Source organism: Longimicrobium sp., assembly GCF_036388275.1.
Taxonomy (GTDB): domain Bacteria; phylum Gemmatimonadota; class Gemmatimonadetes; order Longimicrobiales; family Longimicrobiaceae; genus Longimicrobium.
Map to the genome: position 1 here is coordinate 1 of NZ_DASVSF010000011.1, position 57,671 is coordinate 57,671.

At 70.1% G+C, this 57,671-nt stretch carries 48 protein-coding genes; 19 read left to right on the forward strand and 29 right to left on the reverse strand.

The window, feature by feature from the left end; all coding sequences use genetic code 11:
* Positions 1–312: 312 nt before the first annotated feature.
* Positions 313–2,937, reverse strand: coding sequence for an ATP-dependent chaperone ClpB (clpB, locus tag VF632_RS03885; RefSeq protein WP_349263964.1), 2,625 nt, complete (start codon positions 2,935–2,937; stop codon positions 313–315).
* A 559-nt stretch (positions 2,938–3,496) separates the two neighbouring features.
* Here clpB and VF632_RS03890 point away from each other — a divergent pair.
* Positions 3,497–4,066: a hypothetical protein gene (locus VF632_RS03890; RefSeq protein WP_331021539.1), complete on the forward strand. Its 570-nt coding sequence runs from the start codon at positions 3,497–3,499 to the stop codon at positions 4,064–4,066.
* Between the two features lie 256 nt (positions 4,067–4,322).
* On the opposite strand, the gene VF632_RS03895 is transcribed toward VF632_RS03890, so the two are convergent.
* A complete protein-coding gene (locus tag VF632_RS03895) occupies positions 4,323–6,851 on the reverse strand; it encodes a M14 metallopeptidase family protein (RefSeq protein WP_331021540.1) in 2,529 nt (842 codons plus the stop codon).
* A 217-nt stretch (positions 6,852–7,068) separates the two neighbouring features.
* On the opposite strand from VF632_RS03895, the gene VF632_RS03900 reads away from it, so the two are divergent.
* Genes VF632_RS03900 through VF632_RS03915 form a run of 4 tightly spaced genes read left to right on the forward strand, consistent with a single transcriptional unit; the run spans position 7,069 to position 9,081 of the window.
* Complete coding sequence (locus tag VF632_RS03900) at positions 7,069–7,656, forward strand: hypothetical protein (RefSeq protein ID WP_331021541.1); 588 nt, start codon at positions 7,069–7,071, stop codon at positions 7,654–7,656.
* Complete coding sequence (locus VF632_RS03905) at positions 7,653–7,877, forward strand: hypothetical protein (protein WP_331021542.1); 225 nt, start codon at positions 7,653–7,655, stop codon at positions 7,875–7,877. Before VF632_RS03900 ends, VF632_RS03905 begins: the two co-directional genes overlap by 4 nt.
* The gene (locus VF632_RS03910; RefSeq protein WP_331021543.1) at positions 7,874–8,458 is read left to right on the forward strand and encodes a hypothetical protein; all 585 of its coding nucleotides are present in this window, start codon (positions 7,874–7,876) and stop codon (positions 8,456–8,458) included. The genes VF632_RS03905 and VF632_RS03910 overlap by 4 nt, the downstream gene beginning before the upstream one ends.
* Positions 8,455–9,081, forward strand: coding sequence for a tetratricopeptide repeat protein (locus VF632_RS03915; protein WP_331021544.1), 627 nt, complete (start codon positions 8,455–8,457; stop codon positions 9,079–9,081). Before VF632_RS03910 ends, VF632_RS03915 begins: the two co-directional genes overlap by 4 nt.
* Before the next feature lie 103 nt (positions 9,082–9,184).
* Here the strand turns inward: VF632_RS03915 and VF632_RS03920 are convergent, their stop codons facing one another.
* The 17 genes from VF632_RS03920 to rny all read right to left on the reverse strand — a co-directional run bounded on the left by VF632_RS03920 (position 9,185) and on the right by rny (position 27,113).
* Complete coding sequence (locus VF632_RS03920) at positions 9,185–10,165, reverse strand: hypothetical protein (protein WP_331021545.1); 981 nt, start codon at positions 10,163–10,165, stop codon at positions 9,185–9,187.
* 102 nt (positions 10,166–10,267) lie between these two features.
* Complete coding sequence (locus VF632_RS03925) at positions 10,268–10,684, reverse strand: hypothetical protein (protein ID WP_331021546.1); 417 nt, start codon at positions 10,682–10,684, stop codon at positions 10,268–10,270.
* Positions 10,685–10,854: 170 nt separating this feature from the next.
* On the reverse strand, positions 10,855–11,190 hold the full coding sequence (locus tag VF632_RS03930) for a cupin domain-containing protein (RefSeq protein WP_331021547.1): 336 nt from the start codon (positions 11,188–11,190) through the stop codon (positions 10,855–10,857).
* Between the two features lie 56 nt (positions 11,191–11,246).
* The gene (locus VF632_RS03935) at positions 11,247–11,420 is read right to left on the reverse strand and encodes a hypothetical protein (RefSeq protein ID WP_331021548.1); all 174 of its coding nucleotides are present in this window, start codon (positions 11,418–11,420) and stop codon (positions 11,247–11,249) included.
* Between the two features lie 402 nt (positions 11,421–11,822).
* Entirely contained in the window at positions 11,823–12,707 is an 885-nt protein-coding gene (locus VF632_RS03940; RefSeq protein ID WP_331021549.1) for an NAD(+)/NADH kinase, read from the reverse strand.
* Positions 12,704–14,644 carry a 1-deoxy-D-xylulose-5-phosphate synthase gene (gene dxs, locus VF632_RS03945; RefSeq protein ID WP_331021550.1) on the reverse strand — a complete coding sequence of 647 codons (1,941 nt, stop codon included), beginning with the start codon at positions 14,642–14,644 and terminating at the stop codon, positions 12,704–12,706. The genes VF632_RS03940 and dxs overlap by 4 nt, the downstream gene beginning before the upstream one ends.
* 430 nt (positions 14,645–15,074) lie before the next feature.
* Positions 15,075–15,566 carry a hypothetical protein gene (locus VF632_RS03950; protein WP_331021551.1) on the reverse strand — a complete coding sequence of 164 codons (492 nt, stop codon included), beginning with the start codon at positions 15,564–15,566 and terminating at the stop codon, positions 15,075–15,077.
* 14 nt (positions 15,567–15,580) lie between these two features.
* Positions 15,581–16,099, reverse strand: a complete 519-nt coding sequence (locus VF632_RS03955) for a hypothetical protein (protein WP_331021552.1) — start codon at positions 16,097–16,099, stop codon at positions 15,581–15,583.
* Between the two features lie 8 nt (positions 16,100–16,107).
* On the reverse strand, positions 16,108–16,569 hold the full coding sequence (locus VF632_RS03960; protein ID WP_331021553.1) for a divergent PAP2 family protein: 462 nt from the start codon (positions 16,567–16,569) through the stop codon (positions 16,108–16,110).
* On the reverse strand, positions 16,566–17,501 hold the full coding sequence (locus VF632_RS03965; protein ID WP_331021554.1) for a farnesyl diphosphate synthase: 936 nt from the start codon (positions 17,499–17,501) through the stop codon (positions 16,566–16,568). The genes VF632_RS03960 and VF632_RS03965 overlap by 4 nt, the downstream gene beginning before the upstream one ends.
* A complete protein-coding gene (gene xseB / locus VF632_RS03970) occupies positions 17,498–17,743 on the reverse strand; it encodes an exodeoxyribonuclease VII small subunit (RefSeq protein ID WP_331021710.1) in 246 nt (81 codons plus the stop codon). Before xseB ends, VF632_RS03965 begins: the two co-directional genes overlap by 4 nt.
* A 178-nt stretch (positions 17,744–17,921) precedes the next feature.
* Positions 17,922–19,913 carry a helicase-associated domain-containing protein gene (locus tag VF632_RS03975; RefSeq protein ID WP_331021555.1) on the reverse strand — a complete coding sequence of 664 codons (1,992 nt, stop codon included), beginning with the start codon at positions 19,911–19,913 and terminating at the stop codon, positions 17,922–17,924.
* A complete protein-coding gene (locus VF632_RS03980) occupies positions 19,910–21,595 on the reverse strand; it encodes a DNA repair helicase XPB (protein WP_331021556.1) in 1,686 nt (561 codons plus the stop codon). The genes VF632_RS03975 and VF632_RS03980 overlap by 4 nt, the downstream gene beginning before the upstream one ends.
* Positions 21,596–21,708: 113 nt before the next feature.
* On the reverse strand, positions 21,709–22,998 hold the full coding sequence (gene xseA, locus VF632_RS03985) for an exodeoxyribonuclease VII large subunit (protein WP_331021557.1): 1,290 nt from the start codon (positions 22,996–22,998) through the stop codon (positions 21,709–21,711).
* Entirely contained in the window at positions 22,995–23,903 is a 909-nt protein-coding gene (gene folD / locus VF632_RS03990; protein WP_331021558.1) for a bifunctional methylenetetrahydrofolate dehydrogenase/methenyltetrahydrofolate cyclohydrolase FolD, read from the reverse strand. The genes xseA and folD overlap by 4 nt, the downstream gene beginning before the upstream one ends.
* A gap of 1 nt (position 23,904) precedes the next feature.
* On the reverse strand, positions 23,905–24,717 hold the full coding sequence (locus VF632_RS03995) for a TIGR00282 family metallophosphoesterase (RefSeq protein WP_331021559.1): 813 nt from the start codon (positions 24,715–24,717) through the stop codon (positions 23,905–23,907).
* A gap of 821 nt (positions 24,718–25,538) precedes the next feature.
* Positions 25,539–27,113, reverse strand: a complete 1,575-nt coding sequence (gene rny / locus VF632_RS04000) for a ribonuclease Y (RefSeq protein ID WP_331021560.1) — start codon at positions 27,111–27,113, stop codon at positions 25,539–25,541.
* A gap of 260 nt (positions 27,114–27,373) precedes the next feature.
* Between rny and VF632_RS04005 the strand changes: the two genes are divergently transcribed.
* The 5 genes from VF632_RS04005 to VF632_RS04025 all read left to right on the forward strand — a co-directional run bounded on the left by VF632_RS04005 (position 27,374) and on the right by VF632_RS04025 (position 33,161).
* A complete protein-coding gene (locus VF632_RS04005) occupies positions 27,374–27,730 on the forward strand; it encodes an MmcQ/YjbR family DNA-binding protein (RefSeq protein ID WP_331021561.1) in 357 nt (118 codons plus the stop codon).
* 669 nt (positions 27,731–28,399) lie between these two features.
* A complete protein-coding gene (locus VF632_RS04010; RefSeq protein ID WP_331021562.1) occupies positions 28,400–30,139 on the forward strand; it encodes a beta-propeller domain-containing protein in 1,740 nt (579 codons plus the stop codon).
* Between the two features lie 384 nt (positions 30,140–30,523).
* On the forward strand, positions 30,524–31,630 hold the full coding sequence (locus VF632_RS04015; RefSeq protein ID WP_331021563.1) for an endonuclease/exonuclease/phosphatase family protein: 1,107 nt from the start codon (positions 30,524–30,526) through the stop codon (positions 31,628–31,630).
* Entirely contained in the window at positions 31,627–32,367 is a 741-nt protein-coding gene (locus VF632_RS04020; RefSeq protein ID WP_331021564.1) for a hypothetical protein, read from the forward strand. Before VF632_RS04015 ends, VF632_RS04020 begins: the two co-directional genes overlap by 4 nt.
* The gene (locus VF632_RS04025) at positions 32,364–33,161 is read left to right on the forward strand and encodes a DUF72 domain-containing protein (RefSeq protein ID WP_331021565.1); all 798 of its coding nucleotides are present in this window, start codon (positions 32,364–32,366) and stop codon (positions 33,159–33,161) included. The genes VF632_RS04020 and VF632_RS04025 overlap by 4 nt, the downstream gene beginning before the upstream one ends.
* 37 nt (positions 33,162–33,198) lie before the next feature.
* Here VF632_RS04025 and VF632_RS04030 read toward each other — a convergent pair whose 3' ends face one another.
* On the reverse strand, positions 33,199–34,347 hold the full coding sequence (locus VF632_RS04030) for a polysaccharide deacetylase family protein (RefSeq protein WP_331021566.1): 1,149 nt from the start codon (positions 34,345–34,347) through the stop codon (positions 33,199–33,201).
* Positions 34,348–34,591: 244 nt separating this feature from the next.
* Between VF632_RS04030 and VF632_RS04035 the strand changes: the two genes are divergently transcribed.
* From VF632_RS04035 to VF632_RS04060, 6 genes are all read left to right on the forward strand, one after another.
* Positions 34,592–34,873 (forward strand): hypothetical protein, encoded by a 282-nt coding sequence (locus tag VF632_RS04035; protein WP_331021567.1) that lies wholly within the window; start codon positions 34,592–34,594, stop codon positions 34,871–34,873.
* A gap of 2 nt (positions 34,874–34,875) precedes the next feature.
* Positions 34,876–35,319, forward strand: coding sequence for a GNAT family N-acetyltransferase (locus VF632_RS04040; RefSeq protein ID WP_331021568.1), 444 nt, complete (start codon positions 34,876–34,878; stop codon positions 35,317–35,319).
* Positions 35,320–35,520: 201 nt separating this feature from the next.
* Positions 35,521–37,755, forward strand: a complete 2,235-nt coding sequence (locus VF632_RS04045; protein WP_331021569.1) for a hypothetical protein — start codon at positions 35,521–35,523, stop codon at positions 37,753–37,755.
* Entirely contained in the window at positions 37,742–38,386 is a 645-nt protein-coding gene (locus tag VF632_RS04050; RefSeq protein ID WP_331021570.1) for a hypothetical protein, read from the forward strand. Before VF632_RS04045 ends, VF632_RS04050 begins: the two co-directional genes overlap by 14 nt.
* Positions 38,387–38,856: 470 nt before the next feature.
* Positions 38,857–39,867: a hypothetical protein gene (locus VF632_RS04055; protein ID WP_331021571.1), complete on the forward strand. Its 1,011-nt coding sequence runs from the start codon at positions 38,857–38,859 to the stop codon at positions 39,865–39,867.
* Between the two features lie 8 nt (positions 39,868–39,875).
* Positions 39,876–40,973, forward strand: coding sequence for a sensor histidine kinase (locus VF632_RS04060; RefSeq protein ID WP_331021572.1), 1,098 nt, complete (start codon positions 39,876–39,878; stop codon positions 40,971–40,973).
* Positions 40,974–41,575: 602 nt separating this feature from the next.
* On the opposite strand, the gene VF632_RS04065 is transcribed toward VF632_RS04060, so the two are convergent.
* Entirely contained in the window at positions 41,576–42,544 is a 969-nt protein-coding gene (locus VF632_RS04065) for a DMT family transporter (RefSeq protein WP_331021573.1), read from the reverse strand.
* A 545-nt stretch (positions 42,545–43,089) separates the two neighbouring features.
* Complete coding sequence (locus VF632_RS04070; protein WP_331021574.1) at positions 43,090–45,336, reverse strand: fused MFS/spermidine synthase; 2,247 nt, start codon at positions 45,334–45,336, stop codon at positions 43,090–43,092.
* A gap of 210 nt (positions 45,337–45,546) precedes the next feature.
* Here VF632_RS04070 and VF632_RS04075 point away from each other — a divergent pair, with 210 nt between their 5' ends.
* A complete protein-coding gene (locus tag VF632_RS04075) occupies positions 45,547–47,661 on the forward strand; it encodes a putative bifunctional diguanylate cyclase/phosphodiesterase (RefSeq protein ID WP_331021575.1) in 2,115 nt (704 codons plus the stop codon).
* A 20-nt stretch (positions 47,662–47,681) separates the two neighbouring features.
* Here the strand turns inward: VF632_RS04075 and VF632_RS04080 are convergent, their stop codons facing one another.
* Complete coding sequence (locus VF632_RS04080; protein WP_331021576.1) at positions 47,682–48,266, reverse strand: HAD family hydrolase; 585 nt, start codon at positions 48,264–48,266, stop codon at positions 47,682–47,684.
* Positions 48,267–48,511: 245 nt separating this feature from the next.
* Positions 48,512–49,861, reverse strand: coding sequence for a DUF1343 domain-containing protein (locus VF632_RS04085; RefSeq protein ID WP_331021577.1), 1,350 nt, complete (start codon positions 49,859–49,861; stop codon positions 48,512–48,514).
* A gap of 204 nt (positions 49,862–50,065) precedes the next feature.
* Between VF632_RS04085 and VF632_RS04090 the strand changes: the two genes are divergently transcribed.
* Together VF632_RS04090 and VF632_RS04095 are read left to right on the forward strand one after the other, a co-directional pair.
* A complete protein-coding gene (locus VF632_RS04090; RefSeq protein WP_331021578.1) occupies positions 50,066–50,560 on the forward strand; it encodes a hypothetical protein in 495 nt (164 codons plus the stop codon).
* 288 nt (positions 50,561–50,848) lie between these two features.
* The gene (locus tag VF632_RS04095) at positions 50,849–51,358 is read left to right on the forward strand and encodes a hypothetical protein (protein WP_331021579.1); all 510 of its coding nucleotides are present in this window, start codon (positions 50,849–50,851) and stop codon (positions 51,356–51,358) included.
* 66 nt (positions 51,359–51,424) lie between these two features.
* Here the strand turns inward: VF632_RS04095 and VF632_RS04100 are convergent, their stop codons facing one another.
* The 5 genes from VF632_RS04100 to accC all read right to left on the reverse strand — a co-directional run bounded on the left by VF632_RS04100 (position 51,425) and on the right by accC (position 57,618).
* Complete coding sequence (locus tag VF632_RS04100) at positions 51,425–53,233, reverse strand: glycoside hydrolase family 3 protein (RefSeq protein ID WP_331021580.1); 1,809 nt, start codon at positions 53,231–53,233, stop codon at positions 51,425–51,427.
* Between the two features lie 266 nt (positions 53,234–53,499).
* On the reverse strand, positions 53,500–54,003 hold the full coding sequence (locus VF632_RS04105) for a DinB family protein (protein ID WP_331021581.1): 504 nt from the start codon (positions 54,001–54,003) through the stop codon (positions 53,500–53,502).
* Positions 54,004–54,261: 258 nt separating this feature from the next.
* Positions 54,262–54,759, reverse strand: a complete 498-nt coding sequence (locus VF632_RS04110) for a biotin/lipoyl-containing protein (protein ID WP_331021582.1) — start codon at positions 54,757–54,759, stop codon at positions 54,262–54,264.
* 1 nt (position 54,760) lies between these two features.
* A complete protein-coding gene (locus VF632_RS04115; RefSeq protein WP_331021583.1) occupies positions 54,761–56,116 on the reverse strand; it encodes a class I SAM-dependent RNA methyltransferase in 1,356 nt (451 codons plus the stop codon).
* Entirely contained in the window at positions 56,113–57,618 is a 1,506-nt protein-coding gene (accC, locus tag VF632_RS04120) for an acetyl-CoA carboxylase biotin carboxylase subunit (RefSeq protein WP_331021584.1), read from the reverse strand. Before accC ends, VF632_RS04115 begins: the two co-directional genes overlap by 4 nt.
* Positions 57,619–57,671 lie beyond the last annotated feature (53 nt).

Sequence of the window (57,671 nt, forward strand, 5' to 3'; positions counted from 1 at the left end):
CGGTGCGTAGACGCCACACACTCCTACGTCGACGACGGGTTTGACGCGGCCTCAAACCTACGCTCCCACGGCATTTTTGCAGACTGCGCCTTGTATTTCGGCCCTGACACCCCTATCAGAGATGTGGGTAATGGGTAGCCCTGCGCAGCGGGGGCAGGGGGCCGGGGGGTGGGGGCTCTCTCGGCATGCACCGGCAATCCGTCTCAAGGGAGCGAAGTTCCCTTCCCGGGGACGATCGGGCCAGGCAGGCACACCCGCCCGGATTCGATTGTACTAACGCACTAACGCACTGACGCACTCACGCACTTCCCCTCAGGCGGCGCGCGCCTCCGCCGGCCCCGCCCCAACGCTGCGGAACGAGATCCGCCCCGCCTCCGCGTCCACCACCACCGTATCCCCCTCCTCGAACTCGCCCTCCAACACGTGCAGCGCCAGCGGGTTCTGCACCAGGCGCTGGATGGCGCGCTTCAGCGGGCGGGCGCCGTACGCCGGGTCGTAGCCCTCCTCGGCGATCAGCTCCCGGGCCGCGTCCGTCACCTGCAGCCCCAGCTTGCGGTCCGCCAGCAGCGCCTCCAGCCGCTTCAGCTGCAGGTCGACGATGGTCTTCAGCTCCGGACGGCCCAGCGGACGGAAGACGATCGTCTCGTCTACGCGGTTCAGGAACTCCGGGCGGAAGTGGCGCCGCAGCTCCGCCATCACCGCGTTCTCCACCCCCACGGCCGTCGCCCGGTCCGCCAGCTCCGCCGCGCGCTCCAGGATGAGCGGGCTTCCGAGGTTGCTGGTCATGATGATGACCGCGTTGCGGAAGTTTACCATCCGACCCTGGCTGTCCGTCACACGGCCATCGTCCAGGATCTGCAGCAGGATGTTGAACACGTCCGGGTGCGCCTTTTCGATCTCGTCGAACAGGACCACCGAGTACGGGCGCCGGCGCACGGCCTCGGTCAGCTGTCCGCCCTCCTCGTAGCCCACGTACCCCGGGGGGGCGCCCACCAGGCGGCTGACGGCGTGCTTCTCCATGTACTCCGACATGTCGATGCGCACCATCGCCTCCTCGTCGTCAAAGAGGAACTCAGCCAGGGCGCGGGCCGTCTCCGTCTTTCCGACGCCCGTGGGCCCCAGGAAGATGAAGCTGCCGATGGGGCGGTTGGGATCCTGCATCCCCGCGCGGCTGCGGCGCACGGCGTTGGCGACTGCTTCCGTGGCCTCCGGCTGGCCGATCACGCGCTTGTTCAGGTGCTGGTCCAGCTTGGCCAGCCGCTCGCGGTCGCTCTGCACCATGCGGCTGACGGGGATGCCCGTCCACCGTGCCACCACCTCGGCGATGTCGTCGCTGTCCACCTCTTCCTTCAGGAAGCGCGACGTCTTCTGCAGCTCGTGCAGGCGCGCGTCGTCCTGCTCGATCTCCTTCTGCAGCGAGGGGATCTGCCCGTACTGGATCTCGGCCGCGCGGTTCAGGTCGCCCGTGCGGCTGGCGCGGTCCAGCTCCACCTTCAGTTCGTCCAGCTTCTCCTTCTTCTGGCGCATCAGCTGGATGGCCGCCTTTTCGGCCTGCCACTGCGCCTTCATCCCTGACGAGCGCTCGCGCAGCTCCGCCAGCTCCTGCTCCAGCCGCTGCAGCCGGTCGCGCGACTCGGCGTCGCTCTCGCGCCCCAGCGCCTGCCGCTCGATCTCCAGCTGCATGATGCGGCGCTCCACCTCGTCGATCTCCTGCGGTAGCGAGTCGATCTCGATGCGCAGGCGGCTGGCGGCCTCGTCGATCAGGTCGATGGCCTTGTCCGGCAGGAACCGGTCGCCGATGTAGCGGTTGGAGAGCGTCGCCGCCGCCACGATGGCCGGGTCGGTGATGCGCACGCCGTGGTGCACCTCGTACCGCTCCTTGAGGCCGCGCAGAATGGCGATGGTGTCCTCGACGGACGGCTCGCCCACGAACACCGGCTGAAAGCGCCGCTCCAGCGCCGCGTCCTTTTCGATGTACTGGCGGTACTCGTCGAGCGTGGTCGCGCCGACGACGCGCAGCTCGCCGCGGGCCAGCGCCGGCTTCAGCATGTTGCCGGCGTCGGGCGAGCCCTCGGTCTTGCCCGCGCCCACGATGGTGTGAAGCTCGTCGATGAAGACGATGAACTTGCCCTGCGAGTCGCTCAGCTCCTTGAGCACGGCCTTCAGGCGCTCCTCGAACTCGCCGCGGAACTTGGCGCCCGCCAGCATGGCGCTGATGTCCAGCGAGATCAGCGTCTTGTCGCGCAGCCCCTCGGGCACGTCGCCGTTGATGATGCGCTGCGCCAGCCCCTCGACGATGGCCGTCTTGCCCACCCCCGGCTCGCCGATGAGCACCGGGTTGTTCTTGGTGCGGCGGCTGAGCACCTGCACCACGCGGCGGATCTCCTCGTCGCGGCCGATCACCGGGTCCAGCTTGCCGCGGCGCGCGCGCTCGGTGAGGTCGGTGCTGAAGCGCTGCAGCGCCTGGTACTTGTCTTCCGGGCTCTGGTCCGTCACCCGGTGCGAGCCGCGCACCTGCTCCAGCGCCTGCCGCAGCGCGTCGGCCCCGGCAGACTGCGCCTTGAGCAGGTCGCGCGTGCTGAAGCCCTTGTCGGCCAGCCCCAGCAGCAGGTGCTCGGTGCTCACGTACTCGTCGCCCAGCTTGCGGGCCTCGTCCTCGGCGCGGTCCAGCGCCTCGTTCAGCTCGCGCGAGATGGTGGGCTGCGAGCCGCCGGACTGCTTCGGGAGGCGCGCCGACGCGGCGTCCACCTCGGTCCGCAGCCGGGTGACGTTCACGCCCACCTTCTGCAGGATGGGCACGACGATGCCCTCCGCCTGCGCGATCAGCGCCGACAACAGGTGAAGGTCCTCGATGGACGGGTTGCCCGCCTTCCGGGCCTCGTTCGCGGCGGACTGAATGGCTTCTGTCGATTTGACAGTCAGCCGGTCGAAGTTGATCATCGCTCCTCTACATCGAAGAAATTCATGCGTCACCCATTCGCCAACAGCGGCCGCCATTCTCGTGGTTTCCAGTTGATCACCACGCGGACCCGCCGGGCGTTGCTGCCGCTGAGAAAGACAAGTTCCATACCGCCCCGCTCTGCCATCCCGTCAGGCGTACGTCCCGCGCAAACCGACGCGCGAGGGGCCCAAGGAAGGGGCCCCGCTGGCGGCCGGTGAGGCCTCGCGGCAGCCCAGGGCCAGACTCGCCCAGCCGGTTCACGACGCTCGCCCGCCGGACGTTCGCCGGCCGTCGGTGCGGCACAACAGACCCATGCCTGCGTGAAATGGGACACAACCCTCCGGATGCGCGTGTTGGCGCACGGGCTACCGATCCGCGCATCCACCTGTCCAGCAATAACTTGGTACACGTAGCGCCGCACGGCCCCGGTATTGCGCTTCCGCAAGGCGCCACATCTCGGGCACTCCGATCCCGGCAGGCACTCCATCGGCGCGGCCCGCCCTCCAGAATCCCCGTGGCAACCTTCATCCCGCTTCATCTTTCCTGAGAGGATCCATGAGAATGCACATCTCCACGCGCGGCCTGGCATGCCTGGCCGCCACGCTCCTGGCGCTGGCTTCGGCGCAGCCGGCCCAAGCGCAGGCCAACACTGCCGTCGGGCGATGGCGGCTGTCGTTCTTCAACGACAACACGCCGGGCCTCGCGCCCATGGCGATCCAGGACATCTGCATCCTAGCCAACGGAACATGGTATTCGCCCAGCTTCATGGGGTGGCGGGGACGGTGGTTTCAGAAGGGAACGGTTCCCGCCGGGAACGGCGACCGCGTGCGGATGCTGGGGAACTACGCCAACGGAGTCGGAAACGACGGTGCCGAGATCGAATTCGTGACGGTGAACATGATGACGGGCGCCTGGACGGAGTGGCGCGATTTTCCCAACGCATTCTTCGTGTGGACGCGCGTGACCCTGATCCGCAGTGCGCCCACGTGCCCGCCCATGCCTCAGGCGGCTCCGCAACCCAACGCGCGCGAGGTGGTCCGCAACCCGCTCGATCCGGGTGGCGCGGTTCCGCGTGACGTCCCCGGGCGCGACGACAACGTGCAGCTGCGTACCGAGCAGCCATAAGCTCCACAGAAGGCGGCCGGGGAGCACGCGCCGGGCGTGCTCCCCGGCCCCTCACCACCATCGAAGAAGCCCCGCCGGCTGTCCGGCGGGGCTTCTTGCGTACCATGGCGTGCCGGACTTTTAGCGCCAGCACGCCGTGGGTGCGCCCCTGCATTGACTGCGGTTCGCACGGGCAGCGCGTCCCCGGCTCACCGGTGCGCTCCGTGCCCCCACAGCGGCCACTTCGTGAGGCCGGCTCGTCAGGACTCCGAGGAGATCACGGCCCCAGCAGGATGGCGTTCACGTACAGCGGGTTCGTGGAGCGCCAGAACAGGCGGAAGAGCGGGTCGTCGGCGAACAGCACCACGCTTCCCCGCCCCATGCGCCGCGTGACGACCCAGCCGCCCTCCTCCAACCGGCGGACGTTCTCGGGACTGATGACGCCGGAGATGCGGTTCAGCCGGGCCGGGAAGTAGGCCAGGGTCTCCACGTTCTCGGCCGGCTCGAAGACCAGCGTGCCCGCGTGCAGGGCGAAGGTCTCGCCCGGGCGCCCGTCCAGCCCCGCCCCGAACGCCAGCGGGTGCGCGGGATCCAGCCGCACGGGGAGGATGGCGCCGGGCACCTCCTGCCGCCACTCGCGCCGCTGGCGCTCCTCGCGCCCCTCCAGGAAGCGCGACACGCCACCACGCGCGCTGTCCGCCTGGCCGCGCTCGCGCACCTTGACCTCTGCCATGCCGGCCGCCACCTCGGCGCCGCCGGCGACCGCGACCAGGCGGCCGCCGTTCTGGATCCAGGTCTTCAGCGCCTCGTCGGCCCCGCGCAGGGCGCGCGGCGACGCGTCGGGGAGCACCAGGACGTCGTACTCCGACAGGTCCAGCGAGGCCAGCTCGCTGCCCAGCACGGCGTCGAACGGCATCCCCATCTCCTGCTCCAGGAAGAACCAGTGCGCGCCGAACGAGGTGGGGGCCACGCCCTCGCCGCCGATCACCGCCACGCGCGGCAGCCTGCGGCCGATCACGTTTTCGCTGCCCAGGTCGATGCCGCTTTCCGCCAGCCCCGACGCCACCGGCACGGCCATGCCGCCCAACCCGGCCCGGGTGAGGCGCGCCTGCACCGAGTCGCCGCGCGCGGGGATGAACCACGTGCCCGCCGGCCAGCGCCGTCCCGCGTAGGTGGAAGGCTTGGTGACCACGCTCGCCCGTCCGCCGGCCGCCAGGAAGCGAACCATCGGGCCCGCGGCGGCACCGCCGGGCGCCACCAGCCAGCCGTAGCCGGCCGCGGGCACCTGCGCCGTCACGGCCTCGCCCGCGGGGGCGGGCACCGGGGCCCATCCGCCTCCCGCGCCGGCCGGGGCGCGGAAGGCCGCCACGCCGTACGCGTACGGCAGCGACCAGGCGCTCACGTCGTACGAGTACTCGGCGCGCAGCTCCGTCTCGGGCTGCAGCAGGGTGATGGCCAGGCGCCCCATCGGCTGGCGGGCGCGCACCCTGTACGTCCCCGCCGGGAACTGCGTGCGGTCGGTGAAGCCCGGGAACGGGTCGGCGCCCGTGGAGAAGCCCGCCGTGGCGCGCTCCACCTCGATCCCTTGGCGGCGCAGGTGGCTCACCATCGACTCCACGCGCGTGGGATCGTCGCCCGGCACCAGCAGGAAGTCGCGCTCGCCGCGCCCGGCGCCGCGCTGGCCCTCGGCGTAGTCCAGCAGCAGCCGGCTCTTGCCCGTCGCGGCCGTGCGCAGCGTAGCCTGGCCGCTGGTGCGGTGGTGCTGGGCGCGGTCGTGAAGCGTCAGCGTGTCGCCGGACTCCTGCTGGATGGCCAGCCCCGCCGCGCCGTGCCCCGCCTGCTCGTACGTCATCCCCACGGCGCCGGTCAGGCTGGGCCACGAGTCGCCGTAGCCGGGGTAGAACAGGTCGAACGCCTCGCCCGTGTAGTAGGCCCACCCCTGCGCATCGAACGCCCGCGCGTTCCCCTGCCCGAAGCGGCGCCCCCACTCCAGGATGTGATCCGGGTAGATGGGGTTGATGGGTGCCGCCGCGGGAAAGAAGAAGTACGACGAGTTGTAGTACATCTCGTGGAAGTCTACGTGCACCTGCGGATTGTACTGGAACCACGTGGCCAGCCGCGCCTTGGTTTCCGGCTGCGTGGCCCACGACCAGTCGCGGTTCAGGTCGAACAGGTAGTGGTTGAAGCGCCCCCCGGGCCACGGCTCGCGGTGCTCGCGCGCCTGCGGGTTCACGTTGGGCCGCGCGCCCGAGACCGACTGGAACCACTGCACGTAGCGGTCGCGGCCGTCCGGGTTGGCGACGGGATCGATGATGACGACCACGGAATCGAGCACGCCGCGCACCTCGGGCGCGCCGCGGGCCAGGTCCCACGCCGTGTACAGGGCCGCCTCGCTGGACGACGTCTCGTTGCCGTGCACGCCGTAGCTGAAGTAGACCACTGCGGGATTGGTCGCGGCGATCTGGGCGGCGCGCGGGGCCGGCGTCTCGGGCCGGGAGAGCTCGGCGTTGGCGGCCAGGATGCGCGGCAGCGCCTGCAGGTTCTGCGGCGACGCGATCACCAGCTGGAACAGCTCGCGGCCTTCCGGTGTCCTGCCGTAGGGCCGGTAGTCGACCAGGTCCGAGGCCTGGGCCAGCGCCTGCGAGTAGCGCTGCACCCCGGCGTAGGGCGTGAACCGCTCGCCCAGCTGATGGCCCAGCACCTCGGCGGGCGACGGGGGCGCCTGCTGGGCGGCGAGCGCCTGCGCGGCCACCAGTGCCGCGAACACGGCGGGCAGCGCCCGCGTGCGTGTGGATGAACGTGCCATTCGTTCGCCTGGCATGTGGTTCCGGTTGAGAATACGTGCGTTCGGTCCGAAGCTACCGGCCATGCAAGGGCCGCGCAACGCGTACGGGTTGACACGCCCGTGCGGCGCCGGTAGCCTCAGCCGCCCGGTGCCTGACGGATCGGCTTCGACTGGAATCGACACGAAGTGCGGCGTATTATCCGCAAAATCCGTAAGAGGTTACGCATTGATGGTGAAAGTGGATCGTCACGTCTGGACTCCCGTTTTCCTGGCGTTCTCGCTCGCCGCCTGCGGTGGCGACGAGAAGCCGGCTGGAGTGATGGCGCGCGAGAAGTTCGTGGCGGCCAACGTGGCCGTGCGCACCCTTCCCGCGAACGCCACGGACGCGGACCGCGCCGCCGCGCTCAAGAAGCAGCGCGTCACCGAAAAGCAGATGAAGGCGTGGGTGAACGCCCACGCGCGCGACGCGGAGACGCTGTCCATCACCTGGGAGGAGATCGCCAAGAAGGTGGACAGCCTGACGACGCAGCGACCCGGTTTAGCGGACTCGGCCGGCGCCGGGCCCCCGCCGTCGTTGGGCGGGCCTCCGACGATCCCGCCACAGTCCGCCCCGCCTGGGGTACGCCCGCGCAAGGACAGCCTGGTCGACATCGTCCCCGGCGCACGGCGTCCTGGGTTCCCCCGGCCCGGCGGCTCGCCCCTGCGCCGCCCGCCGAGCGAACAGGACCGTCCCATCCCGCCGCCCTCGAACCTTCCGCAGGACCCGAGGGTCGCGCCCGTGCAGGCGCCCATTGCCCCCGCGCGCCCGGCGAAGCCGCCCCGATGAGCGACACCAGCCCGGAAGCCGCCGCCATCCAGGACGAGATCATCCGGCGGATGACCGGGGAGCAGCGGCTCCTGCTGGCGATCGAGATGAGTGAGTTTGCGCGCGAGCTCGCTGCAGCCCGCCTGCGCCAGGAGCACCCGGAGTGGACCGACTGGGAGATCAAGCGCGAGCTCCTGCGCTACGCCTTCGAGGGCCAGCCGCTGCCGCCGATCCTGCGGTGACCACGCGAGATCTGTTCAGCCGTGTCCTCCGCGCGCTGGACCAGGCCGGAATCCCGCGCATGCTCACCGGGTCATTCGCGAGTTCCTTCCATGGCGCGCCTCGGGCCACGCAGGACATCGATCTCGTGATCTCCCCCACGCCCGACCAGGTACGCGCGTTCGTCCTTCAACTTCCCAGGACCGAGTACTACGTCGACGAGAACGCTGCGCTCGAGGCGGTCCGCAGCGAAGGGCAGTTCAACGTCATCGACTTGGCCACGGGCTGGAAGATCGATCTGATCGTTCGCAAGTCGCGGGCATTCAGCCTTGAGGAATTTGAGCGCCGTGCAGCGGGTGAGATCGAAGGCGTTCGCATCGATATCACGAGTGTCGAGGACCTGATCGTCGCGAAGCTCGAGTGGGCCAGGATGGGGGGGTCGGAACGGCAGGTTGAAGACGCTGCGATGTTGCTGCGCAGGCGAAAAGCGGCGATCGACGTAGGTTATATCGAACGGTGGGTACGGGTGCTTGGAGTCGACGAGCAGTGGAAGGCGGCTCGGGCCAGGGCTAAAGCGCTCGCGCCACGCCAGGGAACACCATGAACCGCACCACGCGGCTGAAGCTGGGCTACATAGCCGTGTTCCTGACCGTTGCCGCGCTCGTGGTCACGCTCCTGGTGTGGGTAGCCGGCCCGCTCGGCTTCTTTTTCGCCGCGCTGCTCACAATCCTCCCGGGCCGGCTGCAGGGCGTGTTCTACCGCGACTTCTTCCGTGGCCGCCGGCTTCTCGCAGCGGGCAAGCCCGAAGAGGCGATCCCGGAGTTCGAGCGGTTCCTGGAGACGATCCGCGACCGTCCGGGGCTCAAGAAGCTGGTGTGGCTGCAATGGGCGGTGTACTCGCCGGATGTGGAGGTGATGACCCTCAACAACCTGGGCACCGCACAGTACCACCTGGGTGAGTTGGATGTGGCGGAGGGCTACCTGCGTGAGGCGCTGCGGCTGGATCCCGTCTACCCGATTGCCTACTACAACCTCGCGCTGATCGCCGCCGAGCGCGACGACGACGCCAAAGCCGAGCGACTGCTGGGCGAAGCGCACCGGCTGGGCTACACGCGTGGAAGCCTCGATCAGGTTCTCGGACGCGCGGGCAATGCGCTCGCTCGGCTGGAAGGCCGCGGCCCGCCGCAAGCCACCGCCCCGACGAGTTCGCCGCCGACGCCGGAATGAGCGGCACCAGCCCAAAGCCGCTGCCATCCGCGGCGGAGCAACTTCGCGCGCGACCTCGCGGCGCGGGAGTGGGTTCGCCCCGTCTTGCCGTCCTCGCCCAAGCCTACGGGAGGGCCGACCCACTGCTGATCCGGTAGAGATTGGATTGGCCGTTGTGCACGACCGGGTTCCCAGTAGAGTCCTGGCGCATGCTCGCGAAGTAGATCCACCCCCCATCGGGGGAGAACGATGGCGTAAAGTCGAACCCCGATGAGTTGATCTCGCCTTCCAGCAGCCGGGCGGTCGACCAGCCCTCGGCCGTGCGTCGGCTCGCGTAAACGTCTGCTTGGCCCCGGCCTCCCGCACGATCGCTCCAGAACAGGAGGGTTTGGCCGTCGCGCGAGAATTCAGGGTCGCTGTCGCTCGCCTCGGTGTTGACCCCGTCCAGTGCTTCCGCCGGCCCGAAACCGGTTGCGCCCTCGCGCGAACGGTAGATGTCGAGCATCCGCGCCCGCCCTCCGCGCGACGACGCGAAGTAGAGCGAACCGGCGTGCCACGTGGGCCCCAGTTCCTGGGCACGGCTGTTCACCGCGTCGCCCAGGTGCTCGGGCGTTCCCCATCCCCCTTGTACCCGCCGCACGCGCCAGATGTCCAGGTCGGCGCGCGCCGAGTCCCGGTCCGGCGCCGGGCGATTGGAGATGAAGTAGAGCGTGTTGCCGTCCGGGGAAAACGTGGGATCGGTATCGCTGTAGCGCGGGTCGGTGAACACGATCGGCTGGGCAGGGCTCCAGCGCCCGTCCCGCAGATGCGAAACGAGGATGCGCGCGTTGCGGAACTCCGGCTCCGAGCGGGCGAACACGAGCGTGCGCCCGTCTGGACTCAGGCTGGGGTTGTACTCGTTCGCCGCGGTGGAGAGCGTCCCTTCCGCGACCAACTCGGCGGTCCCCGCCGGGAAACCGCCTGCGGAGGATGTCTGCTGAAGTGAGGCGCACGCTGGAACGGAAAGCACGAGTAGCGCCGAAAAGAAACGCATCTGGAGCAATGGCAAGAGAGCGGAAATCAGGATCAGCCGGTAGCTGGACAACATCGGCCTGCCGCGGGGCACTCGCAAGAACAATCGGAATCGGGGCCGGGCGGCACCGCTCGCTATCAGGAGTTGAAGCGAACGCCCACACTGCCCCGATACGCGCCCGGACACGGAGAACCGCTACTCGATATACAGGTCCACCACGCCGCGCGTGCGGTCGGCGCTGGCAACGACGAACACCCTGCCGCCATGCGTGAACTCCTCTGGCCTCGCCGACAAACATTCGGCTACGGCGAACACCTGTCCCACCTCGGGGCCACCGACCGCCTCCTGGCTGTTCTGAGGGGGGCAATGGAACGGCGTAAAGCTCCACCCCTCCAGCAACCTCGGATAATCGTGCCGATCCACCCTGAACGCACACTTCGTCAGCACGTCCGTGAAGCCCCACGACACGCACTCGACGCCTTGCACGCTCGCCGGCAGCTTCACTTGCAGCACGCTGCGGTCATCGGATTCGCGCAGGAACAGCCACCAGATCGCGGCCCCGATCGCCAGCACGGGGACGGTGAGGAGCCAGCGACGACGACGTGCAGGCATGCGCTCTGGATTGCTTACAGCAGAGGGTGGAGAAGAACGTCTGACCGGGGAAGCGAACCAGGCGCACCGGCTGCGGCGCGCGGCGGACGACGACGCGCTGGCCGGGGACTAGCGTCTCGCTCTCCTGGCTGTCGATAGTCAGCGTTCGCGCGCTGACGTACGGACGTGTCCTAGCCCAGGTTCTCCTGGATGAACGTCGAACTGAGATGGACGTCCATCTGCACCAGGGGTCCATCCCCCACGCAGCGAAAGCTGTGCACCTCGCCGGCCTTGATCACCAGGATGTCCCCCGCGCCGGCCTCGAACGTCTCCCCATCCACCGTATAAAGGCCGCGGCCTTCCTGGATGAACTGCACCTCGTCGTACGGGTGGCGATGCGGACCTGGTCCGCTGCCGGGCTCGCCATGGAAGAGGAACACGGAAACTCCGGTGTCCCCCTGGTCCGCACCGACGAAGCGATGCGAGCTGCCACGGAAGGGCAGGTCTTCCCGGCGGACGCGGTGCATGGGAGGAAGCGTGGGGGTTTGCGGGTGACGAGGGAAGCGCGGCTGGCGATCCTCCTCTATTTCTGTAGAGCTACGGCGTCAGCCGCCGCGCGGCTCCGGGCGACGGCGGCGAGCCGCGTCAGGTCCAGGTACAGGGTTCGGTAGCCGATGAGCTCCACCACCAGGACAGCGCCCTCGTCCACCTCCACCAGCACGTTCATCGGCCGAGCCGCCCATTGAACCGGCACCATGGCGCCCCCAGTCCGTCGACTGATCCGGGCTCCGACGACTGAGCGGCCCCTCGCCGTATCCGCGCTCAGGATGGTGCCCGCCATCCGTAACCGGCCGTCTTCCGCAATCGCGAGATCCGTCAAGTCGATCCGGAACTCGGATAACGTCATACAGCCTCCGCTTTCCCCAAGACCGTACTCCGGGGGTATGTCATTGAGGATGACGCCGCGAAGCGGAGCCTGGTCCAGGAACAGCGAAGGGCGAACTACGGGCGCGCGCGGCGGGAGCGTGGCACATCCGATCTGTGAGAGAAGCAACAGGAAGATGGCGGCGAGACGCATGAAGGTGTTCCGGTTGTAAAGCCAGGCACGGGCGAGCGGCGTTCACCCGGCACGTCAGTGATTATCGAGCCCGCATGGGCGCTACTCCCGCTCCGCCAGGTCTCCCCACTTGAGCTTGCGGCGGAGGGTGGAGAAGAAGGTCTGGCCGGGGAAGCGGACCAGGCGCACCGGCTGCGGCGCGCGGCGCACGACGACGCGTTGGCCGGGAACCAGCGTTTCGCTTTCCTGCCCGTCGATGGTCAGCAGCAGTTCCTGCGTGGGCGACAGCACCTCCACCATCACCGTTTCGTCCGCGGGCAGGATCAGCGGGCGGACGCCGAGCGTATGCGGACAGATGGGCGTGGCGATGATGCAGTCCACCGTCGGCGAGACGATGGGGCCCCCAGCGGAGAGCGAGTATGCGGTCGAGCCCGTGGGCGTGGCGAGGATGATCCCGTCGGCGCTGTAGCTGCCGACGACGTCGCGCGTGGCCGTCATGCTCAGGCGGATCACCCGCGCGGCGCCGCCCTTGTGGAGCACGGCGTCGTTCAGCGCCAGGTGGTCCCTGCCCCGCTCGCCCTCCGCCGTCTCCGTGTGCACCAGCAGCACCAGCCGTTCGTCGATGGAGAACTCCCCCGCCAGCCAGCGCGACAGCCCCGCCTCCATCTCGTCACGCGGCGCGGAGGTCAAAAATCCCAGGTGCCCCAGGTTCACGCCCAGGACGGGAATACCCTCGCGCGCCACCATCCGCGCCCCGCGCAGCAGCGTGCCGTCGCCTCCCAGCGTCAGCAGCAGGTCCAGGCCGTGGCAGGCATCGGCGGTCAGCTCCTGCCCGTCGCCCACGTGCTCGCGCAGCGGCGGCTCGTAGAAGAGCGAAACCCCCTCCCGCCCGGCGAAACTTGCCAGGCGGGCGAGGGTTTCCTTCAGCAGCGCGTAGTCCGAATGGCCGACGACGCCTACGCGGCGCGTCACGGGCGGGGCGCTCACGCCGTCTCGGCCAGGGAGCGCAGGGGCCGGCCCAGCAGCACCCGGGCGCGCGCGACGATCCCCTCCGGCGTCAGCCCCAGCTCCGCCAGCAGCTCGGCGCGCTCGCCATGCTCCACGAACAGGTCGGGCAGCCCCATCGAGGCGCCATGCACCTCCGGCCAGCGGTCGTCGATGGCCTTGCGCACGTACGCGCCGAAGCCGTTCACCACCGTCCCCTCCTCCACCGTCAGCACGGCGCGGTGGTGCGGGAACAGGCGCTCCAGGGCGGCCTCGTCCAGCGGCTTGATGAACCGGCAGTCGACCACCGTGGCGGAAATCCCCTCGCGCTGCAGCGCCTCGGCGGCGGCGACGGCGGGGAGCACCATGGTGCCGGTGGCCAGGATGGCCAGGTCGCGCCCCTGCCGCATCGTCTCCCAGGTGCCGTGCGGGATGGCGGGAATCTCCGCCACCGGCTTGGGCAGCGCGGGCACCAGCTCGCGGGGGATGCGGATGGAGAACGGGCCGCGGTCCCACGACAGCGCCGTCTTCATCAGCCCGATCAGCTCGTCGGCGTCGCGCGGCGCGGTGACGGTCATTCCCGGGATCGACAGCATGTAGCCGATGTCGATGCCGCCGTGGTGCGTGGCCCCGTCGTCGCCCGCGATGCCGGCGCGGTCCATCACGAAGATGACGGGCAGGTCCTGGAGCGCCACGTCGTGCACGATGGAGTCGAACGCGCGCTGCAGGAAGGTCGAGTAGATGGCCACGACGGGCTTGATGCCCTGCGTCGCCAGCCCGGCCGCGAAGGTGACGCCGTGCCCCTCGGCGATGCCCACGTCGAAGAAGCGGTCGGGGTGCTCCTTCTCGAAGATGTCCGTTCCCGTCCCCGTCGCCATGGCGGCGGTAATGGCGACCACGTCCTGGTCCTCGCGGGCCAGCTCCGTCAGCGCCTCGCCGAACACCTGCTGAAAGCGCGGCATCCCGCCCGCGGCGGACTTCTTGAGCGGCGCGCCGGTTTCCTTGTCGAACAGGGCCGCGGCGTGCCACTTCACCTGGTCGGCCTCGGCCGGGGCGAAGCCCTTGCCCTTGGTGGTCAGAACGTGCACCAGGCGCGGGCCCTTCATCCGCTTCACCTGCTCGAAGGTGCGGACCAGGGCGTTGATGTCGTGCCCGTCCACGGGCCCCACGTAGCGAAAGCCCAGCTCCTCGAAGAGCATGCCGGGAACGAACATCCCCTTCAGCGCGTCGTCGGCGCGAACGGCGAAGTGCTCCACCATCTCGCCCACGGTGCCCAGCCGCGGCGCCGCGTGCACGATGCGCTTCACCTCGTCGCGGATGCGGTTGTACAGCGGCGAGGTGCGCACGTCGGTGACGCGCTTGTGGATGCCCAGGTACTTGTGCAGCGCCCCCACGTTGGGGGAGATGGACATCTCGTTGTCGTTCAGGACCACGATCAGGTCGCGGTCGGTGTGGCCGGCGTTGTTGAGCGCCTCGTACGGCAGCCCGCACGTCATGCTGCCGTCGCCGATGATGGCGATGGCCTCGTAGTCTTCGCCCTTGATGTCGCGGGCGGCGGCCACGCCCACGGCGGCGGAGATGGAGGTGCCCGCGTGCCCGGCGCCGAAGACGTCGTACTCGCTTTCGTCGCGGCGCAGGAAGCCCGACAGCCCGTGGCGCTTGCGGATGGATTCCATCCGGTCGTTGCGCCCGGTGAGGATCTTGTGGGGATAGGCCTGGTGGCCCACGTCCCAGATCAGCTGGTCGCGCGGCGTGTCGAACACGCGGTGCAGGGCCACGGTAAGCTCCACCGTGCCCAGGTTGCTGCCGAAGTGGGCGCCCTTGTGGCGCGAGACCACGTCGATGATGCGGTCGCGCACTTCGCCGCACAGCGCGGGAAGTTCGCCCTCGGGGAGCGCGCGAACGTCGTCGGGGCTCTTTATTCTATCCAGAAGCGCCACTTGCGGCTCCTCGTTCTGATTCGGTCAGGATGGCCAGCCCGGAATCTCACGCCGACCTCGTCCAATTTATCTGCTGAGCGCCGCTCGGCCAACCTTTGCACCGGGTTGGGCGGGAATCGCCGTGAGAACGCCCGGTTCGGTAGGTCCCGCTGCTCACTTTATCGTACAAAGCAAAGGGCGGGCCGTCAATAGCGGCCCGCGGAGGTGGAGTTCGGGTGGTGCTACGGGTGAGGTGAGGTGCGGGAGGACTACCGGAGAGGGTCGACGGAGTTTGGTGCGGCCTCGGGGGCCCCCCATCCCCAGCCCTTCCCCCGCAAACTGCCGCGGGGGAAGGGCGCCAGTGCCGTGCGTACCCGGAGCCCGAGTGTGCATCCCGGACCGGCGGCGGAATCTGTCATCCTGCGCCCCAGGCGCACCATCCGAGCCCGGATTACCTGGGGTAGCGGCGGCTCCAGGCGGTGACGTTGTATCCGATGAACCCGCCGGTGAGGGAACCGCCGAGAACGCCCGTGAACGCCGCCACCGCCGCGATCTGGTAGGGCTCGCTCCCGCAGCCGTTCGGCTGCTCGCACAGGCCGTGGCCCGCCCCCAACCCGAGCAGCCCCAGCGCCACCCCTCCGACCACGGCCCCGACGGCAGCCCCCCGCCCCGTCGCCCGGCGCCGCAGCCACACGGTGTCGATCTGCACCAGTTGGATCGCCCGCTCGCCGCCGGCGGAGGTCACGATGAGCCTGCCGTCCCGCACTGGCCCGCAACGGCCCTGCACCAGGCTGTCACCCGCCGCCACCCGGATCCGCGCGCCTGGACAGGCGGTCCACAGCGCCGTGGTGATGGCCGAAGTGTCGGGCAACTGCGCACGAGCCGGCGTGGCCACGAGCAGCGCCGGGACGATGGCTGCCAGCACGGTGAGAAACGTCGTCATGGATCTGCAACTCATCATGGCTCCTTGATGGGGATCGCGCGCACCCAGCGCCAGAACCGGGGGCCGATCACCACCCCGACGATGCCTCCCCCGACTCCGCCCGCCGCCGCGGCTTTGATCACCGTGGAGTTATGCTCGCCGCGGCACCCCAGCGGGTTGAGACAGCCCTCCTCGCGCGTCCTGTCGGCGTACAGCCCGGCGGCCACGCTGCCGAGCAGGGCAAGCCCAATGGTCAGCTCCGGCGTGTACGACCGGCGCACCCACAGCGAATCGACCGCGACCAGCGCAACTTCCCGTTCCCCGGAACGAGTCGTCACGAGCAGCCGTCCATCCGCTACCCGGCCGCACTCTCCCCGCACGCGGCCTTCGCCCTGCACCGTCATCCTCAACTCCGCACCCGGACAGGCGGTCCACAGCGCTGTGGTGATGCGTGCCGTGTCGGCCTGCTGCGCCGCCGCGGGCCGTACGCCCACGCTCGCGATCGCAGCCAGGAGGAGCGCGCTGCGGATGGTCCAAGCGGCGGAGAGGTTCATCGGGAGGGTCACGGGTGAAGGAGAAATGCCAGCAGAGCTCCGTACAGGGCGCCGACCAGCACCTCCAGCGGCGTGTGGCCCAGGAGCTCCGCTAAGCGCTCGCTGTCGATGGTGTGGTGGTGGCGCAGGTCGTCCACGAGGCGATTGAGGGCGCGGGCCTGGTTGCCCGCCGCGCGTCGGATGCCCGTGGCGTCGTACATCACCACGAACGAGAAGAACGCGACCGCGCCGAACAGCGGCGTGTTCCACCCGTGGCCGATGCCCACCGCCGTCGACAGCGCCGTCACGGATGCCGAGTGCGCGGACGGCATTCCCCCCGTGCCGATCAGCCGGGTGAAATCAGGGCGGCGGCGGGTGAAGAACGCGCGAACGAACTTGAAGCCCTGCGCCGTGAACATCGCCAGCAGCGCCAGGGCGAGCGGCGGGTTCCACGATACCACGGGTTCAAAGAACTCGCGCAGCTCGTTCACCGGTCGCGCTCCAGGACGAAGGCGGCCAGCGCCTCCAGCTCCGGCGAGCGGATGCCCCCCCGGCGCAATGCATCCAGCGCCCGGCTCACCCGTTGGCGCGCCATCTCCCGCGCCCCGTCCAGACCGAAGAGCGAGGGATACGTGGCCTTGCCCGCCTCCGCGTCCTTGCCCGGCGTCTTCCCGAGCGCGTCGTCGCTGGCGGTGACGTCCAGCACGTCGTCCACGATCTGAAACGCCAGCCCCAGCTCGCGCCCGTACTCCGTCAGCGCCTCCAGCCGCGCATCGTCCACCCCTGCCGCCAGCGCGCCGATGCGCAGCGACGCGGCGAGCAGGGCGCCCGTCTTGTGGCGGTGGATGCGCTCCAGGCCGTCGGCATCCACCGTTCCCGATGCCTCGCCCTCCAGGTCCAGCAGCTGGCCGCCCACCATTCCCAGCGCCCCGCCCGCCCGGCAGAGCTCGGCGGCCAGGCGTCCGCGCGCTGGCGCATCGAGTTCCATCTCGCGAGCCGCATCGTCCATCACGCGGACGGCCGCGGGGATCAGCGCGGCGCCGGCGAGCAGGGCCGCGCCGGGGGTGAAGGTGACGTGAACCGTCGGCCGGCCGCGGCGTAGCGCGTCGTCGTCCATGCAGGGCAGGTCGTCGTGCACCAGCGAGTAGGTGTGCACGATCTCCAGCGCGCACGCCAGCCGGTAGACGGCGTCCGGCGTCTCTCCCGGGTGGACGACGCGCCAGGCGGATACGCAGAGGATAGGGCGCAGGCGCTTGCCCGGGGTGGCGAGCGCATACAGCACGGGCTCGCGCAGCGCGGCCGGCGCGCCCTCCGCCAGCGTAGGGGCGACGCCGTTCAGCACCGCGTTGATGCGCTCCCGCTCGCGCTCCAGAAACGCGCCGAGGTCGAACTCCGCGGCCGCGTCCGTCCGGGAATCCGTCACGGCTGCTCGGGCACGTCTTCAAAGCGGTGCCCGCCCTTTCCATCGTCCAGCAGCTGGCGGATGCGGTGGTCAGCGCCCTCCAGGACGCCCTCGGCGTGGCGGAGCAGGCGGACGCCTTCCTCGAACAGCGCGAGCGAGTCGTCCAGCTCCAGCGACTCGCCCTCGATGCGGCCCACGATCTCGTTCAGCCGGTTCAACGCGGCTTCGAAGCTGGGATTCTCCTGCGTCGCGCTTTCCATCATCACCACCGATGCTCTCCTTCGTTCGCCTGCATGGTCCGGATGCGGGAAGAATACGGCCCCGCACCCCGCGGTTCCAGTCCACACAGCCCCGCCTGACGCGAAAACGCGGAGGACGCGACAATTCCGCCGTTCCTCCGCGTTCCTCCCCGCCTCCGCGTGACCCGCCACGATTCCTCCGTCAGCTGACGAACACGCCCTGCGCGCGGAGTTTCTTCACCAGCGCGTTGCGGTCCTTGGTCGTCGCGCCGGGCAGTTCCAGCACCGTGTCGGTGATGGCGCGAACCTGCTTTCCGGCCGCGGACATCGCCCGCGCCGCCGTCTCGGGATCGGGGCATTCCAGCAGCAGCGTAGGACGAAGCTGAACCCGCCGGACGGCGCCCAGCCAGTCGCTCACCTGGCGCTCCACGTTGGCGGGCAGCGCGCGCGACGACGCGGCGCGCAGGGTGTCGAGCAGCTGCGCCGCGCTGATCCCGGTCTCCGCCGCGGCCAGCACGGAGGCGCGCGTCAGGCGGAACATCACCCCCGGCCCGGTGCCCACGCGCTGGGCCAGCCGCGCGAACTGCGCCTCCAGCCGCGGATCTGCCGCCAGGAACACGACATCGAAGTTGGGCTGCACGATCACCTCCGCTTGCGCGTCGGTGCCGTACTCGAACGTCTTCGCCGCACCGAGCAGATAGCGCCCGGCATCGGTCAGCACGAACGTCAGCCAGCCGTCGGCGGTGCGGCCCATCCGCGCTCCCCCCAGTGGCGCCAGGCGCTCGTTGAGGAACTCCAGGAGGATCTGTCCCCACAGCCGCTCCCAGTCGTGCCGCGCCGGGCGGCGGCCGTGCCACGGGATCCGCAGCGGCGTGCCCTCGCGAACGGCCTCGAGAAACGGGTTCTCCCTCTCGGAGGCGTACGCCAGGAAGTCGACGATGCGCACGGGTTCGCCGTGAAGGGCCAGGAACGAGTCCGTCAGCCACTTCCGCAAGTCCAGCGTCTTGGGAAGGTCGACGCTGAGCCGCACCGGAAAGAACTCCAGACCTTCCTCCTCGTACCAGGTGTTCGGCCTGCGGGCCTTGGACGCGCGAAACTGGTCTACCAGGGCGGCCAGGCGGTCCCGGGTAGACGCGGAAAGCCACTCCATCCCCGCCTTCGTGGGTTCCAGCGACAGGTCCTGGCCCGAGCGGCCGCTTCTCCGCGCGTACCCGGCCAGCCGCAGGACATCGGCGGCGTGCTCCACCCGCTTTTCCGCTTCGAGAGCGTTGATCCCCATCCAGTTCGGAACGGTGATCAGCCGCTCCTCGATGGCCTTGCGGGCCGCCGCGAAGATGGCCTGGTCGGTGCCGCGCAGCCGGATGGGCTCACCCGCGGCCTGCGCCAGCACGGCGGTCATGTCTTCCATCAGCCACGCGGCTTCGAAGCTTTCCGCCGGCTCCATCGGCTCCGGGCGCCCCGGGGGCGGCGCGCCCAGCCGCGCCCGCACCTGCGGCCACACCCACACCACCGGCTCGGACTCGGGCCCGCGCAGGGAGAGAAAGACGAGCAGGTAGCGCAGCGCGGCCTCCAGCCCCATCGCCACGTCCATGGTCTGCAGATCGGGCACGTGCTCGGCCAGGCTCGCCAGCGGAACCGGCGCGGGGGCCGCCAGCAGGGTCTGGACGACCCGGCGTGTGGCCACCCAGGTATGGTGATCATCGAACCGCCGGCGCTCGCTCCGGGCCGCGTGTGCCGCCTCCCACGCCGTCGCCGCCTTCCGGGTATCGGCGGCAAGGAAGGTTTCGACCCACTCCACGGAAGTGACGGTGTGCATCAGGTCGGCGCGGTCGGCGGCGAAGTTCCACCCTCGCGACCCGGATGTCGCGAGCATCTCCTCCGTCGTGAAGTGCTCCTCCAGGTATCCCATCAGCGCGCCGGGAGACGGATCGTCCCACAGCCGGCGGCGGTCGGCCGCGCGCAGCATGGTGTGGAGCACCCGGACTTCGTCCGCCGGGACCACGGTGGCCCCGGAGCCCTTGGGAACGACGAACTCCGAGTCCAGCAGCTCGTCGCGAAAGGGACCGAGGGCCGTGGGGCCGGCGCCCTGGGACGGCCGCATCGCCAGCACCACCCGGCGCGCGCCGGGCGAAAGGGCCAGGTAGCGGGGCAGCTGGTCCAGCGCCTCGCTCCAGTCGGTGGGAAAGTACTTCACCGCAGCACCTCGTCCGCGTCGGCGATGTGGTACTCGTATCCCTGCTCGCACAGGAACAGCTGGCGATTCATCGCGAACTCCTGTTCCACCGTTTCGTGCGAGACGAGCGTGTAGAAATGCGCCTGGTTGCCGCCCGCCTTGGGCCGAAGGATGCGCCCCAGCCGCTGCGCCTCTTCCTGCCGCGAGCCGAAGGTGCCGGAGACCTGGATGGCCAGCGACGCGTCGGGAAGGTCCACGGCGAAGTTGGCCACCTTGGAGACGGCCAGCACGGGGATCTTTCCATCGCGGAAGTCCGCGTAGATGCGGTCGCGCTTCGCCTGCCCGGTCGATCCCGTCAGGATGGGCACATCCAGGTCTCTCGCGATCTCCTTCAGCTGGTCCAGGTACATGCCGATGACCAGCGCCGGCTCGCCCTCGTGCTGCTGGAGGATGGCGCGCACCACCTCGGCCTTGGCGGGGTTCTCGGAGGCGATGCGGAACTGTTCGCGCCGGTCGGCGATGGCGTATTTCATCCGCACGTCGCGCGACATGGGTACGCGCACCTCGGTGCAGGTGGCGCTGGCGATCCACCCCTGGCCTTCGAGCACCTTCCACGGCACGTCGGCCTTCTTGGGGCCGATCAGCGCGAACACGTCGTCTTCGTGGCCGTCCTCGCGCACCAGCGTGGCCGTAAGCCCCAGCCGGCGGCGCGCCTGCAGCCCGGCGGTCACCTGGAAGACGGGCGCGGGAAGCAGGTGCACCTCGTCGTACACGATCAGCCCCCAGTCGCGCTCGTCGAACAGCTTCAGGTGCGTGAAATCCGCCTCCTTGCCGTTGCGGTGGGTGAGGATCTGGTACGTGGCCACCGTCACCGGCCGCACCTCCTTGGTGCCGCCGCTGTACTCGCCCACCTGGTCTTCGTGAAGCGAGGTCTTGTCCAGCAGCTCCCTCACCCACTGGCGGACCGAGGTGACGCTCGTCGTCAGGATGAGGGTCGAGGCGCCCACCTGCGCCATGGCCGCCATCCCCACGATGGTCTTGCCCGCGCCGCAGGGAAGCACCACCACCCCCGAGCCGCCACGCGCCGTGCCCGATGCATGGAAGGCCGCCGCGGCGCTCTGCTGGTACTCGCGAAGTCCGAACTCGGCTCCTCCGCGGGTCACGGAGCGGAGGTCGATGGCCAGCGGCTCGCCCGGGGTGTATCCCGCCAGGTCCTCGGCGGGATAGCCCGCCTTCACCAGCTCCTGCTTCAGCCGTCCCCGGTCGTCGGGGTACACACGAAAGGCCGTCGCCGAAAGCCGCTCCCCCAGCAGCGCCTCTACCCGGGCGCGGCGCGACACCTCTTCCATCAGGAGATCGTCCGCCGCCTCCAGCACCAGCCCGTCGGCGTCGCGGCGCAGCGTCAGGCGCCCGTACCGCGAGGCCAGGTCGCGAACGGACGTCTCCACGTGCCCAGGAACCGGGTACTTGGAAAGGTCGCGCAGGGTGGCGGTGATGTCGTCCGCGTCCACGCCCACGGAGCAGGCGTTCCACACCGAGACCGGGCTTACGCGGTAGGTGTGGATGTGCTCGGGCGACTTCACCAGTTCCGCGAAGCGCGCAAGCCGGTCGCGGGCTTCGGGATAGCGCGGGTTGTCGACCTCCACCAGCACGGTGTGGTCGCCCTGCACGATCAGCGGATTTTCGGGGCGGTACGCGGTCATCGAGACAACATTGATGGATCAGGGACGGCGTGGCGTGCACGAGGATGCACGATTCCCGTCCGGCGCACAAGTGCACACCGTAAACGAAGGTCCGTCGTCCCTCCGGGATTGGATCAAGCGGCGGGGTCGTCTCGGACACGGGCCTGGACGGAGCCGTCCGCCAGGCGAAGCCGGAACTCCTGGCCGGGGCGGAAGTCGCCGACCCGGCGCAGCACGCGGCCGGACGGGTCCAGCGGCACGGCGAAGCCGCGGGCCAGCGTCGACAACGGGGAAAGGGCGTGCAGCCGCCCGGCGATCCCCGCCACCCGCTCGCGCCGCGCGGCGACGATGCGGTCGCCCGCGTCACCCAGGTCCAGCCGCGCCTCGAACAGGCTTTCGCGGCTGTTGTCCACCCGCTCGCGCGTGCAGCGCAGCATCCGCTCGCGCAGGTCCGCCAGCCCGCGGGCCAGCGACACCCGGTCCGGCACGGCGGCCTCGGCGGCGGCGGAGGGGGTGGGGGCGCGCAGGTCGGCCACCAGGTCGGCGATGGTGAAATCCGTCTCGTGGCCGACCGCGGAGATCACGGGCACGGGCGATTCGGCGATGGCGCGCGCGACGGCCTCTTCGTTGAAGGCCCACAGGTCTTCCGTCGATCCCCCGCCCCGCCCCACGATCAGCACGTCGGCGCAGCCGGCGCGGGCGATCAGGCGGATGGCGCGCGCCACCTCCTCCGCCGCGCCCTCGCCCTGCACGCGCGCGGCGGAAAGGACGATGCGGGTCCACGGAGCGCGGCGGCGGATGACGGAAACGATGTCGTGGAGCGCCGCGCCCGCGGACGAGGTGACCACGCCCACGCACGCCGGGTAGGGCGGCAGCGGGCGCTTGCGGACGGGCGAGGTGAGGCCCTCCACCTCCAGCCTGGTCCGCAGCTTGTCGAAGGCCAGCTTCCACAGCCCCTCGCCCCTGGCCTCCAGCTCGGCGACGGACAGCTGGAACTCGCCGCGCCCCTCATAGATGGTCAGGCGCCCCAGGGCACGCACCTCCATCCCCTCGGTGGGCTGCGTGGGAAGCCGCCGCGCATCGTCGCGCCACATCACGCAGCGGATCTGCGAGCCGGCGTCGCGCAGGGTGAAGTAGCAGTGCCCGGAGCGTGCCTTGGTGAAGTTGCTCACCTCGCCCGACACCCAGAGCGCGGGGAACATCCCCTCGATCAGGTGCCGCGCGGCCGCGTTCAGCGTGGACGGGGTCCATCCACCCTCCGGGGCGCGGCGCGGGGATGGACGAGCGAAATCGTCCGCGTCGTCGTCCAGGAACCCCGCGTCGGCCTGGCGGGCGGCCACGCGGCGCGCCACGTCCTCGTTGGCCGTTTCGTTCAGCCCCGGCTTCTTGTCCGCCGCGGCGGAGCTGAAGAGGTCCCAGCTCACCGTGCCCCCGCCGGCTTGCGGGCGTTGCGCCGCTCGTGCGCGCGCAGCGCCGCGGTCGACGCGTTGCGCAGCAGCATGGCGATGGTCATGGGCCCCACGCCGCCGGGAACGGGCGTAATCGCGGAGGCTTTTTCCGCCACCGCCTGGAAGTCCACGTCGCCGTGCAGCGAGTAGCCCTTGGGCGACCCGGGATCGTCCACGCGGGTGACGCCCACGTCGATGACCACGGCGCCGGGCTTCACCATGTCGGCGGTGATCAGCCCCGGCTTGCCGACGGCGACGACGAGGATGTCGGCCATTCGGGTGTGCTGCCCCAGGTCTACCGTATGGCGGTGGCAGAGGGTGACCGTGGCGTTGGGCCCGGGCGCCATCAGCAGCGAAGCGAGCGGCTTGCTGACGATCAGGCTGCGTCCGACGATCACCACGTGCTTGCCGTGCGTGTCGATGCGCTCGCGCCGCAGCAGCTCCATGATCCCCTCGGGCGTCGCGGGAACGAAGCCGGTGGGATCGCCCACGAAGGCGCGGCCCACGTTGGTGGGGTGAAAGCCGTCCACGTCCTTGGCGGGGCTCACCCGCTCCAGGAACATCTTGCTGTTCAGGTGCGGCGGCAGGGGAAGCTGCACCAGGATGCCGTGGATGTCGGGATCGGCGTTCAGGCCGTCGATGGTGCCCGTCAGCTCGTCGGCGGACGTTTCCGCCGGCAGGTGAAGGACGCGCGAGAGCATGCCTGCCTCCTGGCACGCCCGGGCCTTGCTGCGCACGTACACCTCGCTGGCGGGATCGGCGCCCACCAGCACCACCGCCAGCCCGGGAACCGTGCCCGCCGCGCGAAGCTGCGCTACCTCGGCCGCCACCTCGGCGCGGATGTCGCGCGCGATGGCTGCCCCGTCGATGATCCTGGCCACGCTATTTCTTTTTGAATTCGCCCTGGAGCACGCGCTCGTAGGGAACGTTCACCCGCTCGATGGACCTCGCAAGCCCGGTCGCGGGGTCCACGTCCACCACGGCGCCCTGCAGTGTCAGGTCGCCGTCCGCCGGCTGCAGCCGCTCGCCGCGGGTGAGCGTCAGCTGGCGCTCGACGGACAGCTCCCACTTCATCCCGATGATGCCGTCCATCCCCCCGGTCATCCCCAGGTCGGTGATGCGGGCCGTGCCCTTGGGAAGGATTCGCTCGTCGGCGGTCTGCACGTGCGTGTGGGTGCCCACCACGGCGGCCACGCGGCCGTCCAGGTAGCGCGCGAACGCCTGCTTTTCGCTCGTCGCCTCTGCGTGGAACTCCACGACGACCACGTCCGCCTGCCCCTTCAGCTCCGCCAGCAGCGCATCGGCGGCGCGAAAGGGGTCGTCGATGGGCGACATGAAGGTGCGCCCCTGCAGGTTGAGCACCGCCACGCGTACGCCGTTGGATTCCACGACGACGGAGCCCCGGCCCGGGTTGCCGGGCGGGTAGTTGTGGGGACGGAGCAGCCGCGGCTCGGTCTTGAGCAGAGGCAGGATTTCCTTCTTGTCCCACACGTGGTTGCCGGTGGTGATCACGTCGACGCCCACGTCCAGGAACTCGCGCACGATCTCCGGCGTGATGCCGAACCCGCCCGCGGAGTTTTCGCCGTTGGCCACGACGAGGTCGGCGTTCACGTCCTTGCGAACGAGACGCACCAGCTGCGTAAGCGTGCGCCGCCCCGGCGAGCCGATGACGTCTGCGACGAAGAGAATTCTCACCTGTGCTTCGTTCCGTGTTGGAGCCCTGCCCCGGTCCGGTCCTGCCCCCCGCCCATTATCCGTAACCACACACAGGACCCTGTCATCCTGAGGCCCAAGCGCACCTTACTTGCCCGCAAATCGCTCCACGCGGGCCGAAGGATCTAGCCGCGGACACTTCTCAGCCGGGGCGCGGCAGCGGTCACCGGACCCGAGGCCTCGGCGGTGGCGCAGCGACCAAGGCAAATGGTGCGCTTCGGCCGGTCCGGCGCAGTCCCCGGCTGCCCTCTCCCCCCGGCCCCCTCTCCCGCAAGCGGGAGAGGGGGAGAACTGCTGCCGGATCGGGCTGACACTGGCGCATGCCGCAGCCGCCCCCCTCTCCCGGCCTCTCCCCCATAAACCCCATGGGGGAGAGGAGAATTCGATCGCGCTCGGCTGGCTCCGCGCGCTGAACTGGCTCCCTTCCCCCGCGCAGTTTGCGGGGGAAGGGCTGGGGATGGGGGGCCCCGGCCCGAGCGCCCAAACCTGCCCACCCATGCCTCGACCCTGGGGTGTACCCCTCTCCCACGCTGTTTGTGGGAGAGGGTGGCACGCGTGTCAGCGCGGCCGGGTGAGGGCCCCACGGCAGCCGAGGCCCCGGATGCCGAGACCGCTGCCGCGCCCAGGCTTGCATGTGTCCGCCGCTGGATCCTTCGGCCCGCGAAGCCCTGCGACCGGGCGAGTCCGGCGCGCCTGGGCCTCAGGATGACAGAGTGCCTCTGTGCCTCCGGAAAAACGCGGCGGGGGCACGGCGAACCGTGCCCCCGCCCGGCCCGGCGGGCCGCAATCTATCGACCGGCGCGTCAGCGCGCGAAGTCGATCGCTCGCGTCTCGCGGATCACCACCACCTTGATCTGCCCCGGGTACTGCAGCTCCGCCTCGATGCGGCGCGCCGTGTCTTCGCTGAGGCGCGTCATCTCCTCGTCCGACACCGCTTCCGGCGTCACCATCACCCGCAGCTCGCGGCCTGCCTGGATGGCAAAGCAGCGCTCCACCCCCGGGAACGACGTAGCGATCTCCTCCAGCTTTTCCAGCCGCTTGACGTACGTTTCGAACATCTCGCGGCGGGCGCCCGGGCGCGAGCCGCTGATGGCGTCGCCCGCGGTGACCAGGAACGACTCGGGAAACAGGTGCGGCTCCTCGTCGTGGTGCGCCTTGATGGCGTTCAGCACCTGCGGCGGCTCGCCGAACTTTTTGCACAGGTTGTAGCCCAGCTCCACGTGGGTGCCCTCGTGGTCGTGGGTCATCCCTTTGCCCACGTCGTGAAGCAGCCCCATCCGCTTGGCCATGGTGGCGTCGAAGCCCATCTCCGAGGCCATGTTGCCGGCCAGGAGGGCCACTTCCTTGGCGTGCAGCAGCTGGTTCTGCCCGTACGAGGTGCGGAACTTCAGCCGTCCCAGCACCTTGACGATCTCGGGATGCACGCCGTGGATCCCCAGCTCGTACATGATCTCTTCGGCCGCCTCGCGCATCCCCTTCTCCACCTCCAGCCGCGCCTTGGCGACGACGTCGTCGATGCGGCCCGGGTGGATGCGCCCGTCGCCCACCAGCTTTTCCAGGGCGATGCGGGCGGTCTCGCGGCGGATGGGGTCGAAGCCGGAGAGCACCACGGCCTCGGGCGTGTCGTCGATGATGACGTCGATGCCCGTGGCCTGCTCGAATGCGCGGATGTTGCGCCCCTCGCGGCCGATGATGCGCCCCTTCATCTCGTCCGACGGCAGCGCGACGACCGAAACCGTGGTCTCGGCCGTGTGGTCGGCGGCGATGCGCTGGATGGCGAGCGAGATGATCTTCTTGGCCTCGCGGTCGGCGTCGCGGCGGGCCTCTTCCTTGATCTCGCGGATGCGCTGCGCGGCGCTGGCCCGGGCCTCTTCTTCCAGGTCGTGCATCAGCGTGCGGCGCGCCTCGTCGGCCGACAGGCCGGCGAGCGATTCCAGGCGGTGCTGCACCTCGGCCAGGCGCCCGTGCACCGACTGCGCGTCGACCTCCACCTGCTTCTCGCGCTGGGCCAGGGCCTGGGCGCGGCGGTCCTGCGCCTCGACCTTTTCCTCCAGCTGGTGGAGCTTTCGGTCCAGCATTTCGCCGCGCTCCTGCAGCCGGCGCTCCAGCCGGTCCATCTCGTCGCGGCGCTTCGCCTCTTCGCGCTCCCACGCCTCGCGGCTGCGAAGCGCTTCTTCGCGCCCCTTCAGCACTTCGGCCGTGCGAAGGCGGTCCGCCTCCTGCTCCGCCTCCTGCCTGGCGGTGGCGCGAATGCGGGTGGCCTCGTCTTCGGCGGTGGCGCGCGATGCGCGCAGGCGCGACTGGATCACGGACTGTCCGCCGAAAAAGCCGGCGGCGGCGCCCACGACCGCCCCAAGGACGATCAGCAGAATTTCCATCGGTGGGTCTTTATCTCAGCGCGGGCGTGCCCGCGGCCGGTGCAAATAAGAACGGTGGCTGAACTCGACTAGCTTCCCGCCACCGTTTGGACTGAGCCCCGCTCAGGATGTGCGTCCAGGTGGGCCCGCAACGGAAAAACATACGATGAAAGCAGGTGCGCGGGCAAGTGTGCGCCCGGTTGCGCCCGGAACCCCGTCCGCCTACCCTGCGGCGCGCGGGCAACTTCCGCGTTCCACCACGACTGGAGAGCATCCGCCCCATGAGCACCGATCCCCTGAGCCGCCTGCGGGCCATCTGCCTGGCCCTCCCCGAAACCACCGAGCAGGAGGCCTGGGGTGCGCCCACCTTCCGCGTCCGCAAGAAGATCTTCGCGATGTTCGCGAACGACCACCATCGCGACGGCCGCGTGGCGGTGTGGTGCCCCGCGCCTGTCGGCATCCAGCAGCTGCTGGTGCGCTCCGATCCCGATACCTACTTCGTGCCTCCCTACGTGGGCGTGAAGGGATGGATCGGCATCGTCATCGACGGCTTGGGCGATGACGAGCTGCGCGAGCAGATCGTCCAGTCCTACTGCATGATCGCCCCCAAGAAGCTCCAGGCTCTCGTCGACGGCTAGCTGTCGAGCGGCAGCCGGAGGCTGTCATCCTGAAGGAGCGGCCACGCGCAACCTGCATCCACACCACCGCTTGCAGCGACTGAAGGATCCGCCACACACTCCGGCGGAAGCTCCGCCCGGCGGGCGAATGAATTCGCTGCAACAACCACACGAAGTCTGCCTTCGCAGACTGGCTGGCCATGGCGCGAGTTCGGCCATGTGGCGCGTCCGGAACTCCGCGCGAGCATCGGTGTGGCGGAGGTCGTGGGGCGGGTCGCCAGGTGTGTGGCGGATCCCTCAGTCGCTGCATGGTTCAGTGCACGCGTCACGGTACGGTGTGGCCGCTTCCTCGGGATGACAGCGCGTGCAATCGGCGAGTCGATCGGGTGACGCGTCGTCCTGCTGGTGCGTCGTGCGGTGTGCCATGCATATTGGCGGGACCTTCCCATCCATCTGCAGATCCAACCCCCGCCGGCCATGCGGAAGACCACCCTGGCATCTGTTCTGAGCGCGTCGTTGATCCTCGGCGTTGCCGCCTGCGCCCCGACCCCCGACCCGGCTTCTGCGGCCTCGCCCCCGTCGCACCAGACGCTGCGGCCTTTCCGGTCAGAGCGTGACCTCGTGCGATTCGTCCGGCGGACGGCGGGGGAGCCTGTCCCGCCCCCGGTGCCAATCCTGCCGCCGCCCCCGATGGCCCCGCCGCCGTCCGCGCCTGGTGAGCCGGCCGCCGCGCCCCCCGCGTTGAATCTGGAGAGCGTGGCGATGGGGGTGGCGGGGCACGGGGCGGAATCCGTCACCAACGTGCAGCACGCCGGCGTAGACGAGGGCGGCATCGTAAAGACGTACCGGGACTTCCTGATCATCCTGCGGCGCGGGCGACTGTTCACCGTGCGCATCGGGGACGACAGCCTGACGCCCGTGTCGGCGGTGGACGCGTACGCGCCCGGGCTGGACCCCGGTGGCGCCTGGTACGACGAGATGCTGATCTCAGGGGACGTGATCGCCGTGCTCGGCTACAGCTACGAACGCGGCGGCACGGAGGTGGGGCTGTTCCAGGTCTTTCCAGACGGGCAGCTGGCGTATCGATCCACGTGGCACCTGCGCGCCGACGACTACTATTCGTCGGACAACTACGCTAGCCGCTTGGTCGGCGGCAAGCTGGTGTTCTACTCGCCGGTCTCGCTCGACCCCGAGAGCCCAATGGAGTCGTTTCCCGCCATCCGCCGGTGGGAGCCGAACGTGGACGAGGACGATTTTCGGCCCGTGATGCAGCCGACGAAGGTGTACCGCGCCGACGCGCCGTTGGCCGCGGGGGAAATCCTGGTGCTCCACACCGTTACCGTCTGCGATCTTTCAGGTGGCGAGCTGGCGTGCGAGGGGACCGCGGTGGCGGGCCACGAAAGCCGCGTGTTCTACGTGTCGCCCGGCTCGGTGTACGTGTGGGTGACGGGGCTGGACCTGTACGTGGAGGACGGCGAACCGCCGCCCTCGGTGCTCTACCGGATGCCGCTGGACGGGTCGCCGCCCAGCGCGCTGCGGGTGGAGGGCAGCCCGGTGAACCAGTTCTCCTTCCTGGAAAGCGGCGACGGGCACCTGAACGTGCTGGTGGCGTCCGAAGGCGAGGGCGATGGGATGTGGGACTCCGAGAAGGCCGGGGGCGACCTGGCTTTGATGCGCGTGCCGCTGCGGCGCTTCGGAACCGGGCGCCAGGCGGCGCCGGCCTCGGCGTACCGCGACATTCCGGACGTGGGTGACGGCGAGGACCTGCAGAACCGCTTCGTGGGCGACTACCTGCTGTACGGCGCTGGCGCGGGGTGGGGCGGGCCGCCGGACACGCCCGCGGCCTCGCTCTTCGCCGTGCCGTACCGGGGCACCGGCGCGGTGACCACGCTGGCGTTTCCGCACGGCGTGGATCGCATCGAATCGATGGGCTCGGGCGCGGTGATCGTGGGAACGGACGGCCGCGATCTCCACTTTTCCGGCGTGCGCCTGGGCGGCGTCCCGGAGTTCGTGCATCGCTACACCCGGCCGAATGCGTCGCAGGGCGAGCTGCGCAGCCATGGCTTCTTCTACAAGCCCGAGGCGGAGGATGCGGGAATGCTGGGGCTCCCCATCCGCGGGCCGGGACGCCCGGGATACGAGCACCTGTTCGACGAATCGGCCTCCATCCTGTACCTGCGCAACCAGGCGTTCCGGCTGAACGAGCTGGGAACGCTGGCGGCGAACGACTCCGCGTCCGTGGACGATGCCTGCCGCGCATCGTGCGTGGACTGGTACGGCAACGCCCGGCCGCTCTTCCTGCGCGGACGGGTGTTCGCGCTGCTGGGGTACGAGCTCGTGGAGGGGCGGGTGGATGATGGACGCATCCGCGAGGCGCGGAGAGTGGTGTACTTCCGGCAGCCGGCCGCGGCCTCGGCTAGGGCGAAGTAGTGGGCCCCTCCCCCGGCCCTCCCCGCACGGAACTGCTGTGCGGAGAGGGGAGAAATTCGATCGAGGCTCGACTGGCTGCCGGTGCAGCCGCGGCAGCCCCCTCTCCCCGGCCCTCTCCCCCGCTGCGCAGGGGAAAGGGGGAACTTCGACCGCGTCCGCCCAGTGTCGGATCGCTGCAAGAGCTTGGACGCTCCTTGGACGCGGATCCCGCGTAGCACCGGCGCAGCCGGGTGGTATCACTATTGAAGTACCCTGAGCGCCTGGTCCATCCGGCCGGGCACAGGCTACACCTTCACCACACCGGAACGTGACCTTCGCTCCCGCGTCCCATCATCACTCCCAACAGCGGTTCGGGATGCCCGTTTCGCACGCGGGAGCGGGCCGGTGACGGCGGTGCTCCGGTGGGTCGTCCTGGGGCTGGGGGTGCTGCCGGTGGCGGCCACCGCGCTCAGCTTCAGCCGCAGCCCGCACTGGTCCGTGCGGATGTGGGACTTTCCCCGCCTTCAGCTCGCGGTGGTCGCGGCGCTTTCGGGCGCGGCGTACGGCGTGTTCTACTTCGACGGACACGCGCTGGAGTGGCTGTTCGTCGCGGCGCTAGTCGCGTGCCTCGTGTACCAGGGGCGCAAGGTGTTTCCCTACACGCCGCTGGCCCGCGTGCAGGTGCAGCGCAGCACCCGGCCCAAGCACGACCGCACCTGCTTTCGCCTGCTCATCAGCAACGTGCTGATGGAAAACGACCAGCACGAGCGGCTGGCGCAGGTGGTGCGCGACGCCAACCCCGACATCGCGCTGCTGGTGGAGGTGAACGACGAGTGGGCGCGCGCGCTGGAGCCGCTGGCGGCCGAGTTTCCGCACGTGATCCGCCACCCGCAGGAGAACTACTACGGGCTGCTCCTGCTCTCGCGCTTTCCGCTGGTCGGCGCACGCGTGGACTTCCTGGTGCAGGACGACATTCCCTCCGTGCACACCGGGTTCGAGCTGCCGGACGGCACGGTGGTGCTTCTGCACGGGCTGCATCCCCGCCCGCCCGAGCCGGTGCGCGACCAGGACTCCACCCCGCGCGACGCCGAGCTCGTCGTCGTCGGGCGGGCCATCGGCGAATCTGACGAAGAGCCCACGGTGGTCGCGGGCGACCTGAACGACGTGGCGTGGTCGCGCAGCAGTGAGCTGTTCCTGCGGCTGAGCGCGCTGCTGGACCCGCGCGTGGGACGCGGGCTGTACAACAGCTACAACGCCAAGAACTCCCTCTTCCGCTACCCGCTGGACCACGTGTTCCACTCCGGCCACTTCCGTCTGGTGAGCCTGGAGCGGCTGCCCTACGTGGGCTCCGACCACTTTCCCATGCTGGTGGAGCTGAGCTACGAGCCCGAGGCGGTCCGCCGCCAGCAGCCCATGCCCGAGCGCCCCGAAGACACGGAGGTAGCGGACGAGATGCTCGAGGAGCAGGCCGAGGCGGCGGCCACGGGCGACGACCGGCCGGGGCGCGAATGAGCATGGTGGACGTGGAGCCGCGTGCGACCGCGGGGCAGCGCTTCCGCGCGTACGCCGTGCACGTCTACACGGCGTGCGGGGTGGGCTTCGCCTTTCTGGCCGCGGCCGAGATGTGCCGTCCGCGCCCCGACGTGCGCCTCGTCTTCCTGCTCTTTGCGGGCGCCACGCTGGTGGATGCCACGGACGGCCCGTTCGCGCGCATGTGGCAGGTGAAGCGGTTCGCGCCCAACATCGACGGCCGCAAGATCGACGACATCGTCGACTACCTGACCTTTACCTTCCTGCCGCTGCTCCTGGTGTGGCGGATGGAGTGGGTGCCCGAACCGGGCGCCGCGTGGATCATCCCGGCGCTGATCGCGTCGCTGTTCGGGTTCGCCAACGAGGATGCCAAGGACGAGGAGGGGGGCTTCTTCCTCGGGTTCCCATCCTACTGGAACGTGGTGGCGCTGTACGCGGGGATCGCGTACCACTTCCACGGTCCGATGCTGAACGGGGTGCTCCTGCTGATCCTTACCGTGCTGACGATCGCGCCGGTGAAGTTCATCTACCCCAACCTGGCGCCCCGCCCGTGGCGGATTCCGGTGCTGGCGGGTGCCTTCGTCTGGCTGGGCGTGCTGATCGTGATGACGTACCAGTTTCCCCACGTTTCCGGGTGGCTGGTCCTGGTGTCGCTGTCGTATCCCATCTTCTACACGGTCCTTTCCGCGTACCTGGCCCGCCGGCGCCCGGGCCCGTGATCCGCGTCGGCACCGCGGGATGGACGCTGCCGCGCACGGAGCAGGAGCACTTTCCCGCCACGGGCACCCACCTCCAGCGATACGCCGGCCGGTTCTCCGCGGCGGAGATCAACTCCTCGTTCTATCGCCCTCATCGCCCGTCCACCTACGCGCGCTGGGCGGAGAGCGTGCCGGACGGCTTCCTCTTTTCCATCAAGCTGCCGAAGACGATCACGCACGGGCAGCGGCTGCGGGATGCGGACGCGCTGCTGGACGGGTTCCTGGCGGAGGCCGGCGGGCTGGGCGACCGCCTGGGATGCCTGCTGGTGCAGCTTCCGCCCAGCCTGGAGTTCGATGGCGCCGTCGCGGAGCCGTTCTTCTCCGCCCTGCGCGCCCGCTCCTCGTTCGCGGTCGCGTGTGAGCCGCGGCATCCCGCCTGGTTCGGGGACGAGGCCGCGGACCTGCTCGCCCGCTTCCAGGTCGCCCGCGTCGCCGCCGATCCCGCGCGCGTCCCCGCCGCGGCCGAGCCCGGTGGATGGCCCGATCTCGTCTACTATCGCCTGCACGGCTCGCCGCGCATCTACTACTCGGCGTACGAGCCGCCGTATCTGGATGCGCTTGCCGCCCGGCTGCGCGTGGAGGCGGCGGCCGGGCGGCAGGTGTGGTGCATCTTCGACAACACCGCTTCGGGCGCGGCGGCGGCGGACGCGCTGGGCCTGGCCGCACGCCTCGAATCACTTCAACAGCAGGTCTCACACGGAGGGCACGGAGAACACGGAGGAACTGCGGAGGGCGTATCCATCCCTCCTCCGTGACCTCCGTGTTCTCCGTGTGAAAACTTGCCGTTCAGCGTCAGCTTCGGGGCACGACGGTCTCGGGGCGGACGGGCGTGGGAACGGGCTGCAGGGGCATCGCGGGATCGCGGATCCAATGCATGATGCCGGGCGACAGGTAGCGCATGCCCCCGCACCGGCGGCTGACGATGGCGTAGCTGATCACCCCGCGCCCCGGCCCGTGGTAGCGGGCCATGTGCGCGGCCAGGTCCACCGTCACCGTGTCGCCGCTCACCCGCAGGTTCTCCCCCAGCGGATGCCCGACGTAGCTGCGCCCCTCGGCATCGGCGGAAATTGCGAACACCTGCGCGTCCGCCGGAAGGGGCGCCTCGGCCACGAACGTCGCGGTTCCCGCCACCGCGCCGTCGGGCGTGAGCGGGCGCAGCACGGGCGCGTACGCTGCGCCGCCCAGCAGGTACTCGGTGAAGGTGGACAGGTCCACGTCGCTCATGATGAGCATGCGCGGCAGCAGCGCCGACCGGCCGTCCCAGTAGCCGGGATTGACGGTGTGCAGGTGCCGGTACGCGCGGCCGATGGCGTCGGCGATCTCTGGCGTGTAGTGGCCGAAGGGAAAGGCGAAGTCCAGCCTGTCATCACCGCCGTTCCGCGCGATGGTGCCCGGCGAGCGGACGAGCGATCCGGCGACCTCCGTTCCCGTGGCGGGCAGGCTGCGATGCTCGTAGCCGTGGGCCGAGACGCGATGCCCGGCGCGCGCCAGCCGCGCAACGTCGTCGGAGTTCAGGAACTGCGGGTCCGAATCCGGGCGCGTGCGCCGGGGAATGACGAAGAAGATGCCGCGGAAGCCGTGGCGCTCCAGCATCTCGGCGGCGCGCAGCTGTTCCTTGCGTCCGTCGTCAAAGGTAAGGATCACCTGCCGTCCACCGTCGGTGCCCGGCAGCCGTGCATCTTCCGGAAAGACGGAGCGGAATCCCTGGTCCGCCAGAAAGCGCAGCGTCTCGTCGTACCGCACCCACGACTCCGTCAGGTTGCCTTCGCCCGGCCGCGGATTCTCCGCGAAGCCGTGCCAGGCGAGCACGGGAACCCCGCCCTGCCCCACGCTCCCCCCGCACGAATCCCCACCCGCGGTCCGCACTGGCGGCATGATCGAGGGGGCGCACGCGGAGAGCGCCAGCGTCCACGCGAGGAGTAGGTTCCGAATCACGATCATTTCACCATCTGGAGTAGGCGCGAGGCGGGATTGTAGCGAAAAGCCCGGTGCGCGCGCCAGCAATCCCACGTCACAGGCTCTGCTCTTGGATCACGCAGAGACGCGGAGTCGCAGAGAGAGCCCCTCCTCTCTCTTCCTGCGGTCTCTGCGGCTCTGCGTGAGGCCCGACCCGAGACGGGAACTACGAGAAAGATGCGGCAACGCTCTTGCTCATGCCCCGCCGGTGGAAAGGAGAAACGGAGCGATGTCGCGTGCTTTCGTCAAAGAAGATTCGGGGTTCGTCCCGCCCGGCCACTTCGGGCTGCCTCCTCGCGACGATCCCGGGTACGACGCGGCGGCGGCGCGGGCGCTGATCGAGGCCGCGCGCGACGCAAACACCGCGAGCGCGGAATCCGCCACCGGCTACCGCTGGGGCGAGCCCCGCCTTCACCGCCACGTCCGCAAGCTGCTCGCGGCCGCCGAGGCGCTTCCCGAGCACGAGCAGGACGTGCGCTACATCCGCGTCGCACGCCGCTTCCTGGGCTGAACGTGGCGGATACCATCATCTTCCTCGAAGAACAGCCCTCCGAACACGATATCAACGCGGTCGTGAATGGCCTGGTGGGCTACAACGACAGCCAGGCGGAGCCCGAGGGCGCCGCGCGGCTGGTTCTGCTGCTGCGCGACGGTGATGGAACGATCCGGGGCGGCCTTCTGGGCTACACGCACTGGAACTGGCTGTTCGTCAGCCACCTGTGGGTGCACGAGTCGCTGCGCGGAGGCGGGCTGGGGCACAAGCTGCTGGCCCGCGCCGAAGCGGAGGCCGCCGCCCGCGGCTGCCGGAACGCCCACGTGGACACGTTCAGCTTCCAGGCGCCCGGCTTCTACGAGTCCCTGGGCTACGAGGTGTTCGGAACGCTCGACGACTACCCGCCGGGCCACAGCCGGTGCTTCCTCCAAAAGCGCGGATTGCGACCGGCCGAGCCGGGCTGAAGCGCGCCCCGGCGAGCCGTCATTCCTGCTACAAGCGTTTGTGGCACTCTGCGGCGGGATGGGAATGGGAGTTGCTTTAATATAAAAAGGCACGAAGAGCCGGCCTCGCCCGCTTTCCTGCGTTCTCTCTCTCTCAATCTTCGTGGAGCCCAAACAATGCGCCAGGTGGCGGATTCTCGCCCTGTATTCTATCTAAGCGGTGTGCACAGCGGCCCCAATCCCTCGCCGGGGCTGGGCGTGGCCCGGTCCCTTCGCCAGGCGTATCCGCACGCCCGGCTGGTGGGCGTGGACTATTCCATCGAAAGCTCCGGCCTTCACAGCGACGTCTTCGACGACGTGTGGGTGCAGCGCCCGTGGAAGGAGCTTCGGCTTCCCGTCTACCAAGCCGCCATCCAGGAAAAGCTCGACGGTGGCGCATACTGGTTCCCGGGCCAGGACCTGGAGGTGCAGTGGCTGGCGGAAAACCTCTCCGACCGTAGCCGCGCGTTCATCCCGCCGCCCGAAGCACTCTCCCGCGTGGCCAAGCCTAGCATCAGCGCCGCCGGGAAGCTTCCGCTCAGCATTCCCGACTTCGTCCTGGCCGACCGCTCGGACTGGGACCTTCACGCCTTTTGCCGAGAGCACGGCTGGCGCGTGTGGGTGAAGGGGCCCAACTACGAGGCGGTGCGTGCGCGCGACTGGCCCTCGTTCCGCTATGCGCGGGCGTCACTTTCCGACATCTGGGGGACGGAGCAGCTCTTCGTGCAGCGGCACGTGCTGGGCAACGAGGAATCCGTGGCCCTCTGCGCCTACCAGGGCGAGCTGCTGGACTGCGTGCACCTGAGCAAGCACTCGCAGACGCACGAGGGAAAGACGTGGGCGGGCAAGGTGTCGGAGCCGGATCCCGCCTTCGTGGAGCCGCTTCGCGAGGTGATCGCCGACCTTGGATGGACGGGTGGCGCCGAGCTGGAGTTCGTCCGCGCGCCGGACGGCACCCTGCACCTGATCGACTGGAACCCGCGCTTTCCCGCGTGGATCCACGCCGCCAGCTTCGCGGGCCACAACCTTCCCGCCCGGCTGGCCGAAGCGGCCGGAGTGGGAACGCCGGTGGCGGGCACCTTCCAGGGGCGGCAGTTCACCCGCGTGGTCATCGAGGTGCCGGTCCGGCTTACCCATCCGCTTCCCGCCGTGCGCGCAGCCGTGGACGAGTGGAGCGTGGGGTCCAAGCATCCCTCCGGCATGCCCGACCTGGCGCGCCGCCTGGGTGAGAGTGAAGACGGGAAGGATGCGAAGAAGGGCGTGCGCTCCCCCGCCCCGGCCATCGCCGCCGCGCTGCTGCGGGACCTGGGCGAAGGGGCCAGCGACTCGATGGAAACGCCGCGGCGCGTTCTTCTGCCGCGGACCGCGCGCGCGAGGTTCGCCGCCATCGAGCAGGCAGTGGAAGACGCCCCCGCGTCGGGCCCGGCCCTCGGGTTCGGCTACAGCGTCAAGACCAATCCGCATCCCACGCTGATGGCGCTGGGCAAGGCCGCGGGAATGTACGGCGAGGTGATCAGCCGTGCGGAGATGGTGCGGGCGCTGGAGGCGGGCTTTCCACCGGAGCGCATCATCATCAACGGCCCCGCCCAGCAGTGGCCCGAGATTCCACTGCCGGAAGAGGGCGTGATGGCCGCCTTCGCCGATTCGCCGCAGGCGCTCGGGCGGTGGCTGTGCGAGGGTGTGCCGCGCGCCCGCTACGTGGGGCTGCGGCTGCGGCCGGTGACCATCGACTCGCGGTTCGGCAGCGGCCTGGCCAGCCCCAAGCGCTTCGGCGAGATCCTCAAGCTCCTCCGCTCACTCCCCGTGGAGCAGGAGATCGGACTTCACTTCCACTTCGCCAGTGACGTGCTGGGGCCCTCGCGCTGGCGGGAGCTGTACACCGGTGTCGTCCACTGGGCCGCAGCCATCCAGGAGGGCGTGGGACGGCCGGTGAAGTGCCTGGACGTGGGCGGTGGCTGGTTTCCGGACGACCTGGACCGCGAGATGCTGCCGCGCCTGAACGAGCTGATGGCGGCCGCGGCGGTGCGGATGCCGGAACTGGCGCACTTCTTCGTGGAGCCGGGCAAGGCCATCTCGCAGCCCACGATGGCGCTCGTCACGACGGTGCTGGAGGTGCGCCGCGACAAGGACGGCAACACCGAGGCGGTGGTGGACGCCGCCATCTCCGACCTGCCGATGGCACCCTTCTATCCCCATCGCATCTACACCCCGTCGGGGGGCGGATGGGAAGCGCTGGGCGGCGGGCGCGACCGGGTGCTGGGCCGCATCTGCATGGAAACCGACATCCTGGCCAGCGACCTGGCGCTGCCGCCCACGCTGCGGCCGGGAAGCCGGCTGGTGATCGGCGACGCGGGCGCGTACGACGCCAGCATGGCCTACAACTTTGGACGGGGAGTGCTAGCCGATGCAAGCTGCTGACTGGGCGCCCTGGGCGCACTCCGTTCCCTCGACGCTGGACCACCACGGCAAGGAATGCTGCGCCACGGCGCGCGCCTGGTTCCTGGCGATGGATGCGTCCATGTGGCAGGGCCAGGGCGGGCCCGCGTGGATCTCCCGGAAGTTCCCCTGGGGGCCCAGCCGCTGGCCACTGTTCTGGTGCGAGGCGATGGAGGAAGAGGAGCTGGACTGCGGTGCCCACGCGGCGCTGAGCATCGAGGCCTTCCACGCCCGGGGCGTGCGGGTGCTTCCCGTGCAGATGGTGCAGCGGCAGGAGGAGCACCACATGGCGCACTGGCACGAGCGCTGGTCCGACGGGGGCGGGTCGCCCTCGTGGGCACAGGGCGCCGCGGGCTACCACGAGTCGTGCGCGGTGATCGACGGCCACGGCCGCGCCGAGGTGTGGGACCCCACGGTGACCTCGTTCCTCACGCCGGACCAGGTGCAGGGCGTGCGCAGCATCGCCGCCATCCGCATCGGCGGTCCGCTGCCCTCCGACGAGGTGGTGATGTGGCGGGGCGTCCCCGTTCCCGTCGGCCAGTGGGTCACGCCCCCGGCGGACCCGGACTCCGCGCATCGGCCCGTGGGGGCGGCCACGGAATCGTCCGCCTGACGCAGAACCACGCACAAAAAGAGCACCGCCGGGCGATGTGCCCGGCGGTGCTCAAGGTTCCGCTGCTTCCCGACGCGATGCCGCAGGGGCACCCGCCAAACGCGGAGAGTGTTTCGCCTCTGGAATCGGCTCAGGCGCCGATGCGGCGATCGCTTGCCCGTGTCGAGATGCGAGCAGGAGTCGTACTGGCCAAGAGATCACCTCCTTCGTTCAGGTTGCACATAGGGCATGGACACGGTGGAGCCTCGGCTCCCGTGGTCCGCGGCGCAATCCTCGTCGGATCGCCCCGGCGTCCCTGCACCGCCTTCAAGCGGCGGCGTGCAAATAAGATAGAAACGTTTTTCTAGACGCGCAAGTCCCCTTTTTCGAAAAGATTTCCTTGCGCGCGGAGTGCTCGCCGCGGATGTTTGGGTACGCCGATCCGCGATGCCGCCGTCGCGTTCCCCGCCCACGGACGATCCGCTCTTCCCATGACCCTGCTCCGCCATGCCTGCGTGGCCGCGCTCCTGCTGGCCGCGCCCCTTTCCGCCCAGGACGGCAAGGCCCCCGAGTGCCGCCACGGCCCCGCGGACGATGAGGGGATCGTCATCACGGGGTCCCATGCCGCGCACCCCACTCGCCTGGCGAACGTGGTGGACAGCGTCCTGGAGCAGGGCGGATACACGGTGCTCCGCTCTCCCCCCGGCGAGGGGCGGTGGCAGATCGCGCCGCGCTTCACCTGGACGGCAGGTGAAAAGGAGATCGCGGACGAGGGCGATGAGCACCCCGGCGTAAGCCTCTTCATTTCGTCGCAGGTGCGGGGCGATTCCACCCGGCTGGAGGTGGGTGCCAGGGTTCTCTGCCAGATGGAGGGAGCCGGCGCGAAGGCCGACGAGTTGACGGCCCTCGAAGCCATGGCCGCGATCATGGTCGAGTCGGCGATCACCGAGCAGCTGGACACGCTGCGCGCGCGGGGCGTGGCCCTGGACCAGCCCGTGGAGCGGCCGATCAGGGCGATGGGGGTTCCCGACGCGCTGGGCGCGTTCGCCTTCCAGGAACGCCACGACTTTCCCGACCCCCGCATGGGCACCAGTCTTCGGTACGCGTTGCCGGACGGGATGCGCGTGGACGTTTACGTATACCCCGGCCCGGCCGCCGACTCGTCGTGCCCGCGGTCGTGCGCGGAGCAGCAGGCGCAGTCGGAAACGCTTGAGTTCGCCGCACACCTTCCCGAGCTGGTGCGCCGCGGCCACTATCGCCAGGCGTCGGTGGCGAGCGACGAGGCCGTCCAGCCGCCCGCGGGCGCCGCCTGGCGCGCCGGCCGGCACCTGGTGGCCAACGTGGACGTGCAGGGCGAGCAGCGCGAATCGCACTTCTACCTGTTCCTGTTCCCGGGATACGAGGTGAAGGTGCGGGCGACCTATGCGCCTTCCCCCGAGCGGCGCCAGGCGGTAGAGGCGCTGGTGGCGGACGCGCTGGTGAAGTTCGCTCCGCAACCGTAGCCGCCCGGATGCCCGATCATCCCGAGGGCCCGCCCCCCGCCCGCCCGCCGCGGCCTCTGCCGGGGTTCGTGCGGGCGCTGCTGCGTGTGCCGCTGTTCTACAAGATCCTCATCGCCAACGCGGCCGTCGTGCTGGTGGGCACCATGTTCGGCAGCATGCTCACGGCGTGGTTCGTCCGCAGCTATCCCGAGGCCTCCATCCTGGACGTCGCGGGGCCGCTGGCCGCGGGCGGCATCCTGGCCACGGTGCTGGTGAACGCGGTGATCCTGAAGCTGGCCCTGCAGCCGCTGGACGCGCTGGAGCGCACGGCGGCGCGGGTACGGCGGGGCGACCTGGACGCCCGTGTGCCCCTGTCCCCCGTCGCCGACCGCGAGCTGGACCGGCTGACGCGCACGTTCAACGGCATGCTCGACGCGGCCGCCGTGTACCGGACGCGGGTGCGCGAGGTGGCGTCGCAGGCCCTGAACGCCGCGGAAGAGGAGCGGAAGCGCATTTCGCGCGAGCTTCACGACGAAACGGCGCAGCTGCTGGCGGCGCTGCTCATCCGCATCCGCGTGGTGAAGGGCGCGGGCGATCCGCAGGCGGTGGGCGCCCTGCTCGAGGACATGCGCCGGGAGATCGGGCAGGCGCTGGAAGGGGTCCGGCGGTTCGCGCGCGGCCTGCGCCCGCCCGCTCTAGACGAGTTGGGGCTGGTGCCGGCGATCGAATCGCACCTGCGATCGCTGCGCGAGATCAGCGAGATGGAGCTGGCGCTCGCCGCGGATCCGTCGGTGGACGAAGACCTTTCCGCCGAGGCGGGGCTGGCCGTCTACCGCATCGTGCAGGAGTCGCTTTCCAACGTGCTGCGCCACTCCGGCGCCACCCGCGCCTCCATTCGCCTGGATCGGGAGGGCGCACGGCTGGTCGTGTGTGTGGAAGACGATGGGCGCGGGTTTTCGGTGCCCAGCGTCACCGCGGCCGGGCGGGGACTGGGGCTGTTCGGGATGGGGGAGCGGGCGGCGTACCTGGGCGGCCGCGTCGACGTGCAGAGCGAGCCCGGCGCCGGCACCCGCGTCCGCGCCGAAATCCCCATCGCGCCCGAAAGCATGGAGGACGACGAGGACTGACGGCTTCATTGTCCACTGATCAAATTCCGGCCGCGCAAAAGGCCCTGTCATCCTGGGGCTCAAGCGCACAAAAACCATCGGTAGCGCAAAGGCCTGTCATCCTGGGGCCCAGGCGCCACAAAACTCACCGGCAGCGCCAAGGCCCTGTCATCCTGAGGCCCAAGCGCACAAAACTCACCCGCAGCACATCCTTCGCGGGCCGAAGGATCTACTCCGCGCCACCTCCAAACCTGGGCGCGACAGCGGCACGAAAGCCCTGAATCGTGACTTCTTCAGGCAGCAGGCGAGCGAGAACCCGGAGAACTTCGAACCGGATTCAGCTGGTTGTGGCGCGTGCCCCTGGCGCCCCCCATCCCCAGCCCTTCCCCCGCAAACTGCGCGGGGGAAGGGAGTCAATGTGGTGCGTCTCTCACGTGCCGATGCTTGGGCGGGCTGTCATACAGGCTGGAGGGCGCTTCGAGAACGGCCATGCATGCCTCGGCTGGCCCCTCCCCCGGCCCCTCCCCGCACGCTGCGCATGCGGAGAGGGGAGAATTCGATCACGCGTTGAAAGCCTGCAGTGTGCGGGCTGGGTAGCTGAACCGGGCGGGCGCCCGTCGTGGTCAGGGTGCCGGGGTGGGACGCCGTCGCGGTGTGAGCGCCAGGGTGCTCGCGATGATCACCAGGGAACCGATGATGGTGCCGGCGTCGGGGATCTCGGCGAAGAAGAGGACGCCCCAGAGCGCCGCGAAGACGATCTGCAGGTAGGCCGTGGCCGTTGCGGTGCCGGCCCGCTCCAGCCGCAGCCCGTGCGTAATCGCAATCTGCCCCAGTTGCGTGCTCACCCCGATGCCCAGCAGCACGAGCCACTGCATGGGTGTGGGCCAGATCCAGTCCTGCAGGGCGACGGGGATGGAGCCGACGATGGAGACCAGCGAGAAGTAGCCGACGATGACGGCCGGGTGTTCCGTCGCTCCCAGCTTGCGCACCGTGATGTACGCCGTCGCGCTGCACATCGCCCCGAGCAGGCCGATGACGACCGACATCGGTGGCAGCGCGTGCGGCGACCCGCTGAACAGGAACGACGGCTGGGTGACCAGCAGCACGCCCACGATGCTCGCCAGCACCGAAAGCACTTCCCGCCGCCGAAGCTTCTCCCCCAGCAGCGGCACCGCCAACAGTCCCGCGTACACGGGGTTCGTGTACTGGATGACGGTCGCATCGGCGATGGGCAGGTTCGTCAGCGTGTGGTAGAAGCACGAGAGCGCCAGGAACCCGGCGATCCCGCGAAACACCAGCATTTTTCGCTGGGTTCCCCACGGCGACACGCGCGCGCGGCGGACGGCCCAGGCGCTCAGAGTCGCGGTGACGATGGACCGGGCCAGCACCAGTTCCTGGCTCGGCAGGTCTTTGCCGGCGTGCTTCACCAGCAGGCTCATCACGCTGAAGAAGAACGCGCCCGCCGCCATGTAGCGCATCCCCGGCGTCAGCCATCGAACGCGAGCGTTGGGCTGGCCGGTGTGGACGGGCGCGATGCCGCCCTCCAGCTCAGGCGTGGCCTCGACGGCGTCGGCGTCGTGGCGCTCAGGCATTGGGTGATGGCACTGCGTTCGGCACGGGCTCGGCGATCAGGTGGACCTTTGGCGCGCCCAAGATATCGCCTCACGCCGACAAGGACGAGGCGCAGCAGAACCGGACGGCGTTGCGCCGGCTCCGCTGGGGCCCTCACCCGTCCTGGCTTATGCTCGTCCACCCTCTCCCACGAACAGCGTGGGAGAGGGGATACACACCAGAGTTGAGTGCCCGAGGCCCGGCCGAAGCGCGGTTCAGGTCTCCCCCTCCCCTGCGAAGCGGGGGCAGGGGGCCCGGGGGGAGGGGGCTCCCGGGGCATGCGACGAACCGGGTCGAACCCCAATCGAAGTTCCCCTCTCTCCCGCGCTGTTTGCGGGGGAGAGGCCGGGAGAGGGGCTGCCGAGGCATGCGACCAGCCAGTCGAATCCCAACCGAAGTTTCGGTTTTACTCACGCACTCCCGCACTCCCGCACTCCCGCACTCCCGCACTCCCGCACTCCCGCACTCCCGCACTCCCGCACTCCCGCACTAACGCACTCCCGCACTAACGCACTCCCGCACTCCCCTACCACTCGAACACGCTCAACAAGCTCGAGTAATCATCCGTCCACGGCGGCACGCGCCGGTCCGTGAGCGGCTTCCACCGCGAGTCGGCTGCGACGATGACCAGGTCCTCCTCCGTGCGCGCCACCGTGATCCAGGTGGCGATGGACTCGTACCGCTTCCGCTTTCCATCCGGCCCGCTGCTCACCCGCGCGGCCAGCCCCCGCTCGCGCACCAGCGCCGCGACCACCGGCTCCAGGTCCAGGTAGCGGTTGCTGATGTGGATGGCGATCACCCCGCCCGGCGCCAGCCGGTCCAGGTACGTCCCCATGGCCTCGCGCGTCAGCAGGTGCACGGGAATGGCGTCGCTGCTGAATGCGTCCAGCAGGATCATGTCGTACTTCGGCTCGCTCGCGCGCGCCAGCGACAGCCGGGCGTCGCCCAGCTCGATCCGCGTCTTCGCCGGAGAATCCGGCAGGTAGGTGAAGTAGCGGCGGTCCGTGGCCATCTTCACCACGTGCGGATCGATCTCGTAGAACGTCCACTCCTCCCCCGCCCTGGCGTACGCGGCTGTGGTGCCCGTTCCCAGCCCCACGACCGCCACTTTCCGCCGTCCGGCGCGCGGAGCCGTGGCGGCAAAGATCTGCCCCACCGGCCCGTGCGGCAGGTAGTAGGTGATGGGGTCGCGCGGATTCCTGAGGCTCTGCGCGCCGTGCAGCGTGGAGCCGTGCCGCAGCACGTGGAAGCGCTCGATGATGCCGAACTCCACCACCTTGAAGCGCCCGTAGAAGGAGCGCTCCGCCAGCAGCACCCCCGGCTCGCGGATGGCCTTCACCGTGGAGTACAACATCACCGTGCCCAGGCACAGCGCCAGCCACAGCGGCGTGCGGGCCAGCGCCAGGGTCAGCAGCAGCATCAGCGCGGCCGCCGAGGCCATCAGCAGGCCGGGGTTCATCTCCTTGGAGTTGGCGCCGATGTACAGCAGCGCGCCCGTAACCGCCACGGTGCGCACCGCCATCATCGCGTGTCCCCTCCACCCCTGCCGCTCCTGGGGCCAGGGTCGCGCCAGGCACGCCAGGGCGATGGAGAGCGCGTACTCGTAGACGTTGTTGAACACCACCGGGGCCACCAGCACGTTGAAGATGCCGCCCAGCACCCCGCCCACCGAGATCCACAGGTAGAACTCCGTCAGGTGCCGCACGGCCGGCCGGCGGCGCGCCAGTTCGCCGTGGCACACCATCCCCGTCACGAACAGCCCGGCCAGGTGCACGGGGATGGCGGCTACGGCCTCTTCCACGAAGCCGCTGAGCAGCAGCAGCACCACCACCATCAGCACCGGCGGCTGAAGCCACAGCATGTGCTCGTGCGGCAGCGGCGGCCTTCGCGCGAACGCCAGCGTGAACGTCAGCAGGTACAGGGCGAGGGGCAGCACCCACAGCAGGGGCACCGGGCTGAGGTCGGTGGTGATGTACGTCGTCAGCGCCAGCAGCATGGCCGACGGCACGAACGCCAGGAACGTCCAGATGCCCCGCTCGCGCCAGGGGACAGACGTGCGTGAGTGCGACAGTGTGGGAGTGCGGGACTCCGCGTCCGCCGGGGCCACGTCGGTTTGGTCGGTGGATGGCGGGACGGGGCGCCACACCCAGGCGGCCGCGCCGGCGATCAGCAGCGCAAGGGCGCCGAAGCCGATCGCCCACGCCGCGCTCTGCCCGGCCAGGCGCATCCGCGGCTCCATCAGCGCGGGGTAGGCGAACAGCGAAAGCATGCTTCCCAGGTTGCTGGCCGCGTACAGGGGATAGGGATCGGCCGCGTTCCGGTGGCCGCTGTGCGCGAACCAGCGCTGAAGCAGAGGCCCCGTGCCGGCCAGCACGAAGAAGGGCGGGCCCACGGTGAGCAGCATGGTCCCCAGCAGCCAGGGAATGGGCGCGTCGCTCCCCTCCGGCGAGCGCCCCGCCACGCTGATGGGCAGTAGCAGCGCGGTCACCGCCAGCAGCCCCACGTGCACCCCCACCTGGGCGCGCACCCCCAGCTTCTGCGTGCTCACGTGCGCGTACAGGTACCCGCCCAGCAGCGCGGCCTGAAAGAACAGCATGCAGGTGTTCCACACGGCGGGCGAGCCGCCCAGCAGCGGAAGCACCATCTTGCCGAACATGGGCTGCACCAGGAACAGCAGGAACGCGCTCAGGAACACCGACGCGGTGAACGTTCCCACCAGGGCGAACGACCGCGCGCGCACCGGCAGGGGAACCGGCGGCGGGGGCGGGGGCATGATGGAAAACGGCCTGGACGCCGGTGCGGGTTGGGTGCTCAACGCGGTGGGCTGTGGGGGTGAACCTGGCGATGCGGGGTATCATCGTTGGCGGGCGCCGGTTGCGTCAAGCGCACGCCGCGCCCCGGCTGGTGGAAATCACCGGAAGGGGTGCGCATTTTGCGCCGTCACAACCGTGTAACAGGTCTCCATCGCCACGCGAGAGGTGTAGTGACGGCTCCAGAGCGCCCTCCGCGGGCTCGATCCACCGAAGACGCGCTCAAGGAGACCGAGCGGGCCTTCCGGACCGTGCTCGACAACCTTCCCGGCTTCGCCTACCGCTGCCGCAACGAGCCCACCTGGCCCACGGAGCTGCTCAGCGAGGGCTTCGAGCCATTGACGGGGTATCCGCCGTCCGACCTGCTGGATGGCCGGGTGACCTACGCCAGCCTCATTCACCCCGAAGACCGCGACCGGGTGTGGGCCGACGTGCAGGAAGGCCTGGCCGCACGCCGGCGCTTCCAGTCCACCTACCGCATGCTCACGCGGGGAGGCGAAAAATGGGTGTGGGAGCAGGGCCAGGGCGTCTGGGCGGCCGATGGGGCGCTGGCCGCGCTGGAGGGGCTGGTGCTGGACGTGTCCGGGCAAAAGGCCGTGGAGATGGAGCTGCGGCACGCGGAAGAGCGCTTCCGCCTGCTCACCGAGCACTCCTGGGACATCGTCCACGTGCAGGATGCGCAGCGCGTGATCCAGTACATCAGCCCCTCGGTGGAGCGGATGCTGGGCTTTGCGCCGGATGAGATGGTGAACCGGCGCGGGGCCCTGTTCGTCCACCCCGACGACCAGGACTTCGTCCGCGGCATCTACGCGGGCGAGATGCTGCAGCCCGGCGCCACCACGCGCACCGAGTTCCGGCTGCGGCACAAGGACGGATCGTGGCGCACGGTGGAGGTGTTTTCGCGCAACACGGCCGGTCCCGGGCAGCCTCCGTACGTAATCACCTACACGCGTGACGTCACCGAGCAGCGGCGGATGGAGGCCGAGCTGCGCCAGCTGGCGCTGTACGATGCGCTGACGGGGCTGCCCAATCGAACCCTGCTGCTGGACCGGCTGGGGCATGCGCTGGCGCGGGCCGGGGAGGGCGGCGACGCCGTATGCGCCCTGCTGTTCCTGGACCTGGACCGCTTCAAGCGGGTGAACGACAGCCTGGGGCACGCCGCGGGCGACCGGCTGCTGCAGGAGGTGGCGCGCCGCATCCAGGCCGTCGCCCGGCCGGAAGACACCCCGGCCCGCCTGGGGGGCGACGAGTTCGCGCTGCTGGTGCATTCGGCGCGCAGCGAGGGACAGGTGATGGGGATCGCCTCGCGGCTGCAGGCCGCCATCTCCGCGCCCGCCGCGCTGGACGGCGCCGAGGTCACCCCCAGCGCCAGCATGGGCGTGGCGCTGCTGCACGAGGGGTACGCGGGGCCCGACGAGGTGCTGCGCGACGCCGACATCGCCATGTACAGCACCAAGGCGCGCGGACGCGGCGGCTTCGCCGTGTTCTCGCCCACCATGCACGCGGATGCGGTGGGGCTGCTGGAAACGGAGAACGCGCTCCGCCGGGCGCTGGACCGGTCCGAGTTCCGCACCTTCTACCAGCCCATCGTGTCTGCCGAAACCGAGGCGCTGGTGGGATGGGAGGCGCTGGTGCGCTGGCAGCACCCGGAGCGCGGGCTGCTGGGCCCCGCCGCCTTCCTGCCCATCGCCGAAGACAGCGGACTGATGGTAAGGATCGACCGCTGGGTGATGAGCGACGCGCTGCGGCAGCTTTGCCTGTGGCGCGAGCGGTTTCCCGGGCTGTTCGTGAGCGTCAACGTGTCGGGGAGCGACTTCGACCACCCCGGGATGGTGGAACAGGTGCAGTCGGCGCTGAGCGAGGCCTGCGTGCCCGCCGGATCTCTGCGGCTGGAGGTGACCGAGAGCGTGCTGATCGAAAACGTCGCGGCCGACTCGGCGCTGCGGCAGGTAAAGGCGCTGGGGGTGCGGGTAGACCTGGACGACTTCGGCACCGGCTACTCCAGCCTCAGCTACCTGTCGCGCTTCGCCGTAGACGCGCTGAAGATCGACCGCTCGTTCGTTGCGTCGCTGCGGGAGAAGCCTGAGAGCCGGGCGATCGTGGGCGCCATCGTGTCGCTGGCGGGAAGCCTGGGGCTGGAGGGAACGACCGCGGAGGGGATCGAGTCGCGCGAACAGGCCGACGACCTGCGCGCCGCCGGCTGCACCCATCTGCAGGGCTACGCCTTTTCGCCCCCGCTCCCCGCCGCCGAAGCCGAGGCGTGGATGGTATCCCGCGGGGCCGCATAGGGGGAGTGCGGGGGAGGCGTTCAGCGGATCTCGATCCCGGTCTGATGCGCGGTCGGCTGTGCGGCCACGATGATCCGCGCGGCCTCCGCCAAGTCGGGGGCGACGTGGTCCGGCGGGAGAGCCGAATTCGAATCCGCTCGGCCTCCGACCAGAATGGTGCGGCAGCCGGCGAGCCGGCCCGCTTCGGCGTCGGCGGGGGTGTCGCCTATCATCCAGGAGCGGGCGAGGTCGATGCCGTGCTCCGCCGCGAGCGAGGTGATCATCCCCGGGCGCGGCTTTCGGCAGTCGCAGGCGATGCGATAGCGGTCGACGGTGCCCTCGGGATGGTGCGGGCACCAGCGGAACGCCTCGATCTCCACCCCCTCCGTCCGAAGCAGTTCGCGAACCCGCCCCTCCACGGGCCCGAGCGCCTCCTCCGCGAAGTACCCGCGCGCCACCCCCGACTGGTTGGAGACCACGAACAGGGGGAAGCCAGCGTCGCGCAGCATCCGCAACCCCTCCCCCGCCCCGCGGGTGAGCCGGATGAGCGCCGGGTCGACGTTGTACGGCACGTCCTCGATCAGCGTGCCATCCTTGTCCAGAAACACCGCCGCTGTCCCGCTCATCCCCTCCCTAGCCCCTATGTGTTGTTGCATTCGCGGACCTGCGTCCCTCCCAGGACGCGCCACATCATCGAACCCACACCCAAGTAAGCCAGTCCGCGAAGGCGGACTTCGTGTGGTCGTTGCAGCGAATTCATTCGCCCGCCGCGGCTGGGCCCGTCCGGGAGCCACGACCTACCTGTCTCGACGAGGCTCGGGCTAGCCCTTCGGAGCCACGACCTACCGGCCCCACCGCGGCTTGGCGCTCCCTACCGGCTTGCGCGCGGGTAGATGCGGTAGCGCTCGCGAACCGTGTTCCACTCGGCCAGCTCGCGCTGCCAGCGGCGGTCGATCTCGCGCGGATCGTCGCCGCGGTCGAAGGCGGCGCGTGCCCAGTGCGAGCCGATCATCTGCGTGAACCCCGTGTTCATCACGCGGAACTGCCCCGGGTTCTGCTTCTTTGCCTCCGTCAGCAGCACCAGCGCCGTGTACGCCGGGCGGTACGTGTTGCGGTCGGTGATGTCCAGCCGCAGCGTGGTGAAGGTTTGCCCCTTGTACTGCGTGTCGACCTTGGGATCGGTTGTGGGCGTGATCTGCACGGGCGTCAGCGTCACGCCGGGAAGGTTGTATTGCGCCACGGCGGCGCGCAGCCGCTCGGCGTTCAGCCAGGGCGCGCCCACGTAGCTGAACGGCGCGTCGGTGCCCCGCCCCACGTGCACGTTGGTCCCCTCGCCCAGCACCAGCCCGGAGAAATTGAGCGCCGCGTTCACCGAGCGGATGTTGGGGCTGGGCGGAATGAAGCGCAGCCCGGTTTCTTCGAACCACATGTCCGGCCGCCATCCCTCCGCCGGAACCACGTGAAGCTGGGCGCCCACGTTGGCCGTCTCGTTGAAATAGCGGGCGATCTCGCCAGCCGTCATCCCGTGGCGCAATGGGACGCTGTAGTAGCCGGTGATCACCTGCGTGACGGCGCGCACCTCCATGTCCATCACGGGGCCGTCCTGCGCGTCGGTGATGGGATTGGGGCGGTCGAGAACGATGAAGGGAATCTTGCGCTTGGCGGCCTCTTCCATCGCCATCGCCATCGTCCACACGAACGTATAGACGCGCGCCCCGATGTCCTGGATGTCGAACACCAGCACGTCGACGCTGTCCAGCTCCGCGGCGGTGGGGCGCTGGGTGCGGTCGTACAGCGAGTAGACGGGAACGCCGGTGCGCGCGTCGCGCCCGCCGACGAAGGTGGCGCCCGCCTCCAGGTCGCCGCGGATGCCGTGCTCGGGCCCGAAGAGCGCCACCAGCCGCACGCCGGGGGTGCGCGCCAGCACGTCCGCACCCAGCTCGCCGGAGCGCGTGACGGCGCTGGGGTTGGTGATCAGCCCCACGCGCTTGCCGCGCACCAGGTGCACCGAGTCGCGCAGCAGCACCTCGATTCCCGGCACCACCGCGGCGCTCCGGGGCGGCGCGTCCTTCGCCGGCGCGGTTGCCGTGGCGCCGGGCGCCGAATCGGCCTGGGTGCCGGGCGCGTCCGGCTGCGACCCCGTTCGGCAGCCCGCGGCGGAGAGCGCGGCGAGCGCCAGGGCGGCGGTGACGCGAAGCAAGCGTGGGGCGTGGAGTTGCATCGGTGGTCCGTTGGATCGAGGAAGTGCCGCCGTCCGCGGTGCGCGCGGTGCGGTACCCACACTGCCGCATGGCGGGGAGCACCATCCGGGCCTGCGAAACACGCGCCATCGGCGCGCCGGTGCGGCGTGCGGGCGAAGAGCCATCTTGCGCCGACCCGCACGGACGCGCGACGATGGGGGTCCCACCGTCAACCCCGTCGGCAGATGACCGAGCTGGAACGCGAGTTTCTCCACAACCTGGTGACCGCCGCGTGGCCGCTGCCGGTGCAGATCGCGTTCGGCGCGGGGCTGGTGGCCGTGTACTGGGCGTGGTCCCGCTTCTACTACGCGGTGATCGACCCGGCGCTGCGCAACGTGATCGGGGGCGTGCTCGGAGCCAGGGTCGTATGGGTCGCGCGGTACAGCGCCGAGTACCCGACACCCCTGGAACTGGGCTTTCCCCGCAACCGGTATCACCGCTGGACGTGGGGCATACAGGCCGAGGCCCGCCGCACGGTGGGGCGCGACGCGGCCGCGCTGCTCCTCTCCTTCCTGTTCGTCACCCTGATGGGCGGGCTGTGGCCGATCGCGGTTTTCCTCTTCGTCTTCCTGCAGCTCGAAGCGCTGTCCTACGTCGTCTTCCTGCCCGTGTGCGTGGCCCTGATCGCCATCTACTCCATCTTCTGGGCCGGACGGCACGAGGTGGCGGGAATGCGCTGAGACGCCGTCTACCTGGCGCGGTGTGCGTTTCTCGCACTCTGCTGCCCGGAATTCGTACACGTAGGCTAAACGTGGCGGAATTCCACGACTTCAGCCTCGATGCACATTCGATCCAGACCGATATCCGTACATTCCATCGTGGGCGCGCCCGGTGGATGAAAAGGATCTAACTCGCTGCACATGAAGCACTTGTACGCAATCGCTCATTATGGCGCGTTCCTCGAATAAGGTGATGCCGTCGCCGGGGCCATCGTCCCGCACCTCACCGAAATCGCTGGAGCCACCATCATGTCCTTCATCCGCTACGCTGCCGCCCTCGCCGCCACGATCTCGCTGATCTCCGCGTCCGAAGCACGTGCGCAGGCCATTCCGTTCGGCGGCGCGGAGATGATGGCCATCAGCGGCGTCATCGAGAGCGGCGCACCGGCCGTGGCACCCAGGGCGAACGTCGAAGAGCCGGCGCGGCGCCGGTCCCCGCATCCCACCGCTTCTGCGACGCTGCTGGCGCGGATGGGCTGCGCGAAAGCGGACGAGTCCCGCGGCCGGCGCTCCGGTGTGGCGGTGGGGATGGACGCCTGCGTGGCGCTGGCCCGGTACGGCCAGCCCAGCAGCACCACCTTCAGCGACTTCGGGCACACGGAGCTGGTGACGATGGTCTGGGGCAACGTGGGAGGATCGTACGGCGTGCACATCGCGGCGGTAACCTACAAGGACCATCCGCTCACGTACGAGGCCGGAAAGCAGGCGGAGATCGGCAACTGGAGGATCACGCGCCACTTCGGAATGGAGCGCCGCTGAAGTCCGCGACCGCGAGAGGTGCCGAACGCGCACGCCGTCCCAGCCGGACGGCGTGCGCGTTTTGCGTCACCGCTGAGGCAGCGTGACACCGTCTCCCAGCCGGTGGAACGGCGGGAGGGAAACGGGAAGCCGCCCGCGGATGGGCACAGCGCCGAGCAGCGCTGCCGCGGCGGCGCCCTCCGTCGGCTCGCGGCTGTCCCAGGCCAGCAGGTAGGCGGGAACCGCGGGAAAGGCCTGCAGCAGGTACGGCGTTCCCAGCGACACCACGACCACGCGCGTGCCCCCCGCCGCCAGCCCCTGCACCCAGGCGCCGAAGGCGGATGAGATGGCCAGGGCGCGGTACTGCACGGGCGCCACGGCCACGCTCACCACGACGGTATTCACGCCGGACGCCCGGGTGCGCAGCGCGGCGAACTGGGCGGCAGAGGTCGACGGCCCCACGCGAACGTGCTCGGCCGAGACCCCGCCCGCCGCCAGGGCACGGTGAATCTCGGCGCCGGACGGCCCGCGTCCGGTGCTGGTGTACGTGACGTGCAGCACGCGCGAGCCGCGGGCCAGCGGCACCACGCCGCCCTGGTTGCGCGCCAGCGTCAGCGAGCGCTCCGCAACCGAACGCGCCACCGCCCGGTGCTCCGCGCGCCCGGCGATCGCCCCCACGGCTGCAGCATCCACCCGCGCGCCGCGGTGCAGCCCCGCCGCGGCCTTGGCCATCAGCACCCGCCGCGCGGCCTCGTCGATCCGCGCGGCCGGGATGCGCCCCGACCGTACCGCCGCGACGATGCCGTCGATCACCCCCTCGTGGCCGGGCGGCTGCAGCAGCGCGTCGGCCCCGGCCAGCAGGGAGCGGATGCTCGCCTCGGTGACGGAGATCCCCTGCGTGGCGCCCGCCATGTTCAGTGCATCGGTGAACACGATTCCCTGAAAGCCCAGCTCTCCCCGCAGCACGCCGCCGATCATCCTCACCGACTGCGACGCAGGCGGCGCGCCTGCGCCCTCCACCCCGCGCGCCGCGATGTGCCCCGCCAGCACGCCGTCCATGCCGGCGCGAATGGCCGCGCGAAACGGCGGAAGCTCCACCCGCGTCAGCCGCGCCGCGTCCGCCTCCACCACCGCCAGCCCCACGTGCGAGTCGGCGTGCGTGTCGCCGTGCCCGGGAAAGTGCTTGCCGATGGTCAGCAGGCCGCCCTCGCGCGCGCCGGCCACCCACGCGGCGCCCATCCGAGACACCATCTCGGCCGACTCGCCGAAGGAGCGCACGTTGATGATGGGGTTGGCCGGGTTGACGTTCACGTCCAGCACGGGCCCCAGCGTGGCGTGGATGCCCACGGCGCGCGCCTCCACCGCCGTGACGCGCCCGGCCTGCCGCGCGAACGCCGTGTCGTCCGCCGCGCCGAACGCCATCGCGGGGGGCATGCGCGTGCCGCCCGGCGTCAGCCGCGTCCCCGGCCCCGTCTCCAGGTCCGAGACCACCAGCAGCGGCACCCCCGAACGGGCCTGCGCGGCGTTCAGCTTGGCGGCGGTGGCCTGCGGCGAGCCCGTGGAGATGATCAGCCCGCCGACGCCATCGCCCGCCACCCAGGTGCGGATGCGCTGCACCTCGCCGGGATTGGCCTCCAGCGACTGCCCGCTGATCCACGGAAAGACGAGCTGCGCCACCCGCTGCCGTAGCGTCATTCCAGCGAGGGTGCGCTCCACCCACGCGCGCCCCGTCGTGTCCGTCTGCAGCGGAGGGACGGCGGGCGCCTCGCGCGCCGTCGGCGGCGCGCGGTCGTCCGCTTTCGCGCTGGCGCCCTCCGCGTCGCCCGCGGGTGAGCAGGCCGCGAGCGCCAGGAACAGGGACGCGAACCGGCAAAACAGCATTCCGCTGATCACCACGTGCAGCACTCCGGGAACGGGACTCGATCGAGATGCGCCACGGCGGCGCTCACGAGTCGTATCATGCGAGCGGCAGGCCATGGCGCGAGTTCGAATCCAGACGCAGAAAACCTCCCGGGACTTCCGGGAGGTTCTCCAGGTCGAGAAACGTCACACCGAGGTTCGCCTGGCCGCCTGCGCATCCCCCGGGTGCCCCTCCCCCGACCCCTCCCCGCACGATACTGCTGTGCGGAGAGGGGAGCACTTCGAGTGCAGGGCGCGCGGTTCTACGCCATTGCGGGGATGCCCATCGCCGCCCATTCCTCGGCCGCCGGGCCGTAGCATCCGGGCACCGTGAGCCCGGCCTGGCGCATCAGGACCGTCATCTGGCCGCGGTGATGGGCCTGGTGAAGCAGCAGCACGCTCAGCACCAGCCCGCGCTTCCACTGCTGGCCGTACATCGGCACCTCTTCGTCCAGCATGTCGTCCGCCCACCCGGCGGTAACGGCCGGACCGACCGAAGCCGCCGCGCCCTCGTACGCCGCCACGATCTCCGCGGCGGACGCAGGCGTCTCGGACAGCGGAACCGGCCCGGTGACGCCGTGCAGCCCGGCGTGCTCCATCATCTCCGGCAGCGTTTCCGTCACGTGCCACGCCAGCCGCCCCAGCGAGCGCCCCTCGGGCACGATGCGCTGCGCCAGCGACTCGTCCGTCAACGCGCGCAGCACCTTGAGCGTAGTCTGCGCATCGTGCTCCCAGTCCTTCACGAAATCGTCGATTCGCCTGTACATGCCCCTCCAGCCGTGAGGTGTGAACCGGCTCCCCGTAGTGACTTTCCCTGCTGTCGTCAGGGGTGTCAGCCCTTGGGGGGAGCTACCGCGCGAGCTTCACTTTACCGGGCGCGCATCGAACTCGCATCCCACACGCCAGCAAGCCAGTCCGCGCAGGCGGACTTCGTGTGTTCGTTGCCGCGGATTCATTCGCCCCAGCGAGGCCGGATGAGCATCGACCGTCGAGCCGTGCCCAGCCTCGAATCTTCCTCGCGGTGGCTACTCGAGCGTAATCAATGTGGCGCCCTTGTCCACCGTCTGCCCCGGCTGCACGGCGATGCTGGCCACGACGCCGTCCGCGGGCGCCTTGAGCTCGTTCTCCATCTTCATCGCCTCCACCACTACGACACCCTGCCCGGCGCGGACCGCGTCGCCCACGGCCACCTCGATCTTTAGCACCAGCCCCGGCATCGGCGCGACGATGGTCTTGTCGGCCACGTCGTCCACAGTGCCCGTCATCTCGCGGATGGCGCGGGTGCGCTCGTCCACGGCGTCAGCGGTAAAGCGCTCGGCGCCGGTCGCCAGGATCCAACGCCCCTTTCGATCCCCCGCCTGTACGGCGAACGGATAGGAGCGTCCACCGGCCAGCAGGTGGCGGGTTCGGGTGCCCGGAAGCGTGGAAAGCTGGGCCTCGACGGGCGTGCCGTCCACCACGGGCGTGGGGCCGGTCAGGTCCACTTCCACTTCGCGTCCGGCGATGGTTACGAAATAGCGCATGTCAGGCTCGGTTGTGCGTAAGGCTAACCACAGTTTCCACGTGCGCGGTCTGCGGGAACAGGTCGAACGAGCGAATGCCTTCGAGCGAGTACGCTCCGCCCATCCGCTTCAGGTCGCGCGCCAGCGTGGCCGGGTTGCACGAGATGTAGACGATCCGCGCCGCCGGTTGGGCCGCGAGCGCCTCCGCCGCCTCCGCCGCGATGCCGGCCCGTGGCGGGTTCAGGATCACCAAGTCCGCCGGCAGGTGCTCGGCGAGCACGTCTTCCACCGGCGCGGTAATGAACACGGCCCCCTCCGGCGCGCTCCGCCGCGCCTCGGCCACGGCGTCGGGGTCCAGCTCGATCCCCGTCACGCTGGCCCCCGCGCGCGCCAGCCGCCGCGCGTGCAGGCCGATGCCGCAGTACGCATCCACCACGCGCAGCCCCGCAGCGTCGCCGATCACCGACATCACGTGCTGCTCCAGCAGGGCCGCGGCCGCGCGGTTCACCTGCAGGAACGCCGCGCCGCTCAGCTCCACCGTCTCGTCGCCCCACGTCTCCGGCAGCCCCGGCGCGCCCGCGATCAGGTCGGGCACGGCCTCGCCCGGGCGATGGTAGACGCTGACCAGGCGGGGGACCAGGTCGATCAATTCCTGCGGCCGGCCCGGGGCGAATCCGCCCTCCACCAGCAGCGACACCTGACCCGCGGACGAGGCGCGCAGCGTCAGCCGAAGCTGCTGCCCCGAGGGCAGGCGGCGCGCGTCGGGGCCCCAGTTGCGGCGGATGCCGTCCCACACGCGGGCGATCGGCTCTTCGAAGAGCAGGCAGCCGCCATCCAGGTCCACGATCTCGTCCGGGTCGCCCAGCGCGTGAAAGCCCGCCAGCACGCGCCCGTGCTCCGTGCGCCGCAGCGCAAACGACACGCGGTTGCGATAGCGGTGCTCGTTCGGGGAGGGGACGACCTCCGGCGCCTCCACCGCCAGCCCGCCGATCCGCGTGAGCGCGTCCGCCACGATGCGCGACTTGGCGCGAAGCTGCGCATCGTACGTCAGGTGCTCCAGCGTGCAGCCACCACAGCGCTCGTAGAACGCGCAGGGCGCCTCCCGCCGCTCGGGCGACGGCTCGATCACACGCAGCAGCCTCCCCCGCGTCCACCGCTCCTTTCGCTCCACCAGCGCCACCTCGGCCAGGTCGCCGGGCGCGGTGCGATGAACGAAGGTCACGCGACCGTCCGGCAACCTGCCCACGCCCTCGCCGCCCGCCGCGATCGAGTCGATCCGAACCGTCGCCGTGGGCGGAGGCCGGCGCGGCCCCTGCCCCGTCCCTCGTCCGCGTCCTCCCTGCCCGCCGCCGGGGCGGCGGGGACCGCGGTCGCTCAACGCCCTCTCCAGCCGCCGGTGTTCCCGCGCCAGGCGCTGCCGCCCGTGCTGGCAGTGGCGGGCTGCGTGCGCGGCATGGCGCGGTGCGTCCGCCGCTCCTCCTCCAGCAGCGCGGCGGCAAGCGCGGCCATGCGCACCGTCTGCTCGTCGGGCTCGGCGGCGAGCAGGTCTTCGTGGTTCTCCAGGTACTTGATGGTCAGGCGCCCGGCGCGGAAGTCCGGCTCGTCCATCACCCGCAGGTGAAAGGGCACGCTGGTGTCCACGCCCTCCACGCGCAGCTCCTGCAGCGCCCGCTTCATCCGGTCGATCGCCTCGATGCGCGTGGGGGCGTGCACGATCAGCTTGGCGAGCATGGGATCGTAGAACAGCCCCACCTCCACCCCGGGCGTGATGCCGCCGTCCCAGCGCACGCCGGGGCCGGAGGGGATCAGCAGGTTCTGAATGCGCCCGGTGGACGGCAGGAACGAGTTCGACGGATCTTCCGAGGTGATGCGGCATTCGATGGCGTGCCCCTCGAACGTGATGTCGTCCTGCGTGTAGGGCAGCTTTTCGCCCGCGGCGATGCGGATCTGCCACTGCACCAGGTCGATGCCCGTCACAAGCTCGGTGACGGGGTGCTCCACCTGGATGCGCGTGTTCATCTCCAGGAAGTAGAACTCGCCATCCTGGTACAGGCACTCCACGGTGCCCGCGCCCTCGTAGTTCACCGCCCGCGCCGCGGCGACGGCCATGGCGCCCATCGCGGAGCGCTCCTCCGGCGTCAGCACGGCCGAGGGCGCCTCTTCGATGAGCTTCTGGTGGCGGCGCTGGATGCTGCACTCGCGCTCGCCCAGGTGCAGCGTGTTGCCGTGGCGGTCGGCCAGCAGCTGGATCTCGATGTGGCGCGGCCCCTCCAGGAACTTCTCCACGTATACCGACCGGTCGCCGAACGCCGCCTGGGCCTCGTTGCCGGCGGATTCGAAGGCGCGCTCGATCTCGTCCTCGCCGCGGACGATCCTCATCCCCTTGCCGCCGCCGCCCGCCGCGGCCTTCAGCAGCACGGGATAGCCGATCTCGCCGGCCACGCGCCGCGCTTCGGCCGCGTCCACGAGCGCGTCCTTGGTGCCGGGCACCACGGGCACACCGGCCGCGATCACCCGCCGCCGCGCCGCCGTCTTGTCGCCCATCTCCGTCACCGCCTCGGGCGACGGGCCGATGAAGACGAGCCCCGCGTCGCGCACGGCCTGGATGAAGTGGGCGCGCTCGGAAAGGAAGCCGTAGCCGGGGTGGATGGCCTCGGCGCCGGAGCGCTTGGCGACGTCGATGAGCACGTCGACCTTCAGATAGCTCTGCGCGCTGGGCGCCGGGCCGATCAGGTACGCCTCGTCGGCGGCCAGCACGTGGGGCGCCAGGCGGTCGGCCTCGGAGTACACGGCAACGGCCTGCACCCCCAGCTCGTGCGCCGCGCGGATGACGCGGAGCGCGATCTCTCCGCGGTTGGCTACCAGGATCTTCTTGAACACGCTGCCTCAGGCGTACACGTCCAAATCGCCGCGCCGGCTCGTTCCCGGCGGAA

Coding starts and splice junctions, on each gene's coding strand:
- VF632_RS04030 (WP_331021566.1), bottom strand. CDS start 34,347: ATGATCGTGATTCGGAACCTACTCCTCGCGTGGACGCTGGCGCTCTCC.
- VF632_RS03890 (WP_331021539.1), top strand. CDS start 3,497: ATGAGAATGCACATCTCCACGCGCGGCCTGGCATGCCTGGCCGCCACG.
- VF632_RS04060 (WP_331021572.1), top strand. CDS start 39,876: ATGCCCGATCATCCCGAGGGCCCGCCCCCCGCCCGCCCGCCGCGGCCT.
- VF632_RS04110 (WP_331021582.1), bottom strand. CDS start 54,759: ATGCGCTATTTCGTAACCATCGCCGGACGCGAAGTGGAAGTGGACCTG.
- VF632_RS04080 (WP_331021576.1), bottom strand. CDS start 48,266: ATGAGCGGGACAGCGGCGGTGTTTCTGGACAAGGATGGCACGCTGATC.
- VF632_RS04105 (WP_331021581.1), bottom strand. CDS start 54,003: ATGTACAGGCGAATCGACGATTTCGTGAAGGACTGGGAGCACGATGCG.
- VF632_RS03905 (WP_331021542.1), top strand. CDS start 7,653: ATGAGCGACACCAGCCCGGAAGCCGCCGCCATCCAGGACGAGATCATC.
- VF632_RS04085 (WP_331021577.1), bottom strand. CDS start 49,861: ATGCAACTCCACGCCCCACGCTTGCTTCGCGTCACCGCCGCCCTGGCG.
- VF632_RS03925 (WP_331021546.1), bottom strand. CDS start 10,684: ATGCCTGCACGTCGTCGTCGCTGGCTCCTCACCGTCCCCGTGCTGGCG.
- VF632_RS03895 (WP_331021540.1), bottom strand. CDS start 6,851: ATGGCACGTTCATCCACACGCACGCGGGCGCTGCCCGCCGTGTTCGCG.
- VF632_RS04090 (WP_331021578.1), top strand. CDS start 50,066: ATGACCGAGCTGGAACGCGAGTTTCTCCACAACCTGGTGACCGCCGCG.
- VF632_RS03950 (WP_331021551.1), bottom strand. CDS start 15,566: ATGACGACGTTTCTCACCGTGCTGGCAGCCATCGTCCCGGCGCTGCTC.
- VF632_RS03935 (WP_331021548.1), bottom strand. CDS start 11,420: ATGGTGCCGGTTCAATGGGCGGCTCGGCCGATGAACGTGCTGGTGGAG.
- VF632_RS04055 (WP_331021571.1), top strand. CDS start 38,857: ATGACCCTGCTCCGCCATGCCTGCGTGGCCGCGCTCCTGCTGGCCGCG.
- VF632_RS03955 (WP_331021552.1), bottom strand. CDS start 16,099: ATGAACCTCTCCGCCGCTTGGACCATCCGCAGCGCGCTCCTCCTGGCT.
- VF632_RS04095 (WP_331021579.1), top strand. CDS start 50,849: ATGTCCTTCATCCGCTACGCTGCCGCCCTCGCCGCCACGATCTCGCTG.
- VF632_RS03980 (WP_331021556.1), bottom strand. CDS start 21,595: ATGACCGCGTACCGCCCCGAAAATCCGCTGATCGTGCAGGGCGACCAC.
- VF632_RS04050 (WP_331021570.1), top strand. CDS start 37,742: ATGCAAGCTGCTGACTGGGCGCCCTGGGCGCACTCCGTTCCCTCGACG.
- VF632_RS03915 (WP_331021544.1), top strand. CDS start 8,455: ATGAACCGCACCACGCGGCTGAAGCTGGGCTACATAGCCGTGTTCCTG.
- VF632_RS04020 (WP_331021564.1), top strand. CDS start 31,627: ATGAGCATGGTGGACGTGGAGCCGCGTGCGACCGCGGGGCAGCGCTTC.
- rny (WP_331021560.1), bottom strand. CDS start 27,113: ATGGAAATTCTGCTGATCGTCCTTGGGGCGGTCGTGGGCGCCGCCGCC.
- VF632_RS04005 (WP_331021561.1), top strand. CDS start 27,374: ATGAGCACCGATCCCCTGAGCCGCCTGCGGGCCATCTGCCTGGCCCTC.
- VF632_RS04065 (WP_331021573.1), bottom strand. CDS start 42,544: ATGCCTGAGCGCCACGACGCCGACGCCGTCGAGGCCACGCCTGAGCTG.
- VF632_RS04010 (WP_331021562.1), top strand. CDS start 28,400: ATGGCCCCGCCGCCGTCCGCGCCTGGTGAGCCGGCCGCCGCGCCCCCC.
- VF632_RS04035 (WP_331021567.1), top strand. CDS start 34,592: ATGTCGCGTGCTTTCGTCAAAGAAGATTCGGGGTTCGTCCCGCCCGGC.
- xseB (WP_331021710.1), bottom strand. CDS start 17,743: ATGATGGAAAGCGCGACGCAGGAGAATCCCAGCTTCGAAGCCGCGTTG.
- VF632_RS04070 (WP_331021574.1), bottom strand. CDS start 45,336: ATGCCCCCGCCCCCGCCGCCGGTTCCCCTGCCGGTGCGCGCGCGGTCG.
- VF632_RS03930 (WP_331021547.1), bottom strand. CDS start 11,190: ATGCACCGCGTCCGCCGGGAAGACCTGCCCTTCCGTGGCAGCTCGCAT.